Below are 57,671 nucleotides of genomic sequence, written 5' to 3'. Positions count from 1 at the left end.
CGTCCTTCGCGATTCCCGTGGAATCGGGGTTCTGGGAATGGAACCTCAACAGCTCGTTCTCGATGGTCGAGCGCGCTTTCTGCAGCGTCTGCGCGCTCGCGTAGCGGGTTTGCGGGCCGTCTAGGCGCACGGCTGCGCGCTTGGTTGCCAGCGCTTCAAGCTCGCGCGCGGCCTGCGACGCTTCCAGCCCCGAGGCTTCCGCCAGCTCGTTGGCCAGGATGGGCAGCGTCGCCAGGGAGAATGCCGCCTGGGCCACGGCCGCTTCGTCGTCGGCGCGCAGCGCTTCCAGCAGATGACGGGCAGGCTCGGACAGCGTGGTGGTGCGGCGGGGGTGCGCGCGCAGAATCACGCCGCCGCCTATGACGTGCACCGGGGAGTAGGAGCGGATGACGAAGCGGTCCCGCCATGCGGCGGGCAGGGGCTCGTCGAGGCGGATCTGCGCGAGCGCGCGCTTTCCGAGCGCGAGGCTCGTCCGGCCCTCCATGAGCAGCACGCGCGCCGTGACCTCGCGCGTTCCGTGGGCCACGTGCACGCGCGAGCCGCTTTCCAGGGGTTTCGCGTCTCGGCCGGGAATTCCCAGGTAGGTCAGGTCGGCGTCGAAGCGGTCTGTCGGGCGCATCGCGCCCGGCGTTGCCAGGAAGTCGCCCGGACGCACCTCGGCCGTCGAGAGCGCGTTCAAGTTCAAGGCCACGCGATGGCCGGCTTTGGCGCGCTCGACCGGGCTTCCATGCACCTGGATGCCGCGGATGCGCGTGCGCAGGCCGCCGGGGAGCACCTCGACCTCGTCGCCGACGGACGCTTCTCCGTTCCAAAGCGTGCCCGTCACCACGGTGCCTGCGCCTTTGATGGTGAAGGTTCGGTCGACGGGCAGGCGCAGGTGCGCGCCCTTTTTGACCCGGGACGTGGCGCGCGCGGCGCGAACCAGCTCGTCTTTGAGCGCGTCGAGCCCACGTCCCGTTCGGCTGGAAACGCGTACCACGGGCGCGTCCGCGTACGGCGTGGTCTCAAGGCGGCTGCGGATCTCGTCGGCCATGAACGCCGCCCATTCGTCGTCGACCAGGTCGATCTTGGTCAGCGCGACGACGACCGATGAAATGCCCAGAAGCTCCAGTACGGCAAGGTGCTCGACGGTCTGGGGCATGACGCCGTCGTCGGCCGCGATGCACAGCAGGGCCAAATCGATGCCCGTGGCGCCAGCGATCATCTGGCGCACGAAGCGCTCGTGGCCCGGAACGTCCACCACGCCCATGGTCAAGCCTCCGGGCAGGGAAAGCTGCGCGAAGCCCAGCTCGATGGTGATGCCGCGCTTCTTCTCTTCGGACAGGCGGTCGGGATCGGTTCCGGTGAGCGCGAGCACGAGCGACGACTTGCCGTGGTCGATGTGCCCGGCGGTGCCCAGCACCAAGTCGGGGTGCGACGGCGTGCTCATGAGCAGGTCTCCTTCCGTGCGTCCAGGTTGTTGAAGTAAGCGCCCAGCGATTCGGCTATCGCGGGAAGGTCCTCTTCGCTCAAGGTGCGGGCGTCGAGCAGCACGCACTCCTTCTTGATGCGGCCCACCACCGGAACGGGCGTGCGCTTCACCAGATACTCTTCGCATTCCTGCGCACTGCCCTGCAGGAACGACACGCGTACGGCGAACGTGTCGATGTCGCACATGGGAAGCGCTCCGCCGCCGGCACGCCCGGTTTCCGGCACCACGTCGACGCGGGCGAAGCGATCGGCTACGGTTTTCGATACCTGTTCGCTCAGGCGCTCGGCGCGCGTGCGGACGACGGCCGCGTCCTCCGAGAGCATGCGAAGCGTCGGGACGGCCTGCATGGCTCGCTCGGGGTCCAGGTAAAGGCGCAGCGTCGCCTCGAGCGCGGCAAGCGTCATCTTGTCCAGGCGAAGCGCGCGCGCGAGCGGGTTCTTCTTCAGGCGGTCGATGTGGCGCTTCGAGCCCGCTATGATGCCCGCCTGCGGGCCTCCGAGCAGCTTGTCGCCGGAAAACGAGACCAGGTCGACGCCCGCTTGCAGTGATTCGGCCACCGTGGGCTCGGCGTAATCGCCGAAGCAGTCCAGTCGCAGAAGCGCGCCCGACCCCTGGTCTTCGTAGACCATTACCTCGGGAAGGGGCGGCGTCTGCGGATTGGCGCGCCGGCGTTCGTTCTCGGCGTCGGCGATGCGCCGCAGCTCGCGTATGCCCACGCTTTCGGTGAACCCGACCATGCGGTAGTTCGAGGGATGCACCTTCAGCAGCATGGCGGTGTCCGGGCCGAGGGCGCGCTCGTAATCGGCCGGATGGGTCTTGTTCGTGGTGCCCACTTCCACCATGGCCGCGTTCGACAGCGCCATGATGTCGGGAATGCGGAAGGATCCGCCTATTTCCACAAGCTCTCCGCGGGACACGACGCCCTCGTGCCCTGCGGCGAACTCCGTTAGCACCATCATGACGGCGGCGGCGTTGTTGTTCACGGCGATGGCCGCTTCCGCCCCGGTCAAGGCGCAGATCAGATGCTCCACGTGATCGTGGCGGCTGCCGCGCGCAAGGGCGTTCACGTCGTACTCCAGCGTGGAGTACCCGCGCGCCGCCTCCACGACGGCCTCGACGGCTTCCTCGGCAAGCGCGCTGCGTCCGAGGTTCGTGTGGACCACCACGCCCGTGGCGTTTATCACGCGGCGCAGCGACGGCGCAAGGTTGGCGAGCGCGCGGGCGCAGGCGTCGTCCGCGACGGCGTTCGCGTCCACAGCGGTTCGGCGGCCCGCCAGCACCTCCTGGCGCGCTTCGTCGATGGATGCGCGGGCGCAGTCGGCCAGGATGCGTCGGGGCAGCAGCGCATCGAGCGCGCGCAGCTGCGGCGCGTTGAGCGTTTCCTCCACCTGCGGGAGGGTTCGGAGTATGTCTTGAACGGAAGCGGGTTTCATGGACTGCCTTTCTTTGACGCGCGTGGATCGCGTAAGAGTATACCAAGGCGCGCCCGCGCGCGGCTCCTGGGCCAAGAACCGGCTTGCGGGGCCGCGTCGGCGGTCGGGGCGGCTCGGTTCGGAAGGCTTCGGGGCGCACGAAACGACCTTCCGCAAGCCTTTCCGCCAGATTTCCCGTAGGCGCGGTGCGACGAATGTGCAACAATGCGATGTTGTTCGGTGATCGGGCCTGCAACAGGCTCGGACGGTGAGGAATCAAGGATGAACGGCAACGGTGCTGCGGCCTTCGCCGGGCGAGCGGCGCGTTGTCGGCGACGAGAGAAGGGGATGCGGGCTCCATGAACGTGAGCAACGAGGATTTGAGGGCTCTCAAGCCCGACGCGCTGTCTCCCGCGGAGACGGCGTTGAAGGCCGAAACGCTTGGCAAGACGAAGGCGGCCATGCCGTTGGGCAAGTGCTTCGTCTCGGCGATGCTCGCGGGCGCGTTCATCGCGCTCGGCGGCCTGTACTTCTGCGTGTTTTTGGGCGATCCCGCCATGCCCTTCGCCGTGCAGCGCATGGTGGGCGGCGTGTGCTTTTGCCTGGGTTTGGTTCTGGTGCTGTGCTGCGGCGCCGAGCTGTTCACGGGGAACACGCTTTTGATCTGCGCTAAGGCTTCGCGCAAGATCAGCTGGAGCGCTACGTTGAAGAACTGGACCACAGTGTGGATCGGAAACCTGGTAGGCGCGCTCGTCATCGTGGGGATGGTGTACATGGCGCAGGTGTTTCAGATGAACGGCGGCGCGGTGGGCGAAGCCATGGTGAGCATCGCCGCCGGAAAGGTGTCGCCCGACTGGATCACGCTGTTCTTCAAGGGCATTTTGTGCAACGTCTTGGTATGCTTGGCCGTGTGGATCGGCTTTTCGGCGCGCACGGTTGCCGATAAGGTTCTGGGAGTGCTTCTTCCCGTGTCGGCGTTCATCGCCTGCGGGTTCGAGCACTGCGTGGCGAACATGTTCCTGCTGCCGTTGGGGTTCGTTCTGAACGGCATGGGCTTCGGCGCTGCGGACGCGGTCACGCTAGGCGGGATGCTGGCGAACCTGTCGGCGGCTACCCTTGGCAACATCGCGGGCGGCGTTCTGGTGGGCTTGGCGTACTGGTTCATTTACCGGAAGAAGGAGTCTTAATTGGAGCAAGTTGACGCGCGCGGGCAGGCGTGCCCGCTGCCGGTGGTACGCGCGAAAAAGGCGCTCGCGGCTATGGACGCCGGTCGGCTGGAAGTCCTCGTGGACAATGCGACGGCCGCGGACAACCTGGAATCGCTCGCCCGCGCCCTCAAGTGCACGGCGCACCGCGAGGATCGTGACGACGGGGCGTTCGCGGTGACCTTTTCGAAGGGCGCGGTTGCTGCGGGCGCTTCGCAAGCTGCTCTTGCGGCGGAGCCTGCTGCGGTTTCCGATGCCGGGGCTGCAAGCGCGGTCGTCATCGCGTCAGAGTTCATGGGGTCGGGTGACGACGAGCTGGGCGCGGTGCTCATGAAGGGCTTCGTGTTCGCGCTGACGCAGCTCGACCAGCTGCCTTCGACGGTGCTGCTGTACAACTCGGGCGTGAAGCTGGCGTGCGAAGGGTCGGCTTCGCTCGAGGATTTGACCGCGCTGCAACGCGCGGGGGTCGAGGTTATGAGCTGCGGGACCTGCCTGGCGCACTTCGGCTTGACCGAGCGTTTGGCGGTGGGAGAGGTTACCAACATGTACGCCATCGTCGAGAAGCAAGCGGCTGCCGCTACGGTGATCAGGCCGTAATCGGCTGCGGCAAGGAAGGAAGCGCGCCATGATCTACCTGGACAACGCCGCGACGACCGCGCGCAAGCCGCCCGAGGTCGCGAAGGCGGTCGCCCGCGCCATCGACGGGTTCGGCGGTGCGGGCAGGGGCGCGCATGGAGCTTCGCTCGATGCCGGGTTGGCGGTCTTTCGCGCCCGTGAGCGCCTTGCGCGCCTTCTGGGCGCGGCGGGCCCGGCGCGGATCGCCTTCGCCTGCAACGCCACCGAGGCCCTTAACGCCGCCGTGCTCGGCCTTTTGGAGCCGGGCGCGCATGCGGTTACCACCGCGGCTTCCCACAATTCGGCGCTGCGCCCGCTGTACCGCATGCAGGACGAGCGCGGCTGCGGCTTGTCTATCGTTGACGTGGGGCGGGACGGCTCCCTCGATTACGACGCCTTCGACGCCGCGTTTCGCCCGGACACGAAGCTTGCCGTGGTGACCCATGCCTCGAACCTGACTGGGGACGTTTACGACATCGCCCGATTGGCCCGCATCAGTCACGATCACGGCGCCCTTCTGGTGGCGGATGTTGCCCAGACGGCCGGTTTGCTCGACATCGACATCGAGCGCGACGACATTGACGTTGCGGCGTTCACCGGGCACAAGAGCCTGTACGGCCCGCAGGGCACCGGCGGCCTAGCGGTGGCCTCGCATGTTGAGGTCAGGCCGTTCAAGGTTGGCGGCACGGGCGCGCGCAGCTACGACAGATTCCAACCTGCTCAGATGCCCGACCGTCTGGAGGCGGGCACGCTCAACGCCCATGGAATCGCAGGGCTGGAGGCGGGCTTGGCCTACATCGAGGAGCGGGGCGTCGCGTCGCTTGCCGCCCAAGCGACCCAGCTTGCCCGACGGTTCGAACGCGGCGTGCGCGCCGTTGCAGGCGTGCGGGTGTACGGCGGGGGCGGCGATGCCGGCAGGTGCGGGATCGTCGCGCTCAACGTGGGAGCGTGCGACTCTTCAACGGTGGGCGACATCCTGAACGCCGAGTTCGGCATCTGCACGCGCGCAGGCGCCCACTGCGCGCCACTCATGCATGAGGCATTGGGCACGCGCGAGCAGGGTGCGGTGCGGTTCAGCTTCAGCTCCTTCAACACCGAGGCCGACGTGGACGCGGCGGTTCGCGCCGTGGCCGAGATAGCGGCGGAGGTCGAAGGTCGATGAGGAGCAAGACGCCGAAGGCGGTTGCGACGTTCGCGTCTTCGAGCGATGCGCTGGCCGTGGAGTCGCAGGCGCGCGACGGCGGAATTCCCGGTCGAGCCATTCCCGTGCCTTCGGAGATAGCGGCTGGCTGCGGCATCGCCTGGTGCGTTCCGGCGGCAGAGCGCGACGTGCTCGAAGCCGCGCTGCGGGAGCGCGGCTTGGCTTTCGAGGGCATGCACGAAGTCTACCTGTACTGAGAACGTCGAGCGGTTTCGGATCGACGTTGCTCGACGCGCGCTCAAACCATCCTGATGCGTCCCGCTTCGCCCACTTCCACCCAGCCGATGCGCGAGGGCGCGCGCCCCGTCCTTTGCTCGAACGCTTCCGAGAACGCGTCGGCTTCGTCTGGGCTGACGGCCACCAGCAGGCCGCCTGAGGTTTGCGGATCGCACAGAACGCCCATGCGGTTGTCGAATTCCTCGTCGTCCAGGCCCTCTGAAGACACGTACGCGCTGGCCCACTCGATGATGCCGAAGCTCTTCCCGGGTCGGCAGTAGTCGCAGGACAGCTGGTACACGCCGTCGAACAGGGGCAGCGCGTTCCAGTCGAGCCGGGCGGCAGCCCCGCTTGCGGCAAGCATCTCGTGAAGGTGCCCTGCCAACCCGAATCCGGTCACGTCGGTGGCGGCGTGGACGTTCGCTTGGAGCATGGCGCAAGCGGCGTCCTTGTTGAGTTCCATCATGGAGTCAATGACGGGCCGCATGCCCGCTTCATCGACCAATCCGGCGCGATAGCCCGCGTTCATGATGCCCGATCCCAGCGTTTTGGTGTAGAACAGCACGTCGCTCGGCTGCGCCCCGCCGTTGCGCACGATGCGGTCGGGATGCACGGTTCCGAAAACCGAAAGCCCGTATTTGGGCTCGTCGTCTTCGATGGAATGGCCGCCCACCACGAACGCTCCGGCTTCGCGCACCTTGTCGGCCCCTCCGCGCAGCACGTCGCTTACCACGTTCGTGCCCAAGCTGCAAGGGAACGCGAGGATGTTGAGCGCCGTCAAGGGCTTGCCGCCCATGGCGAACACGTCGGAAAGAGCGTTCGCCGCTGCGATGGCTCCGAATTCGTAAGGGTCGTCCACGACGGGCGTGAAGAAATCCAGCGTGAGCACGGCGGCCGTTTCGTCGTCGAGGCGGTACACGGCGGCGTCGTCGGACGTGTCGAATCCCAGCAGCAGATCGGCGTCGGGCGGCGGCGCGATGTCCTTCAATATGGCTTCGAGGTCACCCGGACCCCACTTCGCTGCTCAACCGCCTTTTTCGGTCAGGCGGGTTAAGCGTATGCGCTCGGTTTCGCTCATGATGCGTCGCTTTCTGCTCATCGGCCGCCGCGTCGGGCGGCGCGTTTCGGTCGAGTATAGCATGGGCGGCGAACAGCGACGCGCGTACCCGCCGGGCGAGCGTCGACCTGGGGCTGACGGTGGGATTCGCGCCCGTGGCGCCGAAACGCGACCCGGAAGCGAGCCTCGCGGAACCCGGCTCCGTCCCGGTTTCGCTCGTTCTGTCAAAACAGGCGAGTTTTGCTGATCCTCGAATCAGGATAAAAGGTGCTGACAAGCTCGTGACCAGGTGCGATGCAAAGCACCTTCAGCCGGCAGCTTCTTCAAAGGCGGAAAACCGCCGCAAAACTCGCCCGTTTTGACAGGGTGCCACTATGATGCCCGTCGCAGCCTCCGGGAACGCCGCCGCGGCGCTCTCCGCAACCTCTGTGAACGCGGTCGGACCGCGTTGGGCTCGCCTTGTTCGCTAGCTTCGGCGGTGTTGCGGCGGTTGCGGCCGAGTGCCGCCTGCCCGGATGCCTTCCTCTGGCGCGAAGCCTCGTAGTATCATGGGTAGCCGACAACAGGAGGAGACGCCCATGAGGATATTGACGATCAGCGCGCAGAAGCCGGACAGCACGGGCAGCGGCGTGTACCTGGCCCAGACCGTGCGCGCGTTTCGCGCCGCCGGCCATGAAGTCGCGGTGATCGCGGGCGTCGACGCGGACGACGATCCCGCGCTTGGCGAGGGCGTCTTGTTTCATCCGGTGCGCTATCGTACGTCCGACCTGCCGTTTCCCGTGTGCGGCATGAGCGACCAGATGCCGTACGCCTCCACGCGCTACCGCGACATGACGACGGATATGACGGCTTGCTTCGAGGCTGCGTTCTCGGCCGCCATCGCCGACGTGGCGCGTACGTTCGAACCCGACCTGGTGATCTGCCACCACCTGTACCTGGTTGCCGCGGTGACGGTGGAGGCGGGCTTGCCCTGCCCGGTGACGGCGGTGTGCCATTCCACCGACCTGCGCCAGATGCGCAGCCACGGTTTGGAGCGCGAGCGCATCGTGTCGGCCGTGCGCGCGCTCGATCTGGTGTTCTCGCTGCACGAAGCGCAGAAGCGCGAGATCGAGGACGTGTACGGCGTGCCCGCCGAGCGCATTCGGGTGGTGGGCACGGGCTACGATCGCACCGTGTTCCGCGAAGATCCGAACTCTCGCACGGTCGATCGCGCCGAGGTTGCCTACGTGGGCAAGATCAGCCGGAAGAAAGGCGTGGAGAGCCTGCTTCGGTGCTTGGATCTTCTGTCCCTGCCGAAGGGTCGGCTTGCAGTGCGCTTGGTGGGCGGCCATTCGACGGAGGACGAGCTTGCGCGCATGCGCGCGCTTGCAAAGGAAGCGCGCTTTCCCGTGGAGTTCGCGGGCAAGGTGGATCAGGACGAGCTGGTGCGCACGTACCAGAGGGCGCACGTGTTCGTGCTTCCCTCGTTCTACGAGGGCTTGCCGCTCGTGGTGATCGAGGCGCTTGCCTGCGGGTGCCGGGTGGTGGTCACCGACCTGCCCGGCATTCGGGAATGGCTGGACGAATCGGTGCCCGGCGCGCCCGTAGCGTACGTGCAGCCGCCTCGCATGGTTGGGGTCGATGAGCCGGTGCAGGAGGACCTGCCCGCGTTCGAGCAACGGCTGGCTCGCGCCATCGAGCGCAGCGCGCAGGAAGCGCTGCAGCCCGCGCGCTGCGAGGACGCTCCCGTCGACATGGCGCGCCTTTCGTGGAATGCGCTCGGAGCGCGCATGTTGGAGCTTGTCGCCGCGACGTCATTGCAGGTCGGTGCGGCGGCTCTCTGACGTGGGCGGGCAGTATATCAGGTACGGTATCGTGATCAGCGCCACGTCGCGGCGCTCTATCAGCTCGGACTCCAGAAGCAGCGTGGTCTGATTGTGCAGCGGCATCTGCCATGGTTTCGTCACCAGTTGGGGCATGACGATGGTGAGCGTCTCGTGCTTTTCCAGGAGCGCAAGCCGTGCATCGATGTGGTTGATGAGGACTTCCTGAACGTTGCGGTAGGGGGCTTTCTCGATGACGAGCGGCGCATCGACCCCCAGCCTTTGATAGTCGGCCTTGAATCGTCGCGTGGCGGCCGCGCTGACTTTCACGTGGTACACCTCGATGTCGTTGCTCAGGCTTCGCGCGTAGTTGAGCGTTTTGATGAACGGCCGGTTGACGGAGTAGGCGGGCACGACCACGTGGGTGCGGGGTATGTCCACCTGCAAAAGCGCACGGGCCTTCTCGTCGTCGTGGATGGCCAGGCTTTCCTTGACGTCGCGGTAGTGCCTGTTGATGACTGACATGACGGCGACGATGCAGCCGATGGCCACCAGCGAGATCCATGCCCCGGCGAAGAAGTTCGTGGTGATGATGACGACGAACACGCCTGCTGTGACAATCGCTCCGAAGCCGTTGATGCTGGCGCGACGAAGCCAGGGACCCGTGCGGTTGCGCCGCCAATGGACGACCATGCCGCCTTGGGCGATGGTGAACGACAGGAACACGCCGGCCGCGTACAGCGGGATGAGCATGTGCGTGTCCCCGGAGAACGCCAGCACCAAAACGATGGCGAATGCCGAGGCGAACAGGATGCCGTGCGTGTACACGAGCCGCGATCCCTTGTCGGCGAAGCGCTTCGGAAGGAATCCGTCGAGGGAGAGCAGGGACATGAGCTGCGGCAGGCCGTTGTAGGCGGTGTTGGCGGCTAGAAGCAGGATGAGCGCCGTGGCCGCTTGGATCACGTAGAACATGATGCTGTCCGCCCCGAACACGCTGGTGGCGATCTGCGCCACCACGGTCATCTCGGAAGACGGCGTGACCTGGCAGAGCATCGCGAGCAGGCACACGCCGCCGAAGATGACCAGCACCACGATTCCCAGCAGGTTCAAGGTCGCCTTGGCGTGCTGGCGCGCCGGAGCCGCGAAGTTCGGCACGCTGTTGCTGATGGCCTCGACGCCGGTGAGCGCGGAGCATCCCGAAGAGAACGCTCTCAACACGAGGAACAGCGTGAGGTCGCCCGTTGTTTGGGAGAGGGCCGCCGCCTGCTGAACCGGCGTGGTCAGGCCGAGGGCCGACTTGACCACGCCGGTCACGATCATGACCAGGACCGATGCAATAAAGAAATAGGTGGGCAGCCCGAACATCTTCGACGACTCGCGCAGGCCGCGCAGGTTCCCGATCGTCATGAGCACGACGAACGCCACGATCAGGGGGACTTTGAAAGGGGTTGCCGCGGGCAGGGCCGACGTGACGGCCGCCGCGCCCGAGCACGAGCTCACGGCGATGGTGAGCACGTAGCCCAGGATGAGGCCCGAAGCCGCCACGAGCGACGGGACGCGCCCCAGGTTCTCGCGCGCCACGCTGTAGGCGCCGCCGCCTTGAGGATAGGCGTCGATGACCTGGCGGTAGCACAGCACCAGCATGAACAGGAGCGCGATGATGGCTCCGGCCACGCCGAGCATGGGCGTGTAGCTTGCCAGGGCGAGCACGGGAACCAAGACCAGGAGGATTTCCTCGCAGGCGTAGGCGACCGACGAGATCGCGTCGCTCGAAAGGACCGGCAGGCCCCATACCACGCCGTATTTCTGCGACTCGATCTCCGAGCTTTTGAGCGGCTCGCCGATGAGCCGATACTTCAACGCGTTCGCGTTCAACATGACCCTCCTACCGGTTCGCCTCGGGACGTTGCGCTCGAGGCGGCGAAACCCCTCAGTTCGAGGTGATGACGGTCTACTCCTATTTCCCCGTACGGTCAAGATGCGAAACGGTGCGTGTGCGGCATCTTTTCGGCTGCGCACACGCCGTTCGCCGCGCAGTTCAGCGAGGCTTTTGAACTGGTTTTGCATACATTCCCCGTAAATCTTGAATAAAGGGGTTACCAAATCGCGGAAAACCGCATATACTTCCACCAGTCCTTTAAAAGCGGTACAGAGAGACCGACAAGGTAACAACTTAGCAGCGTTCACCCGAACAAGAACGCGCATGCTGTAAGCCTTTGTCTGTCGCGGAGGCTTTTTTCATGCCCTCGCGCAGACGCCGCCAACTCGGGGGCGACGCGGGTCGGCGCGAGCCGAAAAAGCGAAACCCGGCGGTGACCTGGTCCGTCTGTACGCACTCGACGAAAGAAAGGGTGTGTATGAACGACGTAAGCACGGTCAAGACCGTCTGCATGGATGCAGACGAAATCGAGCGGTCGCTGACGCGCATCGCGCATCAGATCCTCGAGACCAACAAGGGCGCGGACAACATCGCGCTCGTCGGCATCGTGACGCGGGGCGATCTGCTCGCGAAGCGCCTGGCCGAGAAGATCGAGCAGATCGAGGGTGCCAAGGTGCCGCTCGGAAAGCTCGACATCAGCTTCTATCGCGACGACTTCGCGACGCATCTCTCTCCCGAGGTGCATTCCACCGACATCTTCTTCGACCTCGACGGCAAGACCGTCGTGCTGGTGGACGACGTCCTGTACACGGGCCGCACCATCCGCGCCGCGCTCGACGCGCTCATGGACATCGGCCGCCCGGCTGCCGTGCAGCTGGCGGTGCTGGTCGATCGCGGGCACCGCGAGCTTCCCATCCGCGCTGACTTCGTGGGCAAGAACGTGCCTTCTTCCTCCGAGGAGAACGTGCGCTTGTTTCTGGAAGAGGCCGACGGCAAGTCCGAAGTAGAGATTCTTGAAATGGCTCCGGGCTCCCGCGCGGGTTCGGCACCGCTGGGGGGTGAATAGAGATGGGCTTCAACCACAAGCACCTGATCGACATCACGGAGTATTCCGCTGACGATATCATGACCGTCCTGGAGACGGCTGTCCGCTTCAAAGAGGTCAACGAGCGCCGTATCAAGCAGGTGCCCACGCTCAAGGGCGTGACCGTGGTCAACATGTTCAACGAACCGTCCACGCGCACGCGCTCCTCGTTCGAGATCGCCGAGAAGCGCCTTTCCGCCAACAGCTTGAACTTTGGCGGCAGCTCGACCTCGCTCGTGAAGGGCGAGAGCCTGGTGGACACGGTGGAAACGCTGTGCGCCTACAAGATCGACATGATCATCGTGCGCGACAAGCACGCCGGCGTGCCCCGCAAGATCGCCGACGTGTCCGGCGCCCACGTCATCGACGCCGGCGACGGCAAGCACCAGCATCCTACCCAGGCGCTTTTGGACCTGTACTCCATCTGGGAGAAGAAGGGCGACCTGAACGGCCTCAAGGTGGGCATCGTGGGCGACATCGGCCACTCCCGCGTGTGCGGCAGCCTGATCCCCGCGCTCAAGATCATGGGCTGCGAAGTGACCGTGGTGGCGCCGCGCACGCTCATGCCTGCCCGCCCCGACGTTCTGGGTGCCGACCATGTGACCACGAACCTCGACGAGGCGCTGCCCACCCTGGACGTGGTGTACATGCTGCGCATCCAGCGCGAACGCCTGGAGGGCGCGCCGTATCCCAGCCTGCGCGAGTACAACCAGCTGTTCGGCCTGACCCGCGAGCGCGAGCATCTGATGAGGCCCGATGCGCTCATCTGCCACCCCGGCCCCATCAACCGCGGCGTCGAGCTTGACAGCTACATGGCCGACCATCCGAACCGCTCGGTCATCCTCGACCAGGTCTACGCCGGAATACTCACCCGTATGGCTGAAATGTATCTTCTTCTCGGAGGGAGCGAAGATGGCTTTGCTGCTTAAGAACGCCCGTGTGATCGACCCGCAGGTGGGTCTGGACGAAACGGCCGACATCCTGGTCCGCGACGGCAAGATCGTCGAGGTGGGCCAAGGCCTGACCATGGAGAAGGGCGTCGAGCGCGACCTTTCCGGCAAGATCGTGGTTCCGGGCCTGGTGGACATGCACGTGCATCTGCGCGAGCCCGGCTTCGAGCAGAAGGAAGACATCGCTTCCGGAACGCGCGCGGCGGCTCACGGCGGCTTCACGGCGGTGTGCTGCATGCCCAACACCAAGCCCATCATCGACAACGCGCTGGGCGTGGAGTACGTCAAGTCGCGCGCAGCCGCAGTAGGCAAGTGCCGCGTGCACGTGTCGGGCTCTTGCAGCCAGGGGCTCAAGGGCGAGACGCTCTCCGAAATGGGCGACATGGTGGCTCATGGCGCGGTGGCCTTCACCGACGACGGCCGCGGCGTGCAGGATGCGGGCATGATGCGCCGCGTCATGGATTACGGCGCGATGTTCGACAAGGTCATCATGAGCCATTGCCAGGACGAAGACCTGGTGGGCGACGGTCAGGTGAACGAGGGCGTTGCCTCTACGCGCTTGGGCATGCTGGGTTGGCCGGCGGAAGGCGAGGAGCTGCAGATCTCCCGCGACATCGCGCTGTGCCGCCTGACGGGATGCCCGCTGCACATCCAGCACATCACCACGGCTCGCGGTCTTGACATGGTGCGCGCGGCGAAGGCCGAAGGCCTGCCCGTCACCTGCGAGGTCACGCCTCATCACCTGTTCTTGACCGAGGACGCCATCGGCGACGACTACAACACCTTCCTTAAGGTGAACCCGCCGCTGCGCACGGCCGATGACGCGGCCGCGCTCATCGAAGGCGTGAAGGACGGCTCCATCGACGCCATCGTAACCGACCATGCGCCGCATGCCGCATGGGAGAAGGACTGCGAGTTCGAGATTGCCATGTTCGGCATGACCGGCCTGGAAACCTCGCTTTCGCTGATGATCACGAACCTGGTGGCAACCGGCGCGATCGACTACGCGAAGCTCGTCGAAGTGATGGCCGTTAACCCGCGCGCCATCCTGCGCGTGGAGCCGGTCAAGATCGAGGCGGGCAGCACGGCCGACCTCACGGTGATCGATCCCGAGGCCGCCTGGACGGTCGAGGTCGACGGCTTCGTCTCGAAGGCGAAGAACTCCGGCTTCATCGGCGCCGAGTTGAAGGGTCGCGCCACCGACGTCTACGTGGGCGGCTACGCAACGCTCGAGGACGGCGCGATCGTCGAATAGGACGCTTCAGAATCGAACCGGGGCCATACCCTGATGACGCGGGCTCGCATCGAACGGTGCGAGCCCGCGGTACGTTGCGGCCTGGATGCGAGCCTTGTTCGCGAGTGCGCCCGACGCTGTCCGGCTGCCGTTGATGCATGCCCCGTTCGCCCGGCAGTGCTTTCGATTGCCGCCAATGCGCGCCCGGCTGCCGTCCAGTCGCGCCCGACGCCTCTTCCCGACCGTTTTCTTATCCGCACTCGAAGCTGCGCGCGAAAAACCGCCTTCGCTGGCAGGTTTTGACGGTTAGGGGTCGTCGAGTTGGCCTCCGCGTTCGCCGTCGCTTGGCTTGCTTTTCGTTTGACCTGATCACAGCATCGCCCTACGACGCATCGCAGGCGCGTGCGTTCGTGTTGCCGGATCAAACGACCCCTAAACGCAAAAACCTGTCAGCGAAGGCGGTTTCTCGTGCGCAAGTCAGCGGAGCGCTCGCGGCTTCGCGCGCAAACCTTTGGATTCCCGCAGCTTCGCATCGTCGTCTCGTTGCATTCCAAGCAAAATTAAATTGAATAAAATCGTTACAAAATGCAAAAATATTGCATTTATAATTAACAAAATTCAGTAAAAGAGTATACTGACCTTCAACCTTTAAGGCGGTACGGAGAGACCGACAAGGTGCGCAGCATAACTTTCCCAGAACCACCTGCGCCTTCGTTTACGACGGAGGCGTTTTCTGTATATGCTGCCCGAGCGGAAGGAAGATTTTGAGCGAGATTGCGAACAAGCTGCTAGAGGGTACGTCGAAGCCCGTGTCGCGTCCGGCGGCGTTGGTGCTGGAGGACGGCGCGGTGTTCCGCGGCACGGCGTGCGCCGCCGAAGGCGAGGTGTTCGGCGAGATCTGCTTCAACACGTCGCTCGAGGGCTACCTCGAGGTGATAACCGACCCGTCCTACGCAGGCCAGATAATCACCATGACGTATCCGCAGATCGGAAACTACGGGGTGAATCCCGATGACGCCCAGGCGGGCAGGCCTGCGTTGCGCGGCCTTGTCGTGCGCGATATATGCGCGACGCCGTCGAACTGGCGCAGTACGGTCACGCTCGCAGACTACCTGCGCGAACACGGGGTGGTGGCCGTGGAAGGAGTGGACACGCGCGCGCTCGTGCGTCACGTGCGCGATTGCGGCGCGCAGCGCGCGGTGCTCTCGACCGTCGACGCCGACGAGGCGAGCCTTCTGCGCAAGGTACGTGCGAGCGCGTCGCTCGTGGGGCAGAACCTGGCGGCTACCGTGTCGTGCGGGAAGCCGTACGCCATGGACGCGGACGACCTTCCCGCGAGCCACGCGTTCGCCGTCGCTCCGGCTGCGTCCGCGCGACATCGCGTGGTCGCCTACGACTGCGGCGTTAAGAGCTCGATCCTTCAGAATCTCGTACGCTCGGGCTGTGAGCTTACGGTTGTACCGTGGGATATGCCGGCGGAAAAGGTGCTGGCCATGGAGCCTGACGGCGTGTTCCTGTCGAACGGTCCCGGCGACCCCGAGGCTGTGGAGGGCACTTACTCGCAGGTGGGGAAGCTGCTGGGCAAGGTGCCGGTATTCGGCATCTGCCTGGGGCACCAAATGATCTGCAAAGCTGCGGGCGCGCAGATCGAGAAGCTCAAGTTCGGCCACCGCGGCGGCAATCATCCGGTGATGAACCTGCTCACGGGCCGCGTAGAGATCACTGCGCAGAACCACGGGTTCGGCCTGGTGTTTTCCAGCTTGGGGCCGCTTGTTCCCGCGCTGTCGGGCGGCTGCGCGAACCATTGCGACGACCTGCGCTTCTGGGCGCGCGATAAGGTTGCCCCTGTTGTGATGAACGATCGCTTCGGCCGCATTCGCCTCACGCACGTGAACCTCAACGACGGCACGGCGGAGGGCGTCGCGTTTCTGGATTTGCCTGCGTTCAGCGTGCAGTACCATCCCGAGGCGTCGCCCGGGCCGACCGACGCGCACTACCTGTTCACCGCGTTTTCGCGCTTGATGGATTCCGCAGTGACGAGCGAGGGCGGTGCGCTCGACTCCCGTGAACGTGCGAGCTACCTCGACATCGACATCGCCGCCGACCGCCTTGTCGGCTGGTCGTTCGCTGAGATGGAAGGAGACCGTCATGCCTAAGCGCACGGACATCAAGACCATCCTGGTCATCGGGTCCGGCCCGATCGTCATCGGCCAGGCGTGCGAGTTCGACTATTCGGGCGCGCAGGCGTGCAAGGTGCTCAAGGCGGACGGCTACCACGTGGTTCTGGTGAACAGCAATCCGGCCACCATCATGACCGATCCGGGCTTGGCCGACCGCACCTACGTCGAGCCCATCACTGCCGAGTTCGTCCAGAAGATCATAGAGAAGGAGCGCCCCGATGCCCTGCTGCCCACCTTGGGCGGCCAAACCGGCTTGAACACGGCCGTCGAGCTGGCGAAGTCGGGCGTGCTGGATGCCTACGGGGTTGAGATGATCGGCTGCGACCTGGCGGCCATCGAGCGCGGCGAGGATAGAAAGCTCTTCAACGAGTGCATGGCCGAGCTGGGAATCGAGACCGCTCGGTCGGGATACGCGTACTCGCTGGACGATGCGTTCGGCATCGTGGCCGATCTGGGTTATCCGGTGGTGCTGCGCCCGTCGTTTACCATGGGCGGCGCTGGCGGCGGCATAGCCCATGATGCGGTCGAGCTGGAATCCATCGTCAGTCAAGGGCTGGAGCTATCCCCGGCGGGCGAAGTGCTCGTGGAGGAGAGCATCGAGGGCTGGAAAGAGTTCGAGATGGAGGTCATGCGCGATCGCGTTGGCAACGGCATCATCGTGTGCTCCATCGAGAACTTCGACCCGATGGGCGTGCATACGGGCGATTCCATTACGGTGGCTCCTGCCCAGACGCTTTCCGACGTGGAATACCAGCGTATGCGTGCCGCGTCGCTTGCCATCCTCGAAAAGATCGGCGTGGAGACGGGCGGCTCTAACGTGCAGTTCGCCGTGAACCCCGACAACGGCCGCATGATCGTCATCGAGATGAATCCGCGCGTTTCGCGCTCGTCGGCGCTTGCGTCGAAGGCCACCGGATTTCCCATCGCGAAGGCGGCGGCGAAGCTGGCCGTGGGCTACACGCTCGATGAGATCGTCAACGACGTGACGCTTGCCACGCCTGCGTGCTTCGAGCCTTCCGTCGACTACTGCGTGGTGAAGGCGCCGCGCTTCGCGTTCGAGAAGTTCAAGGGGGCCGACGACACGCTGTCCACCCGCATGAAGGCTGTCGGCGAGATCATGGCCATCGGCCGCACGTTCGAGGAGGCGCTCGGCAAGGCCCTGCGCTCGCTCGAGAACGGGCGCGCAGGCCTCGGCGGCGACGGCGAGGGTGACGAGGCCGTCGTGTCCGACGCAGCGCTCGAAGACCTCGTGGCGCGCCCCACGGCCGAGCGCGTCTTCTACCTTGCCGAGGCACTGCGCCGCGGCTGGACGGTGGCGCGTGCGAGCGCGGTGAGCCGCGTGGACCCCTTCTTCGTCGCGCGCATGGCCGACATCGTGCGCGTGCAGGAGAACCTGCGCGGCATGGCTTTGGACGAGCTGGACGCCGACGCGTTCTGCCTGCTCAAGCGCATGGGGCTGTCGGATGCCCAGATCGCGCACCTTACGGGATCCGACGAGCTCACCGTGCGCACGTGCCGCAAGCTTCTGGGTGTGAGACCCGCGTTCAAGACCGTCGACACCTGCGCGGCCGAGTTTCCCAGCTCCACGGCCTACCACTACAAAACCTACGATGCGGACGAGACCGAGGTCGCGCCCAAGACGCGCAAGCGCGCGATGATCCTGGGTGCGGGCCCGAACCGCATCGGCCAGGGCATCGAGTTCGACTACTGCTGCGTGCATGCGAGCTACGCGCTCGCCGAGGCCGGCTTCGAAACCATCATGGTGAACTGCAACCCCGAGACCGTGTCCACCGACTACGACACGTCCGACAAGCTGTACTTCGAACCGCTCACGTTCGAGGACGTCATGGACATCGTGGACGTCGAGCGCCCGGACGGCGTGGTGGTGACGCTGGGCGGCCAGACGCCGCTCAAGCTGGCGAACGCGCTGGCCGCGGCGGGCGTGCCCATCATGGGAACGCCGCCGGAGGCGATCGACCTGGCCGAAGACCGCGATCGCTTCAGCGCAATCCTCGACGAGATGGCCATCGCCTATCCGGCGGCCGGCATGGCCTCGACCTACCGGGAGGCATGCGTCGTGGCTGACCGGATAGGGTTCCCCTTGCTCGTGCGCCCCAGCTACGTGCTGGGCGGGCGCGGCATGGGCATCGTATACGACGGCGCCCAGCTGGAGAAGTACATGGCCGAGGCCGCGAAGATCTCGCCCGACCACCCGGTGTACCTTGACCGCTTCCTCGAGGGCGCGGTGGAGGTGGACCTCGACGCGCTGTGCGACGGCGAGCAGGTGTACGTGGGCGGCGTGCTCGAGCACATCGAGATGGCCGGCATCCACTCCGGCGACTCGGCCTGCTGCACCCCGCCGTTCGCGCTGTCCGAGGCGCTGGTGTCGCAGCTGCGCTCTATCGCGCGCGACCTGGCGCTGCGGTTGGGCGTAGTGGGCCTCATCAATATCCAGTTCGCCATCAAGGACCAGGTCATCTACGTCATCGAGGCCAACCCGCGCGCCAGCCGCACCGTGCCGTTCGCGTCCAAGGCCACGGGCGTGCCGCTTGCGAAGATGGCCGCGCGCATCATGGCGGGGGAGAGGATCGCCGACCTGGGCCTGCCGCCCGACAACCGCCGTCTCGAGCATTACAGCGTGAAGGAGGCCGTCATGCCCTTCGGCCGCTTCCCCGGTGCGGACACGGTGCTCGGCCCCGAGATGAAGTCCACCGGCGAGGTCATGGGCATCGCCGGCAACTTCCCGGCCGCGTTCGCCAAGACGCAGCTGGCTATCAGCTACGCGCTGCCCGAGGGCGGCACGGTGTTCGTCAGCGTGTGCGACCGCGACAAGCGCGCCATCGTGTCCATTGCGCGCGACATCGTGCGCCTGGGCTTCAAGGTGGTGGCCACGGGCGGCACGGCCCGCGCCCTGCGCGCGGCGGGCGTGGACTGCGAGGAGGTGAAGAAGGTGCACGAGGGCACCCCCAACGTGCTCGACCGCATCGCTGCCGGCGAGATAGCGCTCATGATCAACACGCCGTTCGGCCATGCCACGCGCGCCGACGGCTACGAGCTGCGCTTGGAGGCCGTGAAGCACGGCGTGACCCACGTCACGAACCTGGCCGGCGCCCAGGCCATGGTGGCCGGCATGGAGATGGCGCGCGCAAACGGCCTGTCCGTCGTAGCCTTGCAGGATCTTCCCCAATGGGAGCAGCCAGTGAGCGCGTAAAGCTGCGAGCCGAGCTGCCGCCGCGCCTGTTCGTCGTGCGCGGCGGTTCGGCTTTTCGGCGGGAAGGGCGCGCCGTGCTCGGATGGGGTTGGGAAGGTTGCTCGATTTCCGCCGAAGGCCGCCGATGCTGCCGATGGGCCGCGTTCGCCAGGGGCAATGGGGGCGTTGCGCGCGAAAAACCCTCTTCGCTGGCAGGTTCTGACGGTTTGAGGTCGTCGAACGGCCCCCTTGCTTGGCCGTCGTTCGGCTTGCTTTTCGTTTTGCCTGGTCACAGCGTCGGTTGGTTGCCACCCGCTTTTGCGGGCGCTTGGCCCGTCGGATCAAACGACCTCAAACCGTCAGAACCTGCCAGCGAGCGCCGTTTTTCGCGCGCAAGCCCGTGGCGCGCGGTAGCGGCGGGGCGCTTTGCGGGGCATGGACGGCCGGGAGACGGACCGCCCACCATAAACAACCTAACGCGGCGACGGGCCGGGCCGATACGCGGGGCATGGGCGGCCGGGGCTCGCGAATCGACGTTCGAGAGGCGAACGGAAGGGCGGCGGCTTTGCGGTGCGAGCGCGCGTCGCCGCGTGCGGTGCGGACGATCGGCGCGAAGCCGCCGCAACACTCTATATAATGGTAGGCGGCGGCCTTGCCCACGAGAGGGACAATCCCGCAGCTTCCATGCGCTTCCCGTGCATTTCGGCACTTCAACGGCTCGGCGGGCACGTCAATGGTACAATCATCGGCCAGAAGATGAGACGTGGGGCCGCGCGCGGCCCGGGGGCATGAAAGGACCAACGTGGCGCTTGTCAACGAGCGGGCGCGCATTCTGGGGAACGAATGCGTCGGCCCGAACCTCTATCTTATGCAGCTTTCGTCGCCTGCAATCGCAGCGGCCATCGAGCCGGGGCAGTTCGTTCACATGAAGGTTCCGGGCATGGAGGCGCACATCCTGCGCCGACCGTTCTCGGTGTACGCGCGCGACGCAGCCGAAGGCACGCTCGACGTGCTGTACCAGGTGGTCGGCTTCGGCAGCGACCACATGACGCGCCTCGTGCCGGGCGAATGCGCGGACGCCGAGCTCATCGGGCCCGTCGGCCGCTCCTGGCAGCCGGCCGCCGGCGCGAAGCGCGCGCTTTTGGTGGGCGGCGGCGTGGGCGCGGCGCCTTTGTTCATGCTGTGCGAGAGCCTGGTCGAGGCCGGCGTGCGCACGGACGTGGTGCTGGGTGCGCAGACCGAGGCGGCGCTCACGTGCCGCGGGCGCTACGAGGCGCTGCTGGCCGAGCCGCCGCGCTGCGCGACCGACGACGGCAGCTTCGGTCGCGAGGGTTTCTGCACCTCGCTCGTGTCCGAAGCGCTGGCCGAGGCTTCGGCTTCGGGTGAGCCGTACGACTACCTGGCCGTATGCGGCCCCGAGCCCCTGATGAAGATCGTGGCCGGCATGGCCGCCGACGCGGGCGTGCCCTGCGAGCTCTCGATGGAGAAGCGCATGGCCTGCGGCGTGGGCGCCTGCCTGTCGTGCGTGGTGGACACGGTGGACGGCAAGCTGCGCGCCTGCGTGGACGGTCCCGTATTCGACGCTGCGAAGGTGGTGTGGTAATGGCTATCGAGAACGCGCTGCCCCTCGTGCCCGCTCCTACGAACGTGAGCATGGCCGTGAACCTGGGCGGCCTGGACATGAAGAACCCCGTGACGGTGGCGTCGGGCACGTTCGCCGCAGGGATGGAGTACAACGACTTCGTGGACGTGGCAAGCTTGGGCGCGGTCACCACGAAGGGCGTGTCGCTGCATGGCTGGGAAGGAAACGCCAGCCCGCGTATCGCGGAAACTCCTTCCGGCATGCTCAACTCCATCGGTTTACAGAATCCCGGCGTGGCGCACCTCAAGGCCGAGGAGCTGCCGTGGCTGCACGAGCGCGGCGCCACGACCATCGTGAACGTGTCGGGCCATAGCTTCGACGAGTACGTGCAGGTGATCGAGGCGCTCGAGGACGCGCCCGTGGACGCTTACGAAGTGAACATCTCGTGCCCGAACGTGGATGCCGGCGGCATGACCATCGGCACGTGCGCTGCGAGCGTCGAGGACGTGGTCGGTCGCTGCCGCGCCGCCACGAAGCGCCCGCTCATCGTGAAGCTGACCCCGAACGTCACCGACGTCACGGAGATCGCGCGCGCAGCCGAGGCTGCGGGAGCCGATGCCATCTCGCTCATCAATACGCTTCTGGGCATGGCCATCGACGTCGAGCGCCGACGTCCCGTGCTCGCGCGCGGCGTGGGCGGGTTCTCCGGCCCCGCCGTGAAGCCCGTGGCGCTGCGCATGGTGTGGGAGTGCTCGAAAGCCGTGAAGGTTCCGCTTCTCGGCATGGGCGGCATCTCGAACGCTACCGACGCGGTGGAGTTCATGCTGGCGGGAGCCACCTCCGTAGCCGTGGGCACCGCTAACTTCGTGAATCCTTTCGCGACGGTTGAAATCATCGATGGAATAGCGCAGTATTGCGAGCAGCACGGCGTGGACGACGTGCAGGATTTGATAGGAGCGTTGGAATGGTAAATACGTTCGAGAACGTGCCGGCGCGCGATCGCGTGATCGTGGCCCTCGACTGCGGCATCGACGAGGCGTTCGACCTTGCCGATCAGCTGCAAGGCAAAGCGACATGGGTGAAGGTAGGCATGACGCTGTTCTACGCGAACGGCCCCGCCATCGTTTACGCGCTGAAAGAGCGCGGCTTCAAGGTGTTTCTCGACCTCAAGTTCCACGACATTCCCCATCAGGTCGAAGGCGCGGCGTACGCGGCTGCTGGCAGCGGCGCGGACATGCTGACCATGCACACCGTCGGCGGCGTGGACATGATGGCCGCCGCTCAGCGCGGCGCCGAGCGCGCGGCAGCGGAGTACGGCCACGAGGTTCCCGCGACCTTGGGCATCACGGTGCTTACCAGCATGAACGACGCTGCCCTTGCGGAAACCGGCGTTTCGCGCGCCATGTCCGACCAGGTGGTGGTGCTGGCCGAGCAAGCCAAGCGCTCCGGCATCTCCGGCGTGGTCGCCTCCCCGCAGGAGGCTGCGCGCCTGCGCGACATCTTGGGGCCCGACGCCTACATCGTCACGCCGGGCGTGCGTCCGGCGGGCGCCGACAAGGGCGATCAGAGCCGCGTGGCAACGCCTGCCCAGGCCTTCGAGAACGGCGCTTCTCATATCGTCGTCGGCAGGCCCATCACGCAGGCGGCGGACCCTGCTGCCGCGTTCGACGCCATCGTGGCAGAGCTGTAAAAGCCGAAACGGATGCTGTTCCAACGTTTTCCCAGATGGTCAGCGAAAGTGACGATTGAGCGACGAAAGAACTACGGTTGCGCGATTTGAGTCTAGAATGTGTGACTGCGACCTGAAATTTTTTGAATTTATAGCAATCTACAAGGTCAAACGAGCGATTGCATGCTAGTATCACGGCATCGCTTTTGGAACAGAAGGAGAGAAACTGATGGCTATTCCTCAACTCAGCCCTGAAGAGCGCCAGGCGGCTTTGGAGAAGGCGAAGGCGGCCCGCATCAAGCGCGCCGAGGTTCGCGATGATTTGAAGTCCGGCAAACTCAGCCTTAAGCAGGTTATCGAGATGAAGGATGATCCCATCGTGGGTCGTATGAAGGTCTCCACGCTCATCGAGACGCTTCCCGGCTACGGCAAGGCCAAGGCCGAGAAGATCATGAAGGAGCTTCAGATCGCTGAGAGCCGCCGTCTGCGCGGTTTGGGCGAGCGTCAGCAGACCGCCTTGCTGGAGCGCTTGGGCTAAATTCGCATGCGCGCTGGCAATCTGTTCGTTATATCGGGGCCATCGGGTGCTGGAAAAGGCACGCTGGTGGCCCGTCTGCTGCATGAGGTTCCGGATGCTTGGGTGTCCGTCTCGGTCACGACGCGCTTGCCGCGCGAGGGCGAGGTGGACGGCGTTCATTACCAGTTTGCATCCGGCGAGGAATTCCAACGGCTCGTGAACGAAGACGGCCTGCTGGAATGGGCTACGTACGGGGGGAACCGCTACGGCACCCCGCGTGCGAGCGTTGAGGAGCATATCGCTCGAGGAGACCAGGTTATCCTGGAAATCGACGTGCAAGGCGGTTTCCAGGTGCGCGAGAAGTTCCCTGCGGCGCATCTGGTGTTCATCGAGCCGCCTTCGCTCGAAGAGCTTGAGAAGCGCCTTCGAGGGCGCGGTACAGAGACCGAAGAGGCCGTTGCTGCCCGTATGGAAACCGCACGGGTGGAGCTTTCTCGTAAAATGGAGTATGATATACGGCTTGTGAACGATGATTTGGACGTAGCCACCGCCGCCTTGGTTGGCTACGTGAACGAACAAGCCGAGAAAACACGAGGTTAAACACGATATGAGCATTATCGAACCGAAGATCGACGTTCTGTTGGACGAAACCGACAACGACCGCTTCCTGCTGTGCGCCCTTGCCTCCAAGCGCGCGCACGATATCAACGACATGATGCGCGGCCAGCGCGATCGCGCTATCCAGCTGCAGACCGCCGTGGAAATCGCGCGCGCTGCCGACAAGAAGCCGCTGTCTCTCGCCTTCAACGAGATTGCGCGCGGCGAAGTTTCGTACGATCCTTCGTCCATCGACATCAAGAACCACTAGTACGAAACACGTACTGGTTGACCGAATAGGCGGGCATGGGCCCGCCTATTCGTGCGTTACGACCATTCGCCCTTGGCACGACGGAGCATTCCATGATTGATTACCAGCGTATTTGCCTTGCCCACTACCATGAGATCGGCCTGAAGGGCCATAATCGCTCGACGTTCGAAATGCGGTTGCTCAAGAACCTCGAAGCCCTGCTGAGCGATTTTCCCGTGGTGACCGTCCATCGCATAGCGGGACGCCTGTGCGTGTTCTTGCGTGAAGGCACGGATTGGGAAACGGCGAAGGCCGTTGCGGACGTCATGGGCAAGGTGCCGGGCGTGGCGCGCGTCTCATGCGGATTCAAGTGCCCGCGCGATTTGGACGTCATGGCCGAGGTCGCTCGTGCGGCGATGCTCGAAGCTGGCGACTTCGAGTCGTTCAAGGTGGCCGCTCGACGCAACCACACCGACTTCCCGACCAACTCGATGGAAATGAACCAGATCGTGGGCGCGGCGTTGTGCCAGGCGTTTCCCGAGAAGAGCGTTCGTATGAAGAACCCCGACCTCACGGTAGGCGTCGAGGTCGTGCAGAACGCCGCGTACGTGTACGCGCGCTCGCTTCCGGGTATCGGCGGGCTGCCGGTGGGAAGCTCGGGCGTCGTGGCGTGCCTGCTGTCGTCGGGCATCGACTCGCCGGTGGCTACGTGGAAGCTCGCGCGACGGGGCGCGGTGTGCATCGGCGTCCACTTCTCCGGCCGTCCGCAGACCTCGGATGCGAGCGAGTACCTGGTGGACGACATAGCGCGCGTGCTTGAGCGCACGGGCTGCATCGCGCGCGTGTACACGGTGCCGTTCGGCGACTACCAGCGCGAGATCGCGCTCACCGTCCCGCCCGAGCTGCGCGTCATCATGTACCGACGGCTCATGTTCAAGGTGGCCGAGGAGTTGGCGCATCGCGAAGGGGCGTGCGCGCTCGTCACGGGCGAGAGCCTGGGCCAGGTTGCTTCGCAGACCCTCGACAACATCCGCTGCACCGACGCCGCCGTGAGCCTTCCGGTGTTCCGCCCCTTGATCGGCACCGACAAGCTCGAGATCATCGCCGAGGCCGAGCGCCTGGGCACGTTCGAGATCTCGGCGCAGGACGCCCCCGATTGCTGCACGCTGTTCATGCCGCGCAGTCCCGAGACGCATGCGAAGCTTGCAGTGGTGGAAGAAGCGGAAAGCGCGCTTCCCGTGGACGAATGGGTGGCCGAGATTGCCGACGCCGCCGAAGTGCGCGATTACGCCTGCCCGGCGTTCAAGCGCAAGAAGAAGCGCCCTCAGCAGTAACCGCACGCTTTTGACCAGCGCGTTTGGATGTGCGCTGGAAAGCTGCTAGATTGTGGCTGGATGCATGCTGAACCTGCGTCGCATCCGGTGGGGATCCGCATTGGATCGAAGCGAAAAAGCCGCTGGAACCGTTTGGTTTTCAGCGGCTTTTCTGCTGGATTCCTCTCATGTTTTCGCTAGGTTGCGTTGCTATGCTTGGTCTTCGAGAGGATCGGAGGTCGGGATGTCGTTTACCGAACAGGCGGAGTCGTTGCGGGCCAAGGCGCATCTGAGCGGCGTGCGTCTTCCCGTGCTCGTCGGCGTAACTGCTTTAGCGGTGGTTGTGCTCGTGGCGGCCGGGGCAAGCTTCCTGTCCGCTTTTTCTTCGGACTCCCTTGTAGTCGAGAAGGCAGGGGAGGCTGACGTCGAGGGAGCTTCGCCTGACCGGCCTCAGGAGCAAGCGCGGACCATCGTGGTCCATGTAGGCGGTTCGGTCCTTGCACCCGGCGTGTACGAGCTTGCGGAATCCGCTCGCGTGCAGGATGCGATCGAGGCTGCGGGAGGGTTCGGGGAGCAGGCCGCGACGGATGCGTTGAACCTGGCGCGCGTTCTGACGGACGGCGAGCACGTGGTGGTTCCGACGTTGTCCGAGGTGGAGGAGGCTGCCGCTGCCGCCCCGCCCGGCGGGGCGGCAGCGCCCGGCGGGGGAAAGGTGAACATCAATGCGGCATCCGCTGCGGAACTGGATGCTCTCCCCGGCATAGGAATGTCGACTGCCGAGAAGATCGTTGCGGACAGGCAGGCTAACGGGCCGTTCGCCGCGATAGAGGATTTGAAGCGCGTATCGGGCATCGGCGACAAGAAGTACGCCGCCCTCGCCGATTCGATATGCGTGGGCTAGGCGCGCTCGCGCGTGCAATGCGCAGGGCTGCGACCAGGGCTTCCGTGCAGCTTGTGCCGAAACCGCCCAGGCGGGCGCGGGCGGCTTTCGTGCCCGAAGCCGAATACGCCGACGGGTTGCGCGCGGATGCCGGCCGCATTCCCGTTCGCCCCTCGCTGCCGCCCGTGTTCGGGTGCGCGTTGGGGCTTTGGGCGACGTGCGCGGCCGTGGTCGAAGCCGCTCGCCTCTTGTCGGCTTCGGCGTGCGCGGCTATCGGAGCCGTCGGGCTGGTCGTCTCGCTTGCGTGCTTGGCGCTCGTGTGGCGGCGTCGAGGCGCGCTGGCGGGGGTCGTCGTCTTAGGGTGCGCCCTGGGGGTGTGCTGCGGCGGTTGGCACGCTGCGGTGCAGCACGGCTTCGAAGAGCGCGTCCAGGGCCTTTCGACCCGCGCGTCTTTTCAAGCCGTGGCTGACGGGTCCGCGGGCATGTTCGGTTCGACGTGCCTTGCGCGTGCGACCGTTGAAGGCGGCGAGTCGTTTCTCGTGCGCGTGCAGCTTCCCCAAGGCGAAGGGGTTCTGCAGTACGGCCAGGCGTTCGAGGCGCAGGCTTCGTTCTCAGCTCCTTCCGATTCTTCGGCGGCGTACTGCTGGCGCAACGGCGCGGTGGCGTCGGCGCGCGTCTTCGGCTTGGAGCGGGTGGATCGCGGCGGGCCGATGGGGGTGTTGGTCGATCTGCGGTCGCGCGCTATCGGGCTTCTGACTGACCGCGGCGGCAGCGAGAGCGGGGTTCTTGCCGCGCTTGTCTGCGGATGGAGGGGGCACCTGCCCGAATCGACGTACCAGGCGTTCAAGGTTGCGGGCTTGGCCCACGTGGTGGCGGTGTCGGGTGCGCATCTTTCCATCGTTTCCGCGTTCTGCTGCGCGACGCTGCGCGCGCTGAGGGTTCCCCGCGCGGTGACGGGAGTCGTCCAGGCGGCGCTCCTCTTGAGTTACCTCGTTTTGACGGCCGCGCCGTCATCGGCCGTTCGAGCCGCTGTCATGGCGTTCGCGGGCATGGCTTCGTTCGCGGTCGGGCGCCGTCCTGCGGCGCTGAGCGCTCTGGCGGTCTGCATCGTGGGATTCGCGAGCCTTGATCCGCGTGTCGCCCTGTCCGTCTCGTTCGCGCTCTCGGCGCTCTCGACGTTGGGCATCGTGCTGTTCGCCAGCCTGTTCTCGGCTTGGATCGCCCATGCGGCGCCCCGGGTCCCCCGTTTTGCCTGCGAAGCGCTCTCGCTCACCTTCGCGTCCGCTGTGCTGGCAACGCCGCTTTCGACCGCGCTGTTCTCGCAGTTCTCGCTGGTGGCTCCTTTGGCCAACGTGGTCACCGCTCCTTTGTTCGCGCCCGCGTGCGCTCTCGGGCTGCTGTGCGTGGGAACTGCGACGATGGCTCCCGGGGTTGCCTCCGCTCTGCTCGACGTCGCCTGCGCCGGGTCGTACGTCCTCACCGCGGCCGTCGAAGCGCTGGCGCGCATTCCGTACGCAAGCGTTCCCGCCTCCGTTTCGGTTCTTGCCGCGCTGGCGGTATCGATCGCGCTGGCGGCGGCGCTTTGGATCGCGTGGCCGCGGCCGACTCGGCGCATCGTGCTGGGCGGTGCGGCGTGCGTCGCGTTCGCGGCGGCGTGCTTTCTGGTTGCGCCGCCCGCAGGCGGCGATAGCATCGTCATGCTCGACGTCGGGCAGGGCGATGCGATCGTCGTGCGGAGCCGCGGATCCGCCGTGCTCGTCGATACCGGCAATCAGGATGCAAGGCTGTTCGAGGCGCTTGCGCGGCAGGGGCTCTCGCGCCTCGACGCCGTCGTGGTGACCCATGGGGACGACGATCACAAGGGGTCGCTTTCCTCCCTGGCGGGCATGATCCGTACGGAGCGCGTCTTCGTTGCGCAAGACGCGCTCGCCTGCCCGTGCGATGCGTGTCGAAGCCTGCGGGAAGACGCCGTCGCCGTGGCGGGGGAGGACGGCGTCTGCGGCCTCGCGCTGGGCGATAGCGTTCGCGTAGGGTCGATCGATTTGCAGGTCGTCTGGCCGAGGCGCTTCGAGGACGAAGGCGGGAACGCGGACAGCCTGTGCCTCAAAGCGCTTGCGGACGTGGACGGCGACGGTTCGACGGACTGGACCGCCTTGCTGGTAGGCGATGCCGAGCGCGATCAGGTGAAAGAGCTGCTGGACACAGGAGCGGCGGAAGGGGTCGACATCTACAAAGTGGGCCACCACGGATCGAAGAACGCTTTGGACGAGCAGGTTGCCTTTGCGTTGTCTCCGAAGATATCCCTGGTGAGCGCAGGGGCGGGAAATCGGTACGGGCACCCGGCCGCCAAGACCCTTGAGATCTTGGAAAGCGCGGGGTCGCGCGTACTGCGAACCGATGAGTCGGGGGATGTTTCATGCAAATTGGAACCCGATAGAATCGTCGTGGAGACGCTGCGGTAGAATGAAGCCATGACTGCTCAGAAGAAACAAAACGCACCCTTGCTCCCCGTCTACCTGATATGCGGCGAGGACGCCCTGAAGCGAGACGCGGTGATGAAGCGCCTTCGCGCTCGCCTTTCCGCTTTGGGGGACCTGTCGTTCAATTCCGACGAATTCAGCGGCGAAACGGCAACCGGCGCCGACATCGTCTCGGCATGCAATACCGTGCCGTTCGCAAGTCCCGTGCGCCTTGTCGAGGTACGCGTCGCCGACAAGCTGAAGAAAGCCGATTCCGAGGAGCTGGTAGCCTACCTCGATTCACCGGCGGAAACCACCGTGCTCGCCCTGATAGCCGAAAAGCTGGCGAAGAACACGCGTCTGTACAAGGCCGTCGCCAAGCACGGAAAGACGGCCGTGATCGACTGCGCTCCGCTCAAGCGCTTCGAGCTTCCCAAGGCCGTTCGCGCCATGGCGGTGGGCCACGGCGTCACGCTTACCGAAGGCGCCGCTGTGAAGCTGGTGGATCTGGTGGGCGAGGACACGGTGCACCTCGACAGCGAGCTCAAGAAGATCGCGCTTGCGCATCGCGGAACCGATGCCGTGAACGAGCATGAGATCGTCGCCATGGTCAGTCGCACCGCCGAGGTCAAGCCGTGGGAATTCGTCGACGCCTTCGCGGCGCGCGATGCGCGCAAATGCCTGCTGTACCTGGGGCGCATGGACTCGGTGTCTCCGCATGCGCTGCTGGCCATGTGCACGACGCGCCTGCGCGAGCTCGTCTGCGCTCGCGCGCTGGCCGATCGCGGCAATCCGCGTGGTGTGGCTGCGGCGCTCAAGATGCCCGATTGGCGCGTGAAGAACCATGCGACCTGGGCGCGCGGGTTCACCTCCGCGCAGCTGCGCGCGGCCCTCGTCGCCGCGCGCGACGCCGAGCGCGCCATGAAAAGCGGCGCCGATCCGGACGCCGCCTTCCTCGAATGGGTGCTCGGCGTGGTTGCGCGCTAGCGCAGCGAACATCCCTGCACCGCGTTTCTCGCGCGCGTCAAGCGCCGCCGCAGCTCATGTCTCTGCACGGAGGCGCGAGTTGCGGCGGCGCTTTCGCATGCAGGGGCAGCGGGAGCTTCGAGCCGTGGTCGAAAACCGGCGCGAGAATGCGAACAGGCCCCGAAACCGGGGCCTGTTCTCTCTTGATATGCGGAAGGATCGCGGGGCGATCTCCGATAGGGTGGTCGCTATTCAGCGGCTTCCTCGGCGCTCTCGGCCTCAGCCTCGGCCTTGGCGGCTTCGGCAGCTTCCTTCGCCTTGCGCTCTTCGGCCTTCTTCACTTCAGCCATGTGCTTCTCGCGGCGCTTCGCCTTTTCCTCGGACGCGGCCTTCATCTCTGCGAGACGGGCAGCCTTGCGCTCGGCCTTCTTGGAGCCGGTCTTCTGAGCCTTCTTGGCGGGCTTCACGTACGCGGCGCGATCGGCGTCGGTCACGAGGTCCTTGATGAGCAGCATGACGCCGCTCTTGCGGTTGGCAGCCTGGTTCTTGTGGATAACGCCCTTCGAGGCAGCCTTGTCGAGCAAACGGCAGGCGGCCATGGCGGCGGCGAAAGCCTCGGCGCCGTTCTCGGCGGCAACAGCTTCCTTGACGCGACGGATAGCGGTCTTCAGCTCGCTTTTGACGGCGCGATTGCGCATGCGGGCCTTCTCGTTGGTGATGATGCGCTTCTTCTGGCTCTTGATGTTCGCCATGTGTGTGTTTCCTCCAATGGATCACGAACGTAAACTTCTGCGAAGCCTTCGGGCTTCCCGTGCTTCCGGCGTCACGCGCTCGTTGCCCAGGCGTCCGATAGCCACGCATGCGATCCATGAGGACCCAGCTTTCAAAGAAAGCGCTCGATGCATGGGGAACAGGCGGGATTTCTCTGCTCCATCGACCTATCGGTCACCCAGCATCTACGAATCGTAAAGCGCAGCCACGTCTGCTGATTCGGCGATGGAAACGCCCATCGCGCGTACGTATCGCTGGATACACAATGCGATAGAATAGCAAAGGTTGGCCGAGATTGCACGAGAATTTGTCGAAACCGCACACGAAACCACCCATTCGCCGAGAAAGAGTGAAAGAGCCGAGGGGAGGCCCGCCCGTATCCTTCGCGAAATCCCGCTTTGACGCACTCGCGGTTGCCGTCTTTGCGGCAACGCTTGCGGGCTGCGCGCCCGGGCGCATCGGGCGATCGACGCGAACGAGGCGGTTCCGTTCGCGCGCAGCTGGCGCACGTCGGCTCGTCGAGCCCGCACGCCGCTGTCGTGGAACTGTAGCGGGCGCGCCCTTTCCACCCGGGGCGAATAAGGTAGAATAGGCTTTCGTTTCTCAAGCGCCCGCGCGCGGGCTTTACGTTTTGAAAGACAGGACATGACCACCGACCCTCACTTCATACGAAACTTCTCCATCATCGCGCACATCGACCACGGCAAATCGACGCTGTCCGATCGCGTGCTGGAACTGACCGGCACCGTGTCGAAGCGCGATATGCAAGAGCAGCTGCTCGACAGCATGGACATCGAGCGCGAGCGCGGCATCACCATCAAAAGCCAGGCTGTGCGCGTGGACTACACGGCCGACGACGGCCAGACCTACCAGTTCAACCTGATCGACACGCCGGGCCATGTCGACTTCACCTACGAGGTGAGCCGTTCTCTGGCTGCGTGCGAAGGAGCCGTCCTGGTGGTCGACGCCACGCAGGGCGTCGAGGCGCAGACGGTGGCCAACGCGATGATGGCCATGAACGCCGACCTGGAGATCATCCCGCTGATCAACAAGATCGACCTTCCGGCTGCCGAGCCGGATCGCGTGCGCGAGGAGATCGAGGACGGCCTGGCCATCCCCGCCGACGACGCGGTGCTGGCCTCGGGCAAGACCGGCGTGGGCGTGCACGATCTTCTGGAGGCCGTGGTGTACAACGTGCCCGCGCCCGTCGGCGTGGCCGACGCGCCGCTGCGCGCGCTCATCTTCGACTCGTACTTCGATGCGTATCGCGGCGTGGTGGCGCTCGTGCGCGTGGTGGACGGGCAGATGAAGAAGGGCGACCGCATTCGCATGCTGGCCACCGGCGCCGAAGCGCTGGTGGAAGAGGTCGGCGCGCGCCGACCCGCCGAGACGGCGCTTCCGGCGCTCGGCGTGGGCGAGGTCGGGTACCTGGTGACGGGGCTCAAGGACGTCTCGCAGGTGAAGGTGGGCGATACCATCACGCAGGCCCATGGCGGCGTGAGCGACCCGCTTCCCGGATACCGTGAGGTCAAGCCCATGGTGTTCACCGGCCTGTACCCCATCGACGGCGATCAGTACGAACCGCTCAAAGAGGCGCTCGAAAAGCTCTCGCTCAACGATCCGGCCCTTATCTGGGAGCCCGAGAAGTCGCATGCGCTGGGCTTCGGCTTCCGCGTGGGCTTTTTGGGCCTGCTGCACATGGAGGTCATCAAGGAGCGCCTCGAGCGCGAGTTCGGGCTGGACCTGCTGGCCACGGCGCCTTCCGTGGAATACCACGTGTACAAGCAAGGCGGCGAGATGGTAAGCCTGCATTCGCCGCAGGAGATGCCCGACGCCGGCGAGATCGAGCGCGTGGAGGAGCCCTACCTCAAGGCGAAGATCCTCATCCCGCCCGATTACGTGGGCGCGGTCATGGACTTGACCGTGGCGCGGCGCGGCACCTTCATCACGATGAACTATTTGTCCACCACCACGGTGGAGATGCTGTGGGAGATCCCGCTGTCCGAGCTCATCATGGACTACTTCGACAAGCTCAAGTCCAACACGAAGGGCTACGCGTCGCTCGATTACGAGATGGACGGATACAAGCCCTCCAAGCTGGTGAAGCTCGACATCCTGCTGTCGGGCAAGCCCGTGGACGCGCTGTCGTTCATCGTGCACAAGGACAAGGCGTACGATCGCGGGCGCATCCTGACCGAAAAGCTCAAGAGCATCATTCCTCGCCAGATGTTCGAGGTGCCCATCCAAGCCGCTATCGGCGGGCGGGTTCTGGCGCGCGAGACCGTAAAGGCGAAGCGCAAGGACGTGCTGGCGAAGTGCTACGGCGGCGACATCAGCCGCAAGCGCAAGCTGCTCGAGAAGCAGAAAGCCGGCAAGAAGCGCATGAAGAACATCGGAAACGTGGAGGTGCCGCAAGAAGCGTTCATGGCGATCCTCAAAGTGGACGAGTGATCGAAAGCCCGAGGAGGTTGCATGGCACGTAAGGATACAGAAGAGTTCGACTGGCTGGACGATCCCTTCAACGACAAGAAGGCCGCGCAGCAGCCGGCCGGCATGGGCAGCGGCGCGAAGGCTGCAGTCGGCTGCGGGTGCCTGTTCGCGGTGGTGGCTCTGGTCGTCCTGTTCATATTCGCGGGCATAAGCGCGCTCGACATTCTGTCCAGCATGTAGCGCGCGGCCGTCTCCAACGAGCGAAAAGGCATCATGCACGATTTTTTCCAAAAGCACCGCCTGCTGCTCGCGCCCATGGCGGGCGTGAGCGACGAGGCGTTCAGGACGCTCTGCCGCGAGCAGGGCGCCGATCTCACGTACACTGAAATGGTGTCGGCAAAAGGACTCTCGTACGCGAACGAGAAGACGCGCCACCTGCTTCACCTGGCCGCGGGCGAGGACCAGGTGGCCGTCCAGCTGTTCGGGCACGAACCCGATACGATGGCGGCACAGGCCGGGTGGATCGAGCAGGAAATGGGGGAGAGCCTTGCCTACCTCGACATCAACATGGGCTGTCCGGCGCGCAAGATCGTCACGAAGGGCGACGGCTCGGCCCTCATGAAGGACCCTGCGCTGGCGGCGCGCATCGTGCGGTCCGTGGCGGATGCCGTGGAGCACCCGGTGACGGTGAAGTTCCGCCGCGGTTGGGCGATGGGCGATGAAAGCGCCCCCGAGTTCGCGCGTCGCATGGAAGACGCGGGCGCGGCGGCCGTGGCCGTGCACGGGCGGTTCGCCGAGCAGCTGTACCGCGGCAGCGCCGATTGGGGCGTGATCTCCCGCGTGAAGGAGGCCGTAAGCGTTGCGGTGATCGGCAACGGCGACGTGAAGCGCGGCTGCGACGCGGCGGCCATGGTCGAGCGCACGGGCTGCGATGCCGTGATGATCGCCCGCGCGGCAGAGGGAAACCCCTGGTTGTTCGCGCAGGCGAAGGCGGCGCTTGCCGGGCGCGCCGAGCCTGCGATGCCGAACGTAGACGAGCGCATAGCCATGGCGCGACGTCATGCGCGGCTGCTTTCCGAGCGCGAGGGCAAGAACATCGTGCGCATGCGCAAGCATGCCATGTGGTATCTGGCCGGCCTGCCGGGCGCGGCGTCGGCGCGCGGGAAGATCAACGCCTGCGTGACCGTGGAGGACTTCGACCGGGTGTTCGACGAGTTGCTGGAAAGGGCCCATCATGCCTCATGATCCGTATCGCGCGCTGTACCTGCACCTGCCGTTCTGCGTGAAGCGGTGCGGATACTGCGACTTCGCCACGGCGGCGGTGCCGACGGATGCGCCGGAGATCGACGCGTACGTGGACGACTTGGTGCTTCAAGTTCGTCGCAAGGCGAAAGAAGGCGAGCTGGGCTCCGTTGAAACGGTGTACCTCGGCGGAGGGACCCCGAGCCATCTGGGCCTTTCGCGCTTGTCGATGCTGCTGTACACGCTGTCCTTGTCCATGCGGCTCGAGCCCGACGTGGAATGCACCATGGAAGCGAACCCCGAAAGCCTGACCGAGCGCATGGTGCGCGACATCTGGGCGCTGGGCGTGAACCGGCTGTCCATCGGCGTGCAGAGCTTCGACGACGAGGTGCTGCGCACGCTCGGTCGCGCGCATTCCGCCGACGATGCGCGCCGGGCTATCGAAGCGGCGCTGACCCGGTTCGAAAACGTCAGCGTGGACTTGATGTGCGGCATTCCGGGCCAGAGCGACGTTAGCTTCGAGGCGAGCGTGCGCGAAGCCGTTGCGCTCGGGGCGACCCATGTGAGCGTGTACCCCCTCATCGTCGAGCCGCACACGCCGTTCGACGCGGCTGTTCTGGCGGGCGAGCTGGACGAGGTTGACGACGACGTGGAGGCATCGCACATGGAGATCGCCGCGCGGGTTCTGACCGAAACCGGCTTCGAGCGGTACGAGGTGGCCAGCTACGCGCGGCCGGGTTTCGCGTGCCGCCACAACATCGCGTACTGGACGGGCGTGCCCTACCTGGGCCTGGGCCGCAGCGCCGCCACCATGACGCAGAACGCCGAGCGGCGCATGCGGGTGAAGGACGGCGTGGTCACCGACGATCTGGATGCGCGCCAAATGGCGGCGGAAGACCTCATGCTGGGCATGCGCATGACGCGCGGCGTGTCCGACGCGCGCGTTGAACGCGCGGCGGGGCTGCTGCCGCGGGTAGGCGAAACGCTTGCCGACCTGGAAGACCGGGGCCTGGTCGTTCACGAAGGCGGTCGCTGGCGACCCACGGAACGCGGGTGGCTTTGCGGCAACGAGCTGTACGGGGACCTGTTCGATCTTGCTCCGTAAGCGCCTCGAGGGGAGCGATCCGCACCTCGGCGTCTTCGTGCTCGACGGTGTCGCAGGTCCCGATTTGCGCCCACGTTCGCGGTCGTCTGCCTTCCGGCGGCTCCGATTTGGCGGCGAGCCGCCGCGTTCTGTGACGCTTCCGTTGAGATTCTCCATAATTGTCACCTTTTTTAGCACTCTCTTGCATCGGCTGCTAAAATGACACGTTGGTATTGCATCGCCTGGTGCCGATGAAGCGGCGGCTTGAGCGGTGGAAGAGAGAGGAAAGGTGGAGAAGCGTGCTTTCGGATCGAAGGCAAAGGGTGCTTGCAGCCCTCATCGAAGAATACGTCGCGCGCGCTCTGCCGGTGGGCTCGCGCACGTTGACGGAGCGCTACCAGCTGGGCGTGAGCCCCGCGACGGTGCGCAACGAACTGTCGGTTCTCGAGGACGGCGGCTATATCGCGCAGCCGCACACGTCGGCGGGGCGCATCCCGACCGATCACGGGTACCGCGCGTTCGTCGACAACCTGCTGCAGACCGACCTTGCGGGCGACGATGATCGTTACAGCCCCGTGGTGGACCAGCTGCGCCGCAGTGCGAGCGAGCTGGACGCCCTGCTCGAGCAGACGTCGTCGGCTCTGACGCGCTTGACCGACTGCCTTTCCATCGTGATCGCCCCCTCGGTCCTCAACCTGCATATCAAGCAGCTTTCCCTGATATCGCTGTCGTCCATGAGGGCGCTCGTGGTGCTGGTGACCGAAGACGGCCAGGTGTTCAATCGCCAGATGGAGTTCGCCGAAGAGGTTTCGGGCGACGATCTGGCGCACGTGCAGCATTTCCTGAGCGACGTCTTCACGGGCAAGTCGCTCCAGGAAATCGAAGACGGGCTGGGGCAGGGCATGGTCGAGGCGTTTCGCGACCCGCTCGTGCGCATGGCGCTCGACGAGGTTCTGTCGTGCTTGCAGGAAAGCGAGCAGTCGCGCGCGCATCGCCTAGGCGTAAGCTCGCTGCTCAGCCAGCCTGAATTCAGCCAGTCGCAGGCGTTGCTGCCCGTCATGCAAGTGCTCGAGGACGACACGGTGCTCCTGCAGATCATGGACGAGGCGTCCCGTCAGGCTGCCGGCGTTCCAAGCGTGCGCATCGGCAGCGAAAACGATGCCGCGGCGCTTTCGGGCGTGTCGGTGGTGGCAAGCCGGTACGGACGGGGCGAGTCTGCCGGCGTGGTGGCCGTGGTAGGCCCTACGCGCATGGATTACTCGAAGGTTATCCGCGCGGTGCGCATAGCAAGCTCCGCGCTCGAAGACGTATAGCAGTTAGGTAGAAGCAAAAACGAGTGCAGCGGAAGGGGCGGTCCTTCCGCTGGTGAAGAAAGGTTTCAACGACAGATGGCCAAGGATCTGTACGAAGTTCTGGGAGTGTCGCGGGACGCGAACGAAGACGAGATCAAGAAGGCGTTTCGCCGCCGCGCGCGCGAGCTGCACCCCGATGTAAACAAAGCCCCCGATGCCGAGGACCAGTTCAAAGAGCTCAACGAAGCGTACGACGTGCTGTCCGATCCGGCGAAGCGCGCGCAGTACGACCGGTTCGGGACCATGCCGGGCGCGGCGGGCGGCGGCAACCCCTACGGCGGCGGTTACGTGGACTTCGAGGATTTGTTCGGCGGCGGCTTCGGCATGGGCGACATCTTCAGTTCGTTCTTCGGCGGGCAGGCCGCTGGCCATGCGCCCCAGCGCCGCGAAGGCCGCGACATGGGCGTCGGCTTGCGCCTGACGCTTGAGGAAGTGGCCGCTGGAGCCAAGAAGGAGATCGTGTACGATCGCCTGGCTCCGTGCCCCGACTGCGACGGCTCGGGCTTGGGCCCCGACGGTCGCGAGGTCGTGTGCCCCGATTGCAACGGGCAAGGCCGCGTGGTCACCGTGCAGCGTACGTTCTTGGGCGACATGCAGACGGCCACCACGTGCAAGACCTGCGGCGGCACCGGCCATACTATCGAGAACCCGTGCCCGGAATGCGAGGGCCAGGGCCGCGTGCCCGACCGCCAGCGCGTGACCGTGGAGGTTCCCGTGGGCATCCGCGATTCCCAGCAGCTTCGCCTGTCCGGCTTCGGCGAAGCAGGCATGCACGGCGCGCGTCCGGGCGACCTGATCGTAACCTGCCGCATCCAGCCGCATGAGTTCTTCGAACGCGATGGCGACAACCTGCACGCGCGTGCGAACGTGTCCATCGTGCAGGCAACGCTCGGTTCGGAAATCGAGATCGACGGCATCTTCGAGGACGAGAAGGTGCAGGTTCGCATTCCCGAAGGCTGCCAGAACGAGCAGGTGGTGCGCGTGAAGGGCTGCGGCATGCCGCGCTTCCGCAGCGACGCGCGCGGCGACATGTTCGTGCATGTGAACGTGCAGGTGCCCAAGAAGGTCACCAAGAAGCAGCGCGAGCTTTTGGAGCAGCTGGCCGAGGAGATGGGCGAGGACGTGGCCGACGAGCGCACGCCGTTGCAGAAACTGCGCGACGCGTTCCAGTAGGATCGTCGGCCTGCCGGCCGATGCGCCCACTTGTATCACCCTGCGACCGTTCGACCTGCGAGGTTCCCCGTATGTCCCTGCCACATTTCTACCTGCACGACCAGGTGATCGCCGACGAGCCCGCCGAGTCCTTCCCGTTGCGCTTGGCACGCGACGATGCCAAGCATGCGCGCGTGCTGCGCCTTGCTCCGGGCGAGCACATTGCCGTGGTGGATGCCGCGCAGGACTATTTCGAATGCGAGATCGTGTCGTTTTCCGACCAGATTCCCCTGGTGCGCGTAGCCCAGCGGTTCGAGCGCGGCTCCAACGGGCCCTCGGTGGTGCTCGTGCAGGGCCTTGCCAAGGGGGACAAGATGGAAACGGTCGTGCGCCACGCGACCGAGCTGGGAGTGAGCGGGTTCGTCCCGCTTTCATGCGAGCGCTCCATCGTCAAACTGGATGCGAAAAAGACTGCGTCCAAGGCGGAGCGTTGGCGTGCCATCGCCAAAAGCGCCGCCATGCAGTCGGGCCAGCGAGCGGTTCCCGAGGTGAGCGCGCCTTTGTCGCTTGCCGAGGCGTGCGCGTTCGCGAAGAACGCGACTGCGGTGCTGATCTGCTGGGAAGAGGCTCCGCAGACGGCGCGCTTGGAGGACGCGATCGCGCGTGGCCTCATGCGCAACAGCATGCCGGCCGACGAGGCGCGCATTGTCGTGGTGGTCGGCCCGGAAGGCGGTTTGACGCAGCGTGAGGTGGATGCGCTTCTGGAATGCAACCCTTCTTCGGCGCTGGTCACGCTGGGACCTTCCATTCTGCGTACGGAAACGGCGGGCATCGTGGCGCCGGCGCTCGTGCTCTACGAGCTGGGTCGCATGGCGGCGGTGAGCGACCGGGGCGATGCGGGCGACGGGGCGGATCCGTTGCCGAGCGGCGCCTCCGAGGGCGAATCCGTCCGTACGCCCGAGCAGGCGGGCGAAGCCGGGGAAGCGGGCCGCCGGACGCTCGATCCCGGCCGCGCTCCTCGAAAGGGACTGCTATGAGCTTCGCCGTGGTGAACCTGGGGTGCAAGGTGAACCGGGTCGAGTCGGATTCCTTCGCCGCCGCCTTGCTTGCCCGAGGGCAGGCCTGCGTTGCTGAAAGCGAAGCCGATTTGATCGTGGTGAACACGTGCACCGTTACCGGCGAGGCCGAGAAGAAGACGCGCAAGGCCGTGCGGCGCGCGCTGCGTTGCAACGATCGTGCCGCGGTGGCGGTTACCGGGTGCGCGGTGGCCATCGACGCCGCAACGTACGAGGCTATGGATCCGCGCGTGCGCGTCGTGGGCAAGGGCCAGCTTCTGGAGCAGATCGAGCAAGGGCAATGGGATCATACGGGCGCCGTTCCTTGCGTCGCCAAGGCGGGCGAAGGGGACGTCGAGTTTGCGCCTGCTTCAGTGCTGCCGCTGGGCCGGGGCTTTCGGACGCGCGTGGGCGTGAAGGTTCAGGACGGATGCGACAACGCGTGCACGTACTGCATCGTGCACGTGGCGCGCGGTCGCGCCGTCAGTCGTCCAGCCGACGACGTGGCGGCCGAATGCGCATCGCTCGCACGCGCTGGAGCGCGCGAGATCGTGCTGACCGGCATCAACCTGGGGTCGTATCGCGACGGCGCGCGGCGCGACCCAAGCGCGTTGCGCCTGGCCGATCTGCTGCGCCGCCTGCTCGACGAGACGGCGGGCCTGCACGAATCCGACGCGCCTCCCGTGCGCTTCCGCGTGTCGAGTATCGAGCCGCGCGACGTTGACGAGGCGTTCATCGAGCTGCTGGCTTCTGCGCAGGGTCGCGTGTGCCGCCATCTGCACCTGCCCTTGCAGGCGGGTAGCAACAAGGTGCTGCGCGAGATGGCGCGTCCTTACGATGCGAGGCGTTTCGAGGCGCTCGTGGACCGATTGCGCGCCAGCGTGCCCGGCATCAGCCTGTCGACCGACGTCATCGTGGGCTTTCCGGGCGAGACCGATGCCGAGTTCCAGGAGACGCTTGCCGTGGCGCGGCGTTGCCGCTTCTCGAAGATTCACGTGTTTCCCTATTCGCGCCGCGAGGGAACGCCGGCGGCTGCGCGCGACGACCAGGTGACTTCCGAGGTCAAGGCGTCGCGCGCCGCAGCCCTGCGCGCCCTCGGCGACGAGCTGCGCGCCGCCGACCGCGCCCGTCGCGTGGGAACCGTCGAGCTTGCCCTGGTGGAAGAGGGCGGCGTGGCCATGACGGAAAGCTATCACGAGGTGGACGCTCCTGCGGGCGCGCAAGTCGGGTCGCTCGTCGAGGTCGCCCTGTAGCCAACTGCTGGCGGAAGTCCTGTACGACCGACTTCCGTCTGGCGTTCGCGCAGGTGCAACGGTATACTCTGTTTCGATAACGATCGCGAAACGGGGAAGCCATGACCGACGAAGAGGCGCGCGAGCGAGCGCGCAAACGGCTTGAAGAGCGAACCGCACGGCGCAACGGGCAAGCGGCCGGCCCGCATCCGCCACGTGAAGCGTCGTCGCGCCCCGATGGTCGGCAAGCCCGCCGCGCAGGTGCGGGCGAGCAGCATCATGGCGGCTCGAAACCGGCCGACCTCTTGCTTGCGGGCGTCGATGCCGTGTCGAATGCCGTCCGCGCACTCGGTCCGAAGCGCCTGCTTGCAGGGCTTGCGGCCGTGCTCCTGATCGTGCTGGCCGTGGTGGGCGTTCGCAGCTGCGCAAGCTGCACGGCCGAGCAGCCCGAGCCGGCTCCCGATCCTGCCCCTGAAGCGCAGCAACCGCAGAAAGATCCCATCGACCAGGCGGCTCTTTCCGCGATACTCGGAGACGACCTGACCGCGCAGCTTGTGAAAGCGGCCGAGACCAGCGACGATGCGGCTTGGATTGCCGCGCATCCCCAAGCGTACGCGGTTGACGGCGAAGCGGTGCAGTACAAGCTGCTCAAACTGGCGGCGACCGAGCCCGAGGCCGTTTCCTCCGTCAGGCAGTTCCCCGACGCGTATCCTGCCAGCGAAGCCGGGGCGTGCGACGAGGCGCGCAAAGGCGAGGTGCCCCGGCTGTACCAGTGGGACAGCCGCTGGGGCTTCACCGTGTACAGCTCGACCACGTTCGCGCTTACGGGGTGCTGTCCCACGGCGCTTTCCATGGTGTACCAGGGTTTGACGGGCAAAAGCGACCTGTCGCCCTACGACATGGGCGTTCGGGCGAAGCAGGGCGGCTACATGGCCACCTTCGACGGCACGGATTCGTCCTTCTTGACCAACGAAGCGGCGTCGCTCGGCCTGTCCTGCCAGCCGATCGGGGTCGATGCGGGAAGCCTGCGCAGCGCGCTCGAAAGCGGCGCGGTGGTCATCTGCAACGTCGGCCCCGGCGATTTCACGGACAACGGCCACTTCTTCGTCGTAACGGGGCTCGCCGACGACGGCACGCTCAAGGTGAACGATCCGTACTCGGCGCAGCGCTCGGATCGAACGTGGAGCATCGACCAGGTGATCGGCCAGACCAAGACGCTCTGGGCGTACCGCCTGGCCTAGGGACGGTCCCGCGGACTGCATTGTCGCCCGAAACGTACGGTTTCTGCGGCAAAACCGTACGTTTCGGGCGACAATGCGAATCGACTGCGAACTTGTTCCGGGCACCGTTTTGGGCACCTGCACCATATTCCCTTGTCGGTTCGGTGACATCGTCTCCGAGCGGGCGGCCGCATGGTACAATAGCCGGCATGACTGATCAGACGCACATTACCCTCACGGCTCCTCAGAGCGTGAACATGGCGCTCATCGTGGGCCCGGCCGACGAGCTGTTGCACATCGTGGAAAGCGCGTTCGAGGCGCGCATCACGGTACGGGGCGATTCCATCATGCTCGAAGGCGATCCCATCGAGGTGCAGTCGCTTACCGTTTTGTTCTCGGATCTCATCAAGCTGGTGGAAGGCGGCGACGAGCCCACTTCGGACTACGTCCGTCGCGCTATCGACCTGCTGCGCACGGCTGAATTCTCGCCGCGCGCTTTGCGCGAGGACATCCTGCTCACGTACCGAGGACGGGCCATACGCCCGAAGACCGCCGGTCAGAAGCAGTACGTGGACGCCATTCGCGAAAACACCGTCACCTTCGGCATCGGGCCGGCCGGAACGGGCAAGACCTACCTGGCCATGGCCATGGCGGTGGCTGCGCTCAAGCGCAAGGAAGTGGGACGCATCATCTTGACGAGGCCCGTCGTGGAGGCGGGGGAGAGCCTGGGCTTTCTGCCGGGCACCTTGACCGAAAAGGTGGATCCCTACATCCGGCCGCTTTACGACGCTCTGTTCGACATGACCGACATGGAGCGCGCAACCCAGCTCATAGACAACGGCGTCATCGAGATCGCCCCGCTTGCGTTCATGCGCGGGCGCACGCTCAACGACAGCTTCATTATCCTCGACGAGGCGCAGAACACCACGCCCGAGCAGATGAAGATGTTCTTGACGCGTTTGGGATTCGGTTCCAAGATGGTGATCACGGGCGACGTGACCCAGCTCGATCTGCCGCGCGGCATTTCCGGGCTCAAGGGCGTCCGCCACATTCTCGAAGACGTGGACGATATCGCGTTTTGCGACTTCTCCGGCAAAGACGTGGTGCGCCATTCCCTGGTGGCCGCCATCGTATCCGCCTACGACCAGGCAAGCAAGAAGGGATAAGCCATGGATATCCAGATCAACTACGATTTCAGAAAAGACGAGCTGGAAAAGCTGCCGCTGCACGAGTTGACCCAGTTCGTGCTGACGCGCGAGGACAAGCCCTTCAACACCGAGGTGTCCATCAGCTTCGTCACCGACGAGGCCATCGCCGAGCTGAACGAGAAGTACCGTCAGAAATCCGGTCCCACCGACGTGCTGTCGTTCGAGTGCGACGGCGTGGACGACGATCTGTCGGCCATGACGCTGGCGCAGGACCCCGTGTTCGAGCTGGGCGACGTGATCATCGCCCCGGACGTGGCAAGCAGGCAGACGCGCGAGTTCGGTACCACCTTCGAAGAGGAGATCAGCTTGCTTCTCGTGCATGGCCTGCTGCACCTGTGCGGCTACGATCACATCGAGGACGACGAGGCCGAGGTCATGGAAAAGCGCGAGGCCGAGATCCTCGAAGCCTGGTCGAAGCGCTAAGCGCTCGACGTGATCACGAAAGCGTCGAACATCATGGACGAGGACGGGGAAAAGCGCGCTTCTGCGCAGGGGGACGTGCGGGACGAAGAAGGGTTCGTCCGCAATCGGGCGTCGAAGGAATCGCATGCGAGGTTTTCGCTCGGCCGCGCGTTCTCATGCGCGGGAGACGGGCTTGTCTTCGCGGTGCGCACGCAGCGCAATATGAAGATACACCTGGCCGTTGCCGCAGCGGCCGTGATCCTGGGCGTTCTGCTGCGCATCGACGCCGTATCGTGGATCGCGATCGTTTTGTGCATCGCCGCGGTGTTCGCGGCGGAGTGCTTCAACACGGCGCTCGAATCGGTGGTCGACCTGGTGTCGCCCGGGTACCACGAGCTGGCGCGGCGCGCGAAGGACTGCGCGGCGGCGGCCGTGCTCGTGTTCGCCCTCGCCGCTGTGACGGTGGCCGCGCTCGTGTTCGTCCCTCGCTTGGCGGCGCTGCTCGGGGCGTAGAACTTCAGCGTCGCGCAAAGATACAGAATCGGTTGGAAGGAACGCAACCTTGAAAATGCCCGAACACTTCAAATCCGGCTTCGTCACGTTGGTGGGCAGGCCGAACGCCGGCAAGTCGACGTTGCTCAACGCGATCATGGGCAAGAAGATCGCCATCACGTCGAACACCGTGCAAACCACGCGCCACCGCTTCCGCGCGGTCTACACCAAAGACGACTACCAGATGATCATCGTGGACACGCCCGGCCTGCACAAGCCGCATGACGCGCTGGGCGAGGAGCTGAACGTCTCCGCGCTCAAGGCGCTCGAGGACGTGGACGTGGTGGCCATGCTCATCGACGCGTCGAAGCCCGTGGGCCGCGGCGACGAGTGGGTGGCCGAGCAGCTGCGCCGATCGCGCGCGAAGAAGATCTGCGTGCTGTCCAAGACCGACCTCGTGAATCCCGAGCAGCTTTCCCGCCAACGCGAAGCGGCCGAGAAGCTTGGCGAATGGGATGCGATGGTGGGCTTGTCCTCCGAGACCGGGAAGAACGTAGACGCGTTCATCGAGGAAGTGGTGTTCCTGCTGCCCGAGGGCCCGGCGTGGTTCCCGCTCGACATGGAAACCGACCAGCCGATCGAGGTCGTGGTGGCGGAGTTCATCCGCGAGAAGATCCTGCGTTCGTTCCACGACGAAGTGCCCCATGCTATCGGCGTGCAGGTGGAAGAGATGGAATACGACCGCAAGAAGGATCTCCATCGCATCTTCGCGCGCATCTACGTGGAGCGCGACAGCCAGAAGGGCATCATCATCGGCAAACGAGGCGCCGCCATCAAGCAGATCGGCACCGAAGCGCGCGCCGACCTTGAGCAGCTGCTGGGCACGCGGGTGTTCTTGGACCTGTCGGTCAAGGTGAAGAAGAACTGGCGGCGCGACGAGAACCAGATTCGCCGATTCGGCTACGGCGAGGGCTTGTAGGGCTTGGATGCGCGCGCTTCGGCGCGCCGAAGCCAGCTTGGCTCGCGTTTTTTTGCAAGTATTGTCGTGAACCGGAGGTTCGCCGGGTTGTTCGGGTGCTCTCGTGGTTTTTCGGCTACAATCTTTTCGTACCGTCACCTGCGAGGGAGTAAGTCAGCATGATCTGTCCTCATTGCCATTCCGAAAACCGCGACGGCGCGAAGTTCTGCAACGAATGCGGACTGCCGCTGTCGGGGAAAATAGCCGAGGTTGCCGCCGCGGTCGATGCCGATCGAGAGTCGCTTGCGCCTGTACCCGAAGCCGCGAACGACGACGAGCTCGATCCCGATTTCGCAGGCTCGGTCTCTTCCGACGAGGAAGAGCCGACTGCCGGCGTGCAGGCGGGATCATCCGGCCCGCTCGACCCCGCCAAGCTTCCCGCCATAGACGTTGCGGGCGTGAACGTCGACGAAGACGGCAACGCGTTCGATTTCAGCCCGTCCGACGAAGAAGCCGTCTCCGATGAGGCTTCCGAGGAGCCGCCGACGCGTGACGACGATCTGACCCCGTTCATTCCGAAGCGTTCTCAGGAAGACTTCGAGGCGGGGCGCACAGCCGACCTTTCCGGCCTTGACGAGTGCTTGGTCGATTCCAACTACGTGCCGCCGCAATCGTCGTGGCGTTCCGGCGGCACGATGGAAATGCCGCGTATCGAAGGCGGCGCAGCGCCGAAGCAGAAGGAGTTCCGCGCGCCCGATCCGAACGCGAAGAAGGGCGGCAAGGGCAAGGTGGTTGCCATCGTGCTCGCATGCTTGGTGGCCGCCGCGGGAATCGCAGCGGTTGCGACGTACCAGATGGAGCTTTGGGGCGGAAAGATCCTTCCCAATGTTGTGGGCATGACGCAGACCGACGCCACCTACGTGCTTGAGGGCAAGGGCTTCGCGGTGCGCACCATGCAGGTGAAGTCCGACGAGACCGAAGGCGTCGTGCTGCTTATGGACCCGGGCGCCGGCGCGCGACAAGACGAGGGAACCGAGGTTGTCATACATGTGTCGGAAGCGCGCGTCGTGCCCGAAACGGTAGGCATCCAGCGCGATGAAGCCGCTGCGAAGCTGAAGGAATTCGGTTTCGAGAACGTGAAGTTCGTGACGCAGAAATCAGACGAGCGCGAAGGCATCGTCTTGGCCGTTTCCCCCGAAGCCGGTACGAAGGCCAAGGCGAACGAGCCCGTCACCGTTACGGTGGCCGCTGCATACACGGTTCCCGATATCACGGGGATGACCTGGGATCAGGCGGTTGCCGCGATCGAGGCCGAGGGCCTGACGGCCACGAGCGCCTACGTTTACGATGACGCTGCGGCTGACGGAACCATCCTGGGCACGTCGCCTGCGGCAGGCGAGAAGGTTGCGTCGGGTTCGAGCGTTACCGTCAACATCGCGCGTTCGCGCGGGGCCGAGCTGACGGCGGCGGCGCAGGCGTATCTGGCAAGTGCGGGCACGGTGAACATCGGGGGGACCACCTACGCGATCCAGTCGGTCGACGGCATAACGTACCAAGGAAACGACACGACCGCTTTCACCATCACGGCTGCGGCGATAACCACGCTCGACGGCGAGACGGTGCGCGGCTCGTACAAGCAGAAGAGCGGCGTTATCGTTTGGGACAGCGCGAACAGCATCGTGAGCATTTCGTAGGCGCGGCGTGGCTCAGCCAACCTACGATGCGCGCGGCATCGTGCTGCGCAAGACGAAGCTGGGCGAGAGCGATCTGATCCTGACGATGCTCGTCGAGGACGGTTCGCAGGTGCGCGCGGTGGCGAAGGGCGCGCGCAAGCCTGCGAGCTCTTTCGCTTCGCGTTTGGAGCTCTATTCGGTGGCAGACGTGCTTTTAGCGCGGGGGCGCAGCCTTGACGTGGTGAAGGAAGCGCGCTTGGTGGAGAGCAACGAGCGCTTGCGCCGCGACATGGAGCACGCGGCCTGCGCGGCTCCCATGGCCGAGCTGCTCGACCGCGTTACGCAGATGGATCTGGAGAGCCCTCGGTTGTTCGCATTGACCTGCACCGCGCTCTCGTCTCTGGGACGGGTGGACGCATCGCGCGCTCCGTTGATCTGCGCAGCTCACCTGCTCAAGACCGTGTCGTTTGCGGGCTTGCGCCCCAGTTTGAGCGTCTGCGCGGGATGCGCCTGCGACGTTGCTTCTGCCGAACGCAGCGAGGTGTTCGTGTCGTATCGCGAGGGCGGGGTGCTCTGCTCAAGCTGCGCGTCCCAGGTTGAGTCGCAGCTGGTGCCCGGCGAGGTGGTAGCCTGGAGCAAAGCCCTGCTCTGCTCCACGTTCTCCGCCATCGAAGACATGGAGGCGGGTCCCTCCGAAGCCTTCGCGGTTCTGCGTTTTTGCCAGGAATGGATCTACGAACATGTTGGGACGCGCTTGAAATCGTTGAACTTTCTGTTCACGAGCGGGTTATTCTAGCAAGAGGAAAGGTTTGACATGTACACGTACAAGACGAGGGGAACGTGCTCCCGCGAGATCAACATCGAGCTTGAGGGCGATTCGGTGTCGCATATCGACTTCGTGGGGGGCTGCGACGGCAATCTGAAAGCTATCTCGAAGCTGGTTCAGGGCATGTCGGTGGACGAGGTTGCTGCGCTGCTCGAAGGCAATACGTGCGGCCGCCGTTCCACATCGTGCGCCGATCAGTTGGTGAAAGGGCTTCGCGAGGCGCAGACCGCCCGCTAGGGCCGCGCCTTCTGAACCGGGCGCGGCCCTAGCGGATCATGCCGCTTGGTACGCCCAGATGGCGCGGCATTGGCCGAGAACGGTTTGGAAATCCCAGCTTTGCGCGGTGCGCTCGGGGCTGTTGGGGTCGCGCACGATGAGCCGGCCTTGCTGGTCGATGCCTGCAAGCACGATGAAATGCCCCGTGGTGGTGAAGTCCCCGGGTCCTACGCTGCATATCACGGGCGACCCCGAAACGATCGCCCGCCTGATGCTGGCCTCGTCGGCGGGCAGCTCGGTTGCGGCAAGTCCCAGCCGGGCTGCGCCGTCGGTCATGAAGGTCCAGGCGGTGCCTTCGGTGGATGCCGCCCCCAGGCTTTCCGAGAACGCCCCCATATCGGCCGGGGTCATATCGTCTTTCCCGGTCAGAGCTATGTACGCCATGGTCATGCACGTGGGGCCGCAGCCGGTTTCCCCGAAGGAGTCTCCTGCGTACGTCGTGTTCGACCATGCGGGATCTTCCTGGTACAGGATCGGCATCTCGCCGATGTGCCAGGCGCTGCGCGGCGTGCTTTGCGCTGCGGGACCGGCGTTCGCGGTTGCCTGCGCGCCCTCGATGAGCGTCGTGAGCGAGGTGGCTGCGTAGAAGCACGCCCCGACGAGCGCGGCGACAAGTCCCGTCAACCCGGCCAGCTTGACGGCGCCGGCCCGTCCTTTCGCCGTGCCACGTCGAGCTGGCGCGCTGCGGCGGACGGGCCGATAGCCGTGACGATCGTGCTCGAACGAATTGGTGTAGCCCATAGCGGGTCCTTTCTACTGGCCGATGCGGCGGAGCGCCGCGGGGCGGGGCGTCGGTCCGCGCGAGCCTTCGCTTCCAGTATCCCCGCAGGCAGCTTTCGCGTCTCATAAGAAACGCCAACCGATGTATTAAGCTTTCCTTAAATTTTGAGTCGCCGCGACCGGGGGATCGACCGGGGCGGATACAATGAATCCAACGAGAGGCAAGGAAAGGGGCTAGACGTGGAGTCGAGGAACCGGGTGGCCGTATGCGATGACGAGCAGGCCATCGCCGACCTGGTAGGACAGCTGCTTTCCGAGCGGGGCTTCGAGCCCGCGGTGTTCTACGCGGGCGCCGATCTGCTCGACGTTTTCGAGCGCGAGGGGTTCGACCTCGTCATCCTCGATATCATGATGCCCGGTATGGACGGGTTCGCCTGCTGTCGCGAGATCCGCAGGACAAGCGCCGTTCCCATCATTTTCCTCACGGCGAAAGACGAGGAGATCGACAAGGTGGTCGGCTTCGAGCTGGGCGCCGACGACTACGTGGTCAAGCCGTTCAAGCCGCGCGAGCTGATAGCCCGCGTACGGGCGCGTCTTCGCCGCACGGCTCAACCCTCAGATGCGCGGTCAACGCCGTCGCTGTTGGAATCGAGCGGAATCGTGCTCGACGAGGGTGCCCACGAAGCCTCGCTGCACGGCGAACCGCTCACGCTCACGCCGAAGGAGTTCGCTATACTGGCGGAGCTGCTGCGCGCGAAAGGGCGGCCGGTGGCATCGCAATCGCTGTTCGAGAGCGTATGGAACGAACCTGCGAACCCTCAAAGCAACAACACGGTCATGGTGCATATCAGGCACGTGCGCAAGAAGCTGGCCGCCGTGGATTCCTCGCAGGAATTCATCGAGACGGTGTGGGGCGTCGGGTACAAGTTGGGCTGACAGCCTCGCGCTTGCAAGGAAAGGGATGGATGCTATGAAGGAAACGGTCCTCGACCAGGCCCGGCAGGATCAGACGCGCAGGCTTTCGAATGCCATTTTGCGCCGTACGATCGTGAACGTGATCCTGTTCTCGGTGGCGTACATAGCAGGGTTCGCGCTGTTCATGCTGACGCTGGGCAACGTCGTATCCAACCTCGTCTACCGATTGGTGCTGTACAACGACCAGATTCACGGACTGATCGCCATGCTGTTCATCCCGCTGACGATTTGCGGGTTCGTCCTGGGAATTGTGCTGGTGGTGCGCTCCGGCATTAACCGGGCGCTCGGCTACTTCGATCTGCTGCTCGACTCGGTGTCCGACATTCTCGCGAAGCGGGAAGGCCCCATCGTGCTGCCGGCCGAGCTGGCTCCAACGGCCATGGCTTTGAACGGGATAAAGGTGGAGTCGGAGCAGAACGAGCGCACGGCCAAGGCGGCCGAGGAGCGCAAAAACGAGCTGGTCATGTACTTGGCGCACGACATCAAGACGCCGCTCACGTCCATTATCGGCTACCTCTCGCTGCTTGAAGAGTCGCCCGACTTACCAGTGGAAGTCCGCGCTCGCTACACGGGCATCGCGTTGGCGAAGGCGCATCGGCTTGAGGAGCTGCTCGAAGAGTTCTTCGAGATCACGCGGTACAATTTACAGGCGCTTCCCATTGAGCGCTCGCGTTTCGACGGCGTTCTGTTCGTGAACCAGGTGATCGAGGAGTTCTATCCTCTGGCCGAAGGGCGCGCCCTGAGCCTGGCCTACGAAGGACCCGAGGAGCTTTCGGTCTTTGCGGACGCAAGCCGCGTCGCGCGCGTGCTCAACAACGTGATGAAGAACGCGGTGGCGTACGCCGATGCCGGAACCGACGTGGTCGTGCGCACGAACTTGACCGTTGCGGCGGACGGCTTCGTGTGGTGGGAGCTGACGGTGACCAACCGGGGCCGCGAACTGTCTCCCCAGCATATCGAGCGCATTTTCGAGAAGTTCTTCCGCGCGGACGAGGCGCGCGCCTCGTCGGGAGGGGCGGGGCTGGGGCTTGCCATCGCGCGCGAGATAGCGCGGGCGCACGGCGGCGACATCTATGCGACAAGCGATGCGGGCGTCACTTCGTTCACCATCTGGATTCCCCAGGGGCCGAGCGTGATCGCGCCGTCGCAGAGCGCTTGCGAGTGACCGACGCCGTTATATGTGGGCAAGCTGTGGCGCGCCCGTATCGTCTGCTTGCCGGGCGCGGGTGCTTGGCATACAATAGGCGGGCTGCGAAAACGCAGGCACTTTCCGCTTGGTTCGCATACGTCCACCGTATGTCCACCCAGAGGAAAGCGCGTACCCCGCGCTCCGTTTTCGGACGAGCGCAGAAAACGCGGAGCCGCAAGGCCCGCAGGAAAGGTGGAGACATGGCTGATAGGCTTAGCATCAGCAAGGAGCGTACCGCGGAGCTCATCAAGGAGTTCGGTAAGGGCGAGGGCGACTCCGGTAGCCCCGAGGTGCAGATCGCGATTCTTTCCGAGCGCATCCGCAACCTGACCGAGCACTTGAAGGTGCACAAGAAGGACAACCACACGCGCCGTGGCCTCATGATGCTCATCGGTAAGCGTCGCGGTCTTCTGAAGTACGTCAAGAACCGCAACATCGAAGAGTATCGCGTGCTCATCAAGAAGTTGGGCATCCGCGACAACATCTAAGCTCCGAGAAGCCCGCCCCGGCGGGCTTTTTCGCATAAACGCAGGGATCTTTCCCCGCACGAGCGGGGTTGGAAATACAAGCGGTCGGAAGCGCAAGGGCGCATTCGCTCGCGGCAGAGAGAAAACGTAAGTACCTCGTCGCCGAAGAAGCTGAGCAGCACTAGGGCCGCTCAGGTGAAGAGAAAGAAAAGAAGCTTATGGAGAAAATCGTCGAATCCTTCGAACTGTACGGGAAGCAGTACCGTTTGGAGACAGGCGAGCTGGCCAAGCAGGCCACGGGCTCGGTCGTCGTCACTCAGGGCGACACCACCGTGCTGGTGACGGCCGTCATCTCGAACCAGGAGAAAGACTACGACTTCTTTCCCCTTACGGTCGACTTCATCGAGAAGATGTACGCCGTCGGCCGCATCCCCGGCGGCTACCTCAAGCGCGAAGCGCGTCCGTCCGACAAGGGCACGCTGACCGCGCGCATGGTCGACCGTCCCATCCGCCCCGGTTTCGTGGACGGATTCAAGCGCGAGGTGCACATCGTGTGCACGACGCTCGTGGTGGATAGCATCAACCCGCCCGACACCGTGTGCGTCATGGGCGCTTCCGCGGCCCTCATGCTGGGCGCCGCTCCGTTCGACGGCCCTGCTGCGTGCGTGCGCATCGGCCGCAACCCCGAAACGGGCGAGTTCATCGTCAACCCGACGTTCGAGGAATCCGAGAACTCCGACCTCGAGCTGACCATCGCCGGTACGGCCGACTACATCTCCATGGTGGAGGCCGGCGCCGACGAGATCTCCGAAGAGGACATGCTGGCGGCCATGACGTTCGGCCAGGAGGCCATCGCCGCGTTCTGCGAGGCGCAGCAGCGCTTCCTCGACCGCGCCCATATCGAGCCGCGCGAGTGGCCCGTGCATGTGGCCGATCCGGCTATCGCCGAGCGCATCGCTCCGTTCGAGGCCGAGATGGCCGCCGCGCTGCGCGACGCCGACAAGCAGGCTCGCATGGGCAAGGTGGAAGAGCTCAAGAACCGCATCAAGGCCGAGCAGTTCACGGACGAGGAACTGGCCGCCTGGAAGGGCGACGTTTCCGCCGAGCTCAAGAAGCTCGAGAAGAAGGCTATGCGCGCCATGGTCATCGAGACGGGCGAGCGCGCCGACGGACGTCGCCCCGAGGATATCCGCCCGCTCTACATCGTGCCGGGCTACCTGCCCCGCGTGCACGGATCGGGCCTGTTCCAGCGCGGACAGACGCAGGCGCTTTCCATCTGCACGCTCGGCATGCTGAACGAGTGGCAGCGCCTTGACACCATCGACCCCGCCGAGGGCAAGCGCTACATGCACCAGTACAACTTCCCGCCGTACTGCACGGGCGAAACCGGCCGCATGGGCGCTCCGAAGCGTCGCGAAATCGGTCATGGCGCCCTTGCGGAGCGCGCTCTCATTCCGGTTCTGCCGAGCGAGGACGACTTCCCCTACGCCATCCGCGTGGTGTCCGAGGTGCTGGAGTCCAACGGTTCGTCCTCCATGGCGTCCACGTGCGGTTCCACGCTGGCGCTCATGGACGCTGGCGTGCCCATTAAGGCTCCCGTGTCCGGCATTGCCATGGGCCTCATCAAAGAGGGCGACGACGTGGTCATCCTTTCCGACATCCAGGGCATCGAGGACTTCCTCGGCGACATGGACTTCAAGGTGTGCGGCACCGAGAAGGGCATCACGGCTCTTCAGATGGACAACAAGGCCCGCGGCCTGTCCGTCGACATCCTCGCTCGCGCGCTCAAGCAGGCAAGCGAGGGCCGCGCTCACATCCTGGGCGCCATGCTGGAGACCATCGCCGCACCGCGCGAGGAGCTTTCCCAGTTCGCGCCGCGCATCGAGACCATTCACATTCCCGTTGACAAGATCCGCGACGTCATCGGCAGCGGCGGCAAGGTCGTGCGCGGTATCCAGGAGGAGACGGGTGCGCACATTGACATCCAGGAAGATGGCACCATCCACATTGCCGCCATCGAGGGCCCTGCTGGCGACGCTGCAAAGGCCATGATCCTGGGCATCGTCAAGGAGCCCGAGGTGGGCGAGGAGTTCGACGGCGAAGTCGTGGGCATCAAGGACTTCGGCGCGTTCGTCAAGCTCACGCCGGGCAAGGACGGCCTGCTGCACATCAGCCGCGTGGCGAACGGCCGCGTGGGCAAGGTGGAAGACGTGCTGAACCTGGGCGACATCGTCAAGGTGAAGGTGCTCGAGGTCGATCCCAACTCCGGTAAGATCTCGCTCGACCGCCTGGACAAGCCGGAAGCGCCCGCCGGCTCAGCTCCCGAGCGCGGCGACCGTCCGCGTCGCGAGGACCGCGGAGACCGCGACACCCGTCCCGGTCGTAGCGGTCGCGAAGGCCGCGGCGGCAACGGCGGCAACGGCCGTACGCCTCGCAGGCGTCACGAGGGCTAATCTTTCGGGAAAGGCTGCCGAAGCGGCTTTTCCGAGTTCGAGCGTTTTCGTTTGACGACGGGCGCCGACGACCCTGCGGTTGTCGGCGCCCGTTTCGTTTCTCCGGAAGCGGTAGGGCCGCTTCCGGAGATTTGGGCGCGAATGGTCGCAGGGACCACGCAGGGCGTTCTGCCGCTGACGGGCTTCATGTGCGAACGCCGCCCGATCCCGCCGCCGAAGCCCCGATGCGCCGATGCAGCGCCGTTCCTTTCCGGCTCGTGGTACTATGCTGCAAACAAAAGACGAAAGGAAGAACATGATCAAGGTTGCAGTGTCGGGTTGTGCAGGTCGGATGGGCACCGCGGTGGTAGATGCAGTAGGGAAGGCCGAAGACATGGAAGTCGTCTGCGGCATCGATCCGCACGGAGCGGAGCTCGACGCTGCGCAGCCCGTGTTCGCCAGCATTGCCGAGGCGCTCGAAGGCGCGACGTTCGACGTGCTGGTGGACTTCACGCAGCCTTCCGTCGTGGCCGACAACGTGCGCGCGGCCCTGTCGGCCGGCGTTGACTGCGTCGTAGGCACGACGGGCATGTCAAACCAGGTGCTCGAGGAGCTTGCGGCAGCGGCGGCGCCGGGCGCGTGCTTGTTCTACGCTCCGAACTTCACGACGGGCGCCGTGCTCATGATGGAGTTCGCCAAGGCGGCGGCACCGTATTTCCCGGAGGCCGAGGTCATCGAGTTCCATCACTGCAACAAGAAGGACGCTCCTTCGGGAACGGCCGTGCGCACGGCGCAGATCATCGCGGAAGCTCGCGGCGGGCGCGCAAGCGAGGCTCCGGGTCGCGAAACCGAGATGGAGGGCATGGAGGGCGCGCGCGGCGCGCTCGTCGAGGGCGTTCCCGTGCATGCGGTGCGCTCGATGGGCTACGTGGCAAGTCAGGAGGTCATGTTCGGCTCGCTCGGCCAGACGCTGACGATTCGCCACGATTCGTGGGATCGCACGTCGTACATGCCGGGCGTGCTGCTGGGCATCCGCAGCGTAGGCGCGCGCGAAGGCCTCATTGTAGGTTTGGAGAACTTCATGTCATGACGCTTGCGTCGTGGCATAATGACGGTTTGTACATGATGTAGGAACAGCAATGCGGCACGGTGCCGCGTTGCAGCAAGGTGAGGAGCACGAGCATGTCGCAGCCCCGTTTCGGTCGCATGATTCCGGCCATGGTGACGCCCTTTAATCAGGATCGCGAACTGGATCTGGACAAAGCCCAGGCTCTCGCCGTGCGCCTGGTCGACGGCGGCAGCGATTCGCTCATCATCAACGGCACCACGGGCGAGAGCCCAACCGTGTTCTACCCGCAGAAGATGAAGCTGTTCAGCGCAGTAGTCGAGGCCGTTGGCGATCGCGTCCCCGTCATCGCCAACGTTGGCGACAACTGCACTGCCGATACGGTCGACTTCGCACGCGACGTCGCAGCCTTGGGCGTCGACGGTTTCATGTGCGTGGTCCCGTACTACAACAAGCCGCCGCAAGAGGGCATTTACCAGCACTTCCGCGCTATCGCGGGCTCGGTGGAGCTGCCCATCATCCTGTACAACATCCCCGGTCGCTGCGTGGTCAACATGGAAGCGGAAACCACGCTGCGCCTGGCCAACGAATTCGACAACGTGGTAGCCGTCAAGGAAGCGTCGGGCAGAATGGACCAGGTGAAGGCCATCATCGACGCTGCCCCCGAAGGCTTCGACGTATACTCGGGAGACGACTCGGCCACGTTCGACATCATGCAGATGGGCGGTGCCGGCGTTATCTCGACGATCGGCAACGTGGCGCCTGCTCGCATGAAGGAAATCGTCGATCTGTGCGCCGCCGGCGATTGGGAAGTGGCGGCGGCCGCCAACGACCGCCTCATGCCGCTTATGACGGGCCTGTTCGAAACGTCGAACCCGATCCTCGTCAAAGAGGCGCTGCGCCTGCTCGATTTCCCGGTAGGCGGCGTCCGTCTTCCCCTGGTGGATGCGACACCCGAACAGTCCGAGCGTTTGGCGCAGATCATGCGCGAAACGGGCGTACTGCAATAAAGGAATGTAGCGTCGGTCACGACGCATTGACATAGCCGCGACGTGCGGAAGCGTAGAAGCTGGCCGTTTTGGTTCAGGCTTCGCGCGAGGAAGCCGGGTCTCCCGGCTCCTTGCGTATGCGCTGACGTGCGCGCACGATGAAAAGGAATGACATGGAAGAAAACAAGCCGCGCGCGCAACGCGGAAATGGACGTGCGCGCAAAACCGAACAGGACCAAGCCGGCAATCCCCAGCAAGGGCAGTCGGGCGAGAAGACGCGTTCGTACAAGCACGTGAAGCTGGACCGGCAGCGTCCGCAGCTCTCGAAGGAAGGCGTCGGCAATCGCCGCGCGCCCGGTTCCGGAAACCAGAGCTCGCGACGCAACTTCTCGTCGCCCAAGAAAGACGGCTCCGCAACGCTCAAGATCATCCCGCTGGGAGGCCTTGATGCCATCGGCAAGAACATGACGGCCTTCGAATGCAAGGGCGACATGATACTCGACGACGCCGGCCTGATGTTTCCCGACGACAACCATCCGGGCGTGGATCTGATCCTGCCCGATTACACGTACGTTCTGCAAAATGCCGAGAAGCTTCGCGGCATCATCATCACGCACGGTCACGAGGACCACACCGGCACGCTGCCGTACCTCATGAAAGACCTTGACCGCCAGGTGCCCATCTACGGCACGAAGATGACGCTGGGCCTGATCGAAGGCAAGTTCGCTGAGCATAAGATCAAGAACGCGAAGCTCGTGGAGATCAAGCCGGGCGACCAGGTGAAGCTCGGTTGCTTCACCGCCGAGTTCTTTGCCGTGAACCACTCCATCCCCGGAGCGGTGGGCGTGTTCTTCCAGAGTCCGGCCGGCAACGTGCTGCACACGGGCGACTTCAAGCTGGATCAAACGCCCATCGACGGCGTGACCACCGACTTCGCCGCGCTCTCGAAGTTCAGCGGCATCGGCGTGGACCTCATGATGAGCGACTCGACCAATGCCCAGAACCCGAACTTCACCCCCTCCGAAGCCGAAGTGGGCAAAGAACTGGCGAAGATCATCTCCCAGGCGAAGGGGCGCGTCATCATCGCGTCGTTCGCCAGCCACATCCACCGCATGCAGCAGATCTGCGACGCGGCCGTGGCGAACGGGCGCAAGGTGGTGGTAACGGGCCGTTCGATGATCCAAAACACCGACATCGCCCGTCGCTTGGGCTACCTGGACATCAGCGACACCGACATCGTGGACGCCTACGACCTCAAGGGCATCCCGGCCGACCAGGTGGTCATCATGTGCACGGGCAGCCAGGGCGAGCCGCTTTCGGCGCTGGCGCGCATCGCCAACGGCGACCATCGCACCATCTCCATCGACGAGGGGGACACCGTCATCGTGTCCGCCACGCCGGTGCCCGGCAACGAGAAGGCGGTGACGCGCGTTATCAACTCCCTGGCGAAGATCGGCGCCGACGTGTACGACAAGAGCCGTGCGCGCGTCCACGTGTCCGGTCATGCGGGAGCTGAGGAGCTCAAGCTGGTGCTGTCCATCGTGCAGCCCAAGGCGTTCATGCCGGTGCACGGCGAAGCCACGCACCTGCGTGCGCATGCGCGTTTGGCCGAGGCTACGGGCGTGCCCGCCGAGAACGTGTTCATCTGCGAAAACGGAGAAAGCCTCGAGCTGACCTCGCGCGGCGTCCGTCGCGGCGAGATCGTGCAGTCGGGCATCGTGTTCGTCGACGGCCTGTCGGTGGGGGATACCTCCCAGGGCGTGCTCGACGAGCGCAGCGCGCTGGCGGCTCAAGGATTCGCCGCCGTGGCTGCGGCGGTTTCCGGGAAGAAGAAGTCCGTGGCGGGAGCGGTGCAAGTCGAGATGCACGGCATCACGGGCGGAGATGACGACTACCTGGTCCGCGAAGCCCAGACTACAGTGAAGAACGCCATCGGGCGCGCGCTTTCCAAGGATGGCGGCGTTAAAGAGATCAAGAAGGCCGCGCGCGACGCGCTCCTTTCGCTGCTGTGGGAGCGCACGAAGACGCGCCCCATGGTAATTGTAAATTTGCTGGAGGTTTAAGCTATAATGGCCGCATGTGCCTTGGGTGCATGCGGCCCTCGCCGACGAAAAACGAACTCATCAAACGTAGATCAAATGCAGCACGAAGGAGCGGGGCGTGGCCCGGAACTCATCAACCACATCGAAATCTAAGGCAGCGACCTCGAAGTCCAAGGGACGTGCCGCTTCGCCCGCGGAGAAGCGCGGCGGCAAGAACTCTTCGAGCCGCGCGAAGGCGGCGGCCGACGAGCAGCGCTTGTTCGACGATCGCGTGCGCCGCGACATCACCGGCGTCGCGTTCGCCATCGCGGGCATCGTCTTGTTCGTGACGGCCGTTCTGCCCTCCGACGCGGTGGTGACCTCGTTCGTTTCGAGCGCGTTGCATCTGCTACTGGGCCTGGGCGCCTACATCCTGCCGTTTTTCCTGCTGGTCGTAGGGGCAAGCTTTCTAGCTCGGTTCGAGCGCGAGCGCGTTCCCCTGCGGGTGACGGTGGGACTGGTCATGATATTCGTGGCAGTGCTCGTGCTGCTTGCCCTGTTCACGCCCGAATCGGCTCCTGATGCCGTCGATCGCCTGTTCGTCGAGGCCGAGCTCGTTTCGCGCGGCGGATACGTGGGCGCCGGCATCGCCTGGGTCGGCCTTCGTCTGTTCGGCCAGGTCATATCGTGCATTATCATGCTCGGCGTCA

Annotated in this window: 50 protein-coding genes (2 of these 50 running past the window's edge); 44 read left to right on the top strand and 6 right to left on the bottom strand. The window is 65.0% G+C overall.

From position 1 onward, the window contains the following. Together selB and selA are read right to left on the bottom strand one after the other, a co-directional pair. On the bottom strand, window positions 1-1,429 hold the 5' portion of the coding sequence (gene selB / locus LQE90_RS01005) for a selenocysteine-specific translation elongation factor (RefSeq protein WP_216528546.1). It extends 500 nt beyond the left edge of the window; 1,429 of the gene's 1,929 nt are visible here — the first part of the coding sequence; it begins with the start codon at window positions 1,427-1,429; its stop codon lies off the left edge, out of view. Continuing rightward, a complete protein-coding gene (gene selA, locus LQE90_RS01000) occupies window positions 1,426-2,904 on the bottom strand; it encodes an L-seryl-tRNA(Sec) selenium transferase (protein ID WP_216528545.1) in 1,479 nt (492 codons plus the stop codon). Before selA ends, selB begins: the two co-directional genes overlap by 4 nt. A gap of 338 nt (window positions 2,905-3,242) precedes the next feature. Here selA and LQE90_RS00995 point away from each other — a divergent pair, with 338 nt between their 5' ends. Genes LQE90_RS00995 through LQE90_RS00980 form a run of 4 tightly spaced genes read left to right on the top strand, consistent with a single transcriptional unit; the run spans window position 3,243 to window position 6,101 of the window. Further along, entirely contained in the window at window positions 3,243-4,070 is an 828-nt protein-coding gene (locus LQE90_RS00995; RefSeq protein ID WP_216528544.1) for a formate/nitrite transporter family protein, read from the top strand. Beyond that, window positions 4,071-4,685: a sulfurtransferase-like selenium metabolism protein YedF gene (yedF, locus tag LQE90_RS00990; protein WP_114565735.1), complete on the top strand. Its 615-nt coding sequence runs from the start codon at window positions 4,071-4,073 to the stop codon at window positions 4,683-4,685. 28 nt (window positions 4,686-4,713) lie between these two features. Then, a complete protein-coding gene (locus tag LQE90_RS00985; protein WP_114565734.1) occupies window positions 4,714-5,865 on the top strand; it encodes an aminotransferase class V-fold PLP-dependent enzyme in 1,152 nt (383 codons plus the stop codon). After that, on the top strand, window positions 5,862-6,101 hold the full coding sequence (locus LQE90_RS00980) for a putative Se/S carrier protein (RefSeq protein WP_114565733.1): 240 nt from the start codon (window positions 5,862-5,864) through the stop codon (window positions 6,099-6,101). The genes LQE90_RS00985 and LQE90_RS00980 overlap by 4 nt, the downstream gene beginning before the upstream one ends. 41 nt (window positions 6,102-6,142) lie before the next feature. On the opposite strand, the gene selD is transcribed toward LQE90_RS00980, so the two are convergent. Then, on the bottom strand, window positions 6,143-7,198 hold the full coding sequence (selD, locus tag LQE90_RS00975) for a selenide, water dikinase SelD (RefSeq protein ID WP_216528543.1): 1,056 nt from the start codon (window positions 7,196-7,198) through the stop codon (window positions 6,143-6,145). A gap of 557 nt (window positions 7,199-7,755) precedes the next feature. On the opposite strand from selD, the gene LQE90_RS00970 reads away from it, so the two are divergent. Beyond that, window positions 7,756-9,000 (top strand): glycosyltransferase family 4 protein, encoded by a 1,245-nt coding sequence (locus tag LQE90_RS00970; protein ID WP_181792494.1) that lies wholly within the window; start codon window positions 7,756-7,758, stop codon window positions 8,998-9,000. On the opposite strand, the gene LQE90_RS00965 is transcribed toward LQE90_RS00970, so the two are convergent. Further along, window positions 8,971-10,857, bottom strand: a complete 1,887-nt coding sequence (locus tag LQE90_RS00965) for an APC family permease (RefSeq protein WP_225749230.1) — start codon at window positions 10,855-10,857, stop codon at window positions 8,971-8,973. The two genes, LQE90_RS00970 and LQE90_RS00965, sit on opposite strands and share 30 nt — an antisense overlap. A 479-nt stretch (window positions 10,858-11,336) precedes the next feature. Between LQE90_RS00965 and pyrR the strand changes: the two genes are divergently transcribed. The 15 genes from pyrR (at window position 11,337) to holA (ending at window position 29,750) form a co-directional block, all read left to right on the top strand. Continuing rightward, window positions 11,337-11,924 carry a bifunctional pyr operon transcriptional regulator/uracil phosphoribosyltransferase PyrR gene (gene pyrR, locus LQE90_RS00960; RefSeq protein WP_114565730.1) on the top strand — a complete coding sequence of 196 codons (588 nt, stop codon included), beginning with the start codon at window positions 11,337-11,339 and terminating at the stop codon, window positions 11,922-11,924. Between the two features lie 2 nt (window positions 11,925-11,926). Next, on the top strand, window positions 11,927-12,871 hold the full coding sequence (locus LQE90_RS00955) for an aspartate carbamoyltransferase catalytic subunit (RefSeq protein WP_114565729.1): 945 nt from the start codon (window positions 11,927-11,929) through the stop codon (window positions 12,869-12,871). Then, window positions 12,855-14,147 (top strand): dihydroorotase, encoded by a 1,293-nt coding sequence (locus LQE90_RS00950; protein WP_114565728.1) that lies wholly within the window; start codon window positions 12,855-12,857, stop codon window positions 14,145-14,147. Before LQE90_RS00955 ends, LQE90_RS00950 begins: the two co-directional genes overlap by 17 nt. A gap of 743 nt (window positions 14,148-14,890) precedes the next feature. Further along, window positions 14,891-16,282 carry a glutamine-hydrolyzing carbamoyl-phosphate synthase small subunit gene (gene carA, locus LQE90_RS00945; protein ID WP_216528542.1) on the top strand — a complete coding sequence of 464 codons (1,392 nt, stop codon included), beginning with the start codon at window positions 14,891-14,893 and terminating at the stop codon, window positions 16,280-16,282. Further along, the gene (gene carB / locus LQE90_RS00940) at window positions 16,275-19,517 is read left to right on the top strand and encodes a carbamoyl-phosphate synthase large subunit (RefSeq protein WP_216528541.1); all 3,243 of its coding nucleotides are present in this window, start codon (window positions 16,275-16,277) and stop codon (window positions 19,515-19,517) included. The genes carA and carB overlap by 8 nt, the downstream gene beginning before the upstream one ends. A 781-nt stretch (window positions 19,518-20,298) precedes the next feature. Continuing rightward, window positions 20,299-21,099 (top strand): dihydroorotate dehydrogenase electron transfer subunit, encoded by an 801-nt coding sequence (locus LQE90_RS00935; RefSeq protein WP_216528540.1) that lies wholly within the window; start codon window positions 20,299-20,301, stop codon window positions 21,097-21,099. Further along, window positions 21,099-22,049, top strand: a complete 951-nt coding sequence (locus tag LQE90_RS00930; RefSeq protein ID WP_114565717.1) for a dihydroorotate dehydrogenase — start codon at window positions 21,099-21,101, stop codon at window positions 22,047-22,049. Before LQE90_RS00935 ends, LQE90_RS00930 begins: the two co-directional genes overlap by 1 nt. Beyond that, a complete protein-coding gene (gene pyrF, locus LQE90_RS00925; RefSeq protein ID WP_114565716.1) occupies window positions 22,043-22,768 on the top strand; it encodes an orotidine-5'-phosphate decarboxylase in 726 nt (241 codons plus the stop codon). Before LQE90_RS00930 ends, pyrF begins: the two co-directional genes overlap by 7 nt. Window positions 22,769-22,976: 208 nt before the next feature. Further along, the gene (mihF, locus tag LQE90_RS00920) at window positions 22,977-23,285 is read left to right on the top strand and encodes an integration host factor, actinobacterial type (protein ID WP_114565715.1); all 309 of its coding nucleotides are present in this window, start codon (window positions 22,977-22,979) and stop codon (window positions 23,283-23,285) included. Between the two features lie 6 nt (window positions 23,286-23,291). Further along, a complete protein-coding gene (gmk, locus tag LQE90_RS00915; RefSeq protein WP_114565714.1) occupies window positions 23,292-23,864 on the top strand; it encodes a guanylate kinase in 573 nt (190 codons plus the stop codon). 7 nt (window positions 23,865-23,871) lie between these two features. Then, window positions 23,872-24,132 carry a DNA-directed RNA polymerase subunit omega gene (locus LQE90_RS00910; protein ID WP_114565713.1) on the top strand — a complete coding sequence of 87 codons (261 nt, stop codon included), beginning with the start codon at window positions 23,872-23,874 and terminating at the stop codon, window positions 24,130-24,132. Between the two features lie 92 nt (window positions 24,133-24,224). Beyond that, window positions 24,225-25,445: a tRNA uracil 4-sulfurtransferase ThiI gene (thiI, locus tag LQE90_RS00905; RefSeq protein WP_216528539.1), complete on the top strand. Its 1,221-nt coding sequence runs from the start codon at window positions 24,225-24,227 to the stop codon at window positions 25,443-25,445. Window positions 25,446-25,668: 223 nt separating this feature from the next. Next, window positions 25,669-26,325: a ComEA family DNA-binding protein gene (locus tag LQE90_RS00900; protein ID WP_216528538.1), complete on the top strand. Its 657-nt coding sequence runs from the start codon at window positions 25,669-25,671 to the stop codon at window positions 26,323-26,325. Window positions 26,326-26,414: 89 nt separating this feature from the next. Next, on the top strand, window positions 26,415-28,766 hold the full coding sequence (locus LQE90_RS00895) for a DNA internalization-related competence protein ComEC/Rec2 (protein WP_231088155.1): 2,352 nt from the start codon (window positions 26,415-26,417) through the stop codon (window positions 28,764-28,766). A gap of 9 nt (window positions 28,767-28,775) precedes the next feature. Then, entirely contained in the window at window positions 28,776-29,750 is a 975-nt protein-coding gene (gene holA, locus LQE90_RS00890) for a DNA polymerase III subunit delta (protein ID WP_216528536.1), read from the top strand. A 227-nt stretch (window positions 29,751-29,977) separates the two neighbouring features. Here the strand turns inward: holA and rpsT are convergent, their stop codons facing one another. After that, complete coding sequence (rpsT, locus tag LQE90_RS12340) at window positions 29,978-30,481, bottom strand: 30S ribosomal protein S20 (RefSeq protein ID WP_114565709.1); 504 nt, start codon at window positions 30,479-30,481, stop codon at window positions 29,978-29,980. 664 nt (window positions 30,482-31,145) lie between these two features. Between rpsT and lepA the strand changes: the two genes are divergently transcribed. From lepA to LQE90_RS00805, 16 genes are all read left to right on the top strand, one after another. After that, window positions 31,146-32,951, top strand: coding sequence for a translation elongation factor 4 (lepA, locus tag LQE90_RS00880; RefSeq protein WP_216528535.1), 1,806 nt, complete (start codon window positions 31,146-31,148; stop codon window positions 32,949-32,951). Window positions 32,952-32,972: 21 nt separating this feature from the next. Beyond that, window positions 32,973-33,170: a hypothetical protein gene (locus LQE90_RS00875; RefSeq protein WP_114565707.1), complete on the top strand. Its 198-nt coding sequence runs from the start codon at window positions 32,973-32,975 to the stop codon at window positions 33,168-33,170. A gap of 33 nt (window positions 33,171-33,203) precedes the next feature. Beyond that, entirely contained in the window at window positions 33,204-34,175 is a 972-nt protein-coding gene (gene dusB / locus LQE90_RS00870) for a tRNA dihydrouridine synthase DusB (protein ID WP_114565706.1), read from the top strand. After that, window positions 34,165-35,277, top strand: coding sequence for a radical SAM family heme chaperone HemW (gene hemW / locus LQE90_RS00865; protein ID WP_216528534.1), 1,113 nt, complete (start codon window positions 34,165-34,167; stop codon window positions 35,275-35,277). Before dusB ends, hemW begins: the two co-directional genes overlap by 11 nt. Window positions 35,278-35,507: 230 nt before the next feature. Continuing rightward, window positions 35,508-36,569: a heat-inducible transcriptional repressor HrcA gene (hrcA, locus tag LQE90_RS00860; protein WP_114565940.1), complete on the top strand. Its 1,062-nt coding sequence runs from the start codon at window positions 35,508-35,510 to the stop codon at window positions 36,567-36,569. A gap of 75 nt (window positions 36,570-36,644) precedes the next feature. Further along, a complete protein-coding gene (gene dnaJ, locus LQE90_RS00855; protein WP_114565704.1) occupies window positions 36,645-37,781 on the top strand; it encodes a molecular chaperone DnaJ in 1,137 nt (378 codons plus the stop codon). Between the two features lie 71 nt (window positions 37,782-37,852). Further along, window positions 37,853-38,797 carry an RsmE family RNA methyltransferase gene (locus tag LQE90_RS00850; protein WP_216528533.1) on the top strand — a complete coding sequence of 315 codons (945 nt, stop codon included), beginning with the start codon at window positions 37,853-37,855 and terminating at the stop codon, window positions 38,795-38,797. After that, window positions 38,794-40,068, top strand: a complete 1,275-nt coding sequence (gene mtaB, locus LQE90_RS00845) for a tRNA (N(6)-L-threonylcarbamoyladenosine(37)-C(2))-methylthiotransferase MtaB (RefSeq protein ID WP_216528532.1) — start codon at window positions 38,794-38,796, stop codon at window positions 40,066-40,068. Before LQE90_RS00850 ends, mtaB begins: the two co-directional genes overlap by 4 nt. A gap of 101 nt (window positions 40,069-40,169) precedes the next feature. After that, complete coding sequence (locus LQE90_RS00840) at window positions 40,170-41,288, top strand: C39 family peptidase (protein WP_216528531.1); 1,119 nt, start codon at window positions 40,170-40,172, stop codon at window positions 41,286-41,288. A 188-nt stretch (window positions 41,289-41,476) separates the two neighbouring features. Continuing rightward, window positions 41,477-42,433, top strand: a complete 957-nt coding sequence (locus LQE90_RS00835; RefSeq protein WP_216528530.1) for a PhoH family protein — start codon at window positions 41,477-41,479, stop codon at window positions 42,431-42,433. Between the two features lie 3 nt (window positions 42,434-42,436). Continuing rightward, window positions 42,437-42,898, top strand: a complete 462-nt coding sequence (gene ybeY / locus LQE90_RS00830) for an rRNA maturation RNase YbeY (protein ID WP_114565699.1) — start codon at window positions 42,437-42,439, stop codon at window positions 42,896-42,898. A gap of 9 nt (window positions 42,899-42,907) precedes the next feature. Beyond that, window positions 42,908-43,390, top strand: a complete 483-nt coding sequence (locus LQE90_RS00825) for a diacylglycerol kinase family protein (protein WP_231088154.1) — start codon at window positions 42,908-42,910, stop codon at window positions 43,388-43,390. 55 nt (window positions 43,391-43,445) lie between these two features. After that, complete coding sequence (gene era, locus LQE90_RS00820) at window positions 43,446-44,348, top strand: GTPase Era (protein WP_114565698.1); 903 nt, start codon at window positions 43,446-43,448, stop codon at window positions 44,346-44,348. 158 nt (window positions 44,349-44,506) lie between these two features. Further along, window positions 44,507-46,021 carry a PASTA domain-containing protein gene (locus LQE90_RS00815; RefSeq protein WP_216528529.1) on the top strand — a complete coding sequence of 505 codons (1,515 nt, stop codon included), beginning with the start codon at window positions 44,507-44,509 and terminating at the stop codon, window positions 46,019-46,021. 7 nt (window positions 46,022-46,028) lie between these two features. Next, entirely contained in the window at window positions 46,029-46,796 is a 768-nt protein-coding gene (gene recO, locus LQE90_RS00810; RefSeq protein ID WP_114565696.1) for a DNA repair protein RecO, read from the top strand. 18 nt (window positions 46,797-46,814) lie between these two features. Beyond that, window positions 46,815-47,063 (top strand): TIGR03905 family TSCPD domain-containing protein, encoded by a 249-nt coding sequence (locus tag LQE90_RS00805; RefSeq protein WP_114565695.1) that lies wholly within the window; start codon window positions 46,815-46,817, stop codon window positions 47,061-47,063. Window positions 47,064-47,099: 36 nt separating this feature from the next. Here LQE90_RS00805 and LQE90_RS00800 read toward each other — a convergent pair whose 3' ends face one another. Next, a complete protein-coding gene (locus LQE90_RS00800) occupies window positions 47,100-47,843 on the bottom strand; it encodes a C39 family peptidase (protein ID WP_216528528.1) in 744 nt (247 codons plus the stop codon). Window positions 47,844-48,062: 219 nt separating this feature from the next. Here LQE90_RS00800 and LQE90_RS00795 point away from each other — a divergent pair, with 219 nt between their 5' ends. The 8 genes from LQE90_RS00795 to LQE90_RS00760 form a co-directional block, all read left to right on the top strand. Next, window positions 48,063-48,758: a response regulator transcription factor gene (locus LQE90_RS00795; protein WP_216528527.1), complete on the top strand. Its 696-nt coding sequence runs from the start codon at window positions 48,063-48,065 to the stop codon at window positions 48,756-48,758. 25 nt (window positions 48,759-48,783) lie between these two features. After that, window positions 48,784-49,962 carry a sensor histidine kinase gene (locus LQE90_RS00790; RefSeq protein WP_225749185.1) on the top strand — a complete coding sequence of 393 codons (1,179 nt, stop codon included), beginning with the start codon at window positions 48,784-48,786 and terminating at the stop codon, window positions 49,960-49,962. A 224-nt stretch (window positions 49,963-50,186) separates the two neighbouring features. Next, entirely contained in the window at window positions 50,187-50,474 is a 288-nt protein-coding gene (rpsO, locus tag LQE90_RS00785) for a 30S ribosomal protein S15 (protein WP_114566115.1), read from the top strand. Window positions 50,475-50,671: 197 nt separating this feature from the next. Further along, window positions 50,672-52,906 (top strand): polyribonucleotide nucleotidyltransferase, encoded by a 2,235-nt coding sequence (locus LQE90_RS00780; protein WP_114566114.1) that lies wholly within the window; start codon window positions 50,672-50,674, stop codon window positions 52,904-52,906. 295 nt (window positions 52,907-53,201) lie between these two features. Then, window positions 53,202-53,975 (top strand): 4-hydroxy-tetrahydrodipicolinate reductase, encoded by a 774-nt coding sequence (gene dapB / locus LQE90_RS00775; RefSeq protein WP_216528526.1) that lies wholly within the window; start codon window positions 53,202-53,204, stop codon window positions 53,973-53,975. Window positions 53,976-54,067: 92 nt separating this feature from the next. Beyond that, window positions 54,068-54,961: a 4-hydroxy-tetrahydrodipicolinate synthase gene (dapA, locus tag LQE90_RS00770; protein ID WP_216528525.1), complete on the top strand. Its 894-nt coding sequence runs from the start codon at window positions 54,068-54,070 to the stop codon at window positions 54,959-54,961. Between the two features lie 152 nt (window positions 54,962-55,113). Continuing rightward, window positions 55,114-57,003: a ribonuclease J gene (locus LQE90_RS00765; RefSeq protein ID WP_216528524.1), complete on the top strand. Its 1,890-nt coding sequence runs from the start codon at window positions 55,114-55,116 to the stop codon at window positions 57,001-57,003. A 97-nt stretch (window positions 57,004-57,100) separates the two neighbouring features. Next, window positions 57,101-57,671 carry the 5' portion of an FtsK/SpoIIIE family DNA translocase gene (locus tag LQE90_RS00760; RefSeq protein ID WP_216528523.1) on the top strand. Its footprint extends 1,961 nt past the window's final position, so 571 of the gene's 2,532 nt are visible here — the first part of the coding sequence; it begins with the start codon at window positions 57,101-57,103; its stop codon lies beyond the right edge, outside the window.

Origin of the sequence: Paraeggerthella hominis, assembly GCF_021044775.1 — a bacterium.
In the GTDB taxonomy this organism is placed as follows: Bacteria; Actinomycetota; Coriobacteriia; order Coriobacteriales; family Eggerthellaceae; genus Paraeggerthella; species Paraeggerthella hominis.
Note: the sequence above shows the minus strand (reverse complement) of the source record. Positions and strands in the feature narration are given on the sequence as shown.

Bases quoted from the DNA above. Each gene is read 5' to 3' on its own strand.
- selA (WP_216528545.1), bottom strand. From the start codon at position 2,904: ATGAAACCCGCTTCCGTTCAAGACATACTCCGAACCCTCCCGCAGGTG.
- LQE90_RS00995 (WP_216528544.1), top strand. From the start codon at position 3,243: ATGAACGTGAGCAACGAGGATTTGAGGGCTCTCAAGCCCGACGCGCTG.
- LQE90_RS00985 (WP_114565734.1), top strand. From the start codon at position 4,714: ATGATCTACCTGGACAACGCCGCGACGACCGCGCGCAAGCCGCCCGAG.
- LQE90_RS00980 (WP_114565733.1), top strand. From the start codon at position 5,862: ATGAGGAGCAAGACGCCGAAGGCGGTTGCGACGTTCGCGTCTTCGAGC.
- LQE90_RS00970 (WP_181792494.1), top strand. From the start codon at position 7,756: ATGAGGATATTGACGATCAGCGCGCAGAAGCCGGACAGCACGGGCAGC.
- LQE90_RS00965 (WP_225749230.1), bottom strand. From the start codon at position 10,857: ATGTTGAACGCGAACGCGTTGAAGTATCGGCTCATCGGCGAGCCGCTC.
- pyrR (WP_114565730.1), top strand. From the start codon at position 11,337: ATGAACGACGTAAGCACGGTCAAGACCGTCTGCATGGATGCAGACGAA.
- LQE90_RS00955 (WP_114565729.1), top strand. From the start codon at position 11,927: ATGGGCTTCAACCACAAGCACCTGATCGACATCACGGAGTATTCCGCT.
- LQE90_RS00950 (WP_114565728.1), top strand. From the start codon at position 12,855: ATGGCTTTGCTGCTTAAGAACGCCCGTGTGATCGACCCGCAGGTGGGT.
- carB (WP_216528541.1), top strand. From the start codon at position 16,275: ATGCCTAAGCGCACGGACATCAAGACCATCCTGGTCATCGGGTCCGGC.
- LQE90_RS00930 (WP_114565717.1), top strand. From the start codon at position 21,099: ATGGCTATCGAGAACGCGCTGCCCCTCGTGCCCGCTCCTACGAACGTG.
- pyrF (WP_114565716.1), top strand. From the start codon at position 22,043: ATGGTAAATACGTTCGAGAACGTGCCGGCGCGCGATCGCGTGATCGTG.
- mihF (WP_114565715.1), top strand. From the start codon at position 22,977: ATGGCTATTCCTCAACTCAGCCCTGAAGAGCGCCAGGCGGCTTTGGAG.
- gmk (WP_114565714.1), top strand. From the start codon at position 23,292: ATGCGCGCTGGCAATCTGTTCGTTATATCGGGGCCATCGGGTGCTGGA.
- LQE90_RS00910 (WP_114565713.1), top strand. From the start codon at position 23,872: ATGAGCATTATCGAACCGAAGATCGACGTTCTGTTGGACGAAACCGAC.
- thiI (WP_216528539.1), top strand. From the start codon at position 24,225: ATGATTGATTACCAGCGTATTTGCCTTGCCCACTACCATGAGATCGGC.
- LQE90_RS00900 (WP_216528538.1), top strand. From the start codon at position 25,669: ATGTCGTTTACCGAACAGGCGGAGTCGTTGCGGGCCAAGGCGCATCTG.
- holA (WP_216528536.1), top strand. From the start codon at position 28,776: ATGACTGCTCAGAAGAAACAAAACGCACCCTTGCTCCCCGTCTACCTG.
- rpsT (WP_114565709.1), bottom strand. From the start codon at position 30,481: ATGGCGAACATCAAGAGCCAGAAGAAGCGCATCATCACCAACGAGAAG.
- lepA (WP_216528535.1), top strand. From the start codon at position 31,146: ATGACCACCGACCCTCACTTCATACGAAACTTCTCCATCATCGCGCAC.
- LQE90_RS00875 (WP_114565707.1), top strand. From the start codon at position 32,973: ATGGCACGTAAGGATACAGAAGAGTTCGACTGGCTGGACGATCCCTTC.
- dusB (WP_114565706.1), top strand. From the start codon at position 33,204: ATGCACGATTTTTTCCAAAAGCACCGCCTGCTGCTCGCGCCCATGGCG.
- hemW (WP_216528534.1), top strand. From the start codon at position 34,165: ATGCCTCATGATCCGTATCGCGCGCTGTACCTGCACCTGCCGTTCTGC.
- hrcA (WP_114565940.1), top strand. From the start codon at position 35,508: ATGAAGCGGCGGCTTGAGCGGTGGAAGAGAGAGGAAAGGTGGAGAAGC.
- dnaJ (WP_114565704.1), top strand. From the start codon at position 36,645: ATGGCCAAGGATCTGTACGAAGTTCTGGGAGTGTCGCGGGACGCGAAC.
- LQE90_RS00850 (WP_216528533.1), top strand. From the start codon at position 37,853: ATGTCCCTGCCACATTTCTACCTGCACGACCAGGTGATCGCCGACGAG.
- mtaB (WP_216528532.1), top strand. From the start codon at position 38,794: ATGAGCTTCGCCGTGGTGAACCTGGGGTGCAAGGTGAACCGGGTCGAG.
- LQE90_RS00840 (WP_216528531.1), top strand. From the start codon at position 40,170: ATGACCGACGAAGAGGCGCGCGAGCGAGCGCGCAAACGGCTTGAAGAG.
- LQE90_RS00835 (WP_216528530.1), top strand. From the start codon at position 41,477: ATGACTGATCAGACGCACATTACCCTCACGGCTCCTCAGAGCGTGAAC.
- ybeY (WP_114565699.1), top strand. From the start codon at position 42,437: ATGGATATCCAGATCAACTACGATTTCAGAAAAGACGAGCTGGAAAAG.
- era (WP_114565698.1), top strand. From the start codon at position 43,446: ATGCCCGAACACTTCAAATCCGGCTTCGTCACGTTGGTGGGCAGGCCG.
- LQE90_RS00815 (WP_216528529.1), top strand. From the start codon at position 44,507: ATGATCTGTCCTCATTGCCATTCCGAAAACCGCGACGGCGCGAAGTTC.
- LQE90_RS00805 (WP_114565695.1), top strand. From the start codon at position 46,815: ATGTACACGTACAAGACGAGGGGAACGTGCTCCCGCGAGATCAACATC.
- LQE90_RS00800 (WP_216528528.1), bottom strand. From the start codon at position 47,843: ATGGGCTACACCAATTCGTTCGAGCACGATCGTCACGGCTATCGGCCC.
- LQE90_RS00790 (WP_225749185.1), top strand. From the start codon at position 48,784: ATGGATGCTATGAAGGAAACGGTCCTCGACCAGGCCCGGCAGGATCAG.
- rpsO (WP_114566115.1), top strand. From the start codon at position 50,187: ATGGCTGATAGGCTTAGCATCAGCAAGGAGCGTACCGCGGAGCTCATC.
- LQE90_RS00780 (WP_114566114.1), top strand. From the start codon at position 50,672: ATGGAGAAAATCGTCGAATCCTTCGAACTGTACGGGAAGCAGTACCGT.
- dapB (WP_216528526.1), top strand. From the start codon at position 53,202: ATGATCAAGGTTGCAGTGTCGGGTTGTGCAGGTCGGATGGGCACCGCG.
- dapA (WP_216528525.1), top strand. From the start codon at position 54,068: ATGTCGCAGCCCCGTTTCGGTCGCATGATTCCGGCCATGGTGACGCCC.
- LQE90_RS00765 (WP_216528524.1), top strand. From the start codon at position 55,114: ATGGAAGAAAACAAGCCGCGCGCGCAACGCGGAAATGGACGTGCGCGC.